Origin of the sequence: Microcoleus sp. CAWBG27 (genome assembly GCF_020883145.1) — a bacterium.
Taxonomy (GTDB): Bacteria; Cyanobacteriota; Cyanobacteriia; order Cyanobacteriales; family Microcoleaceae; genus Microcoleus.
In genome coordinates, this window is sequence record NZ_JAHREU010000001.1 from 57,672 (window position 1) to 115,342 (window position 57,671).

The 57,671-nt window shown below is 46.0% G+C and carries 45 protein-coding genes (2 of these 45 cut by a window edge); 28 read left to right on the plus strand and 17 right to left on the minus strand.

The features are described from left to right. The 5 genes from QZ938_RS00225 to QZ938_RS00245 all read left to right on the plus strand — a co-directional run. Positions 1 to 883, plus strand: partial view of an MFS transporter gene (locus tag QZ938_RS00225; RefSeq protein WP_293346818.1) — the 3' portion only. The gene continues 683 nt to the left of window position 1, outside the view; 883 of the gene's 1,566 nt are visible here — the last part of the coding sequence; its start codon lies off the left edge, out of view; its stop codon occupies positions 881 to 883. Between the two features lie 26 nt (positions 884 to 909). Beyond that, positions 910 to 2,136: a glycosyltransferase family 4 protein gene (locus tag QZ938_RS00230; RefSeq protein WP_293143645.1), complete on the plus strand. Its 1,227-nt coding sequence runs from the start codon at positions 910 to 912 to the stop codon at positions 2,134 to 2,136. Between the two features lie 344 nt (positions 2,137 to 2,480). Then, positions 2,481 to 2,921 carry an NUDIX hydrolase gene (locus tag QZ938_RS00235; RefSeq protein WP_293144015.1) on the plus strand — a complete coding sequence of 147 codons (441 nt, stop codon included), beginning with the start codon at positions 2,481 to 2,483 and terminating at the stop codon, positions 2,919 to 2,921. 171 nt (positions 2,922 to 3,092) lie between these two features. Continuing rightward, the gene (locus QZ938_RS00240; RefSeq protein WP_293143654.1) at positions 3,093 to 4,007 is read left to right on the plus strand and encodes an NAD(P)H-dependent glycerol-3-phosphate dehydrogenase; all 915 of its coding nucleotides are present in this window, start codon (positions 3,093 to 3,095) and stop codon (positions 4,005 to 4,007) included. A 100-nt stretch (positions 4,008 to 4,107) separates the two neighbouring features. Beyond that, positions 4,108 to 4,527 carry an EamA family transporter gene (locus QZ938_RS00245; protein ID WP_293346815.1) on the plus strand — a complete coding sequence of 140 codons (420 nt, stop codon included), beginning with the start codon at positions 4,108 to 4,110 and terminating at the stop codon, positions 4,525 to 4,527. A gap of 278 nt (positions 4,528 to 4,805) precedes the next feature. Here the strand turns inward: QZ938_RS00245 and QZ938_RS00250 are convergent, their stop codons facing one another. Both QZ938_RS00250 and QZ938_RS00255 read right to left on the minus strand, forming a co-directional pair. Continuing rightward, complete coding sequence (locus QZ938_RS00250; protein ID WP_293143660.1) at positions 4,806 to 5,111, minus strand: DUF4090 family protein; 306 nt, start codon at positions 5,109 to 5,111, stop codon at positions 4,806 to 4,808. A 56-nt stretch (positions 5,112 to 5,167) separates the two neighbouring features. Further along, positions 5,168 to 6,151 (minus strand): threo-3-hydroxy-L-aspartate ammonia-lyase, encoded by a 984-nt coding sequence (locus tag QZ938_RS00255; protein WP_293346812.1) that lies wholly within the window; start codon positions 6,149 to 6,151, stop codon positions 5,168 to 5,170. 194 nt (positions 6,152 to 6,345) lie between these two features. Between QZ938_RS00255 and QZ938_RS00260 the strand changes: the two genes are divergently transcribed. The 4 genes from QZ938_RS00260 (at position 6,346) to phnE (ending at position 9,622) form a co-directional block, all read left to right on the plus strand. Then, on the plus strand, positions 6,346 to 7,320 hold the full coding sequence (locus QZ938_RS00260) for a phosphate/phosphite/phosphonate ABC transporter substrate-binding protein (RefSeq protein WP_293143666.1): 975 nt from the start codon (positions 6,346 to 6,348) through the stop codon (positions 7,318 to 7,320). Between the two features lie 78 nt (positions 7,321 to 7,398). Next, complete coding sequence (locus QZ938_RS00265; RefSeq protein ID WP_293346809.1) at positions 7,399 to 7,710, plus strand: hypothetical protein; 312 nt, start codon at positions 7,399 to 7,401, stop codon at positions 7,708 to 7,710. Positions 7,711 to 7,974: 264 nt separating this feature from the next. Then, on the plus strand, positions 7,975 to 8,715 hold the full coding sequence (locus tag QZ938_RS00270) for a phosphonate ABC transporter ATP-binding protein (RefSeq protein ID WP_293143672.1): 741 nt from the start codon (positions 7,975 to 7,977) through the stop codon (positions 8,713 to 8,715). Between the two features lie 154 nt (positions 8,716 to 8,869). Further along, on the plus strand, positions 8,870 to 9,622 hold the full coding sequence (gene phnE, locus QZ938_RS00275; RefSeq protein ID WP_293185189.1) for a phosphonate ABC transporter, permease protein PhnE: 753 nt from the start codon (positions 8,870 to 8,872) through the stop codon (positions 9,620 to 9,622). A gap of 438 nt (positions 9,623 to 10,060) precedes the next feature. Here phnE and QZ938_RS00280 read toward each other — a convergent pair whose 3' ends face one another. Next, positions 10,061 to 15,685, minus strand: a complete 5,625-nt coding sequence (locus QZ938_RS00280) for a cadherin-like domain-containing protein (RefSeq protein ID WP_293346806.1) — start codon at positions 15,683 to 15,685, stop codon at positions 10,061 to 10,063. 2,037 nt (positions 15,686 to 17,722) lie between these two features. Between QZ938_RS00280 and QZ938_RS00285 the strand changes: the two genes are divergently transcribed. Together QZ938_RS00285 and QZ938_RS00290 are read left to right on the plus strand one after the other, a co-directional pair. Further along, positions 17,723 to 17,875, plus strand: coding sequence for a hypothetical protein (locus tag QZ938_RS00285; protein ID WP_293365316.1), 153 nt, complete (start codon positions 17,723 to 17,725; stop codon positions 17,873 to 17,875). Positions 17,876 to 17,879: 4 nt separating this feature from the next. Further along, positions 17,880 to 19,550, plus strand: a complete 1,671-nt coding sequence (locus tag QZ938_RS00290) for a CHAT domain-containing protein (RefSeq protein WP_293346803.1) — start codon at positions 17,880 to 17,882, stop codon at positions 19,548 to 19,550. 295 nt (positions 19,551 to 19,845) lie between these two features. Here QZ938_RS00290 and QZ938_RS00295 read toward each other — a convergent pair whose 3' ends face one another. Then, positions 19,846 to 20,133, minus strand: coding sequence for a hypothetical protein (locus tag QZ938_RS00295; protein WP_293346800.1), 288 nt, complete (start codon positions 20,131 to 20,133; stop codon positions 19,846 to 19,848). Positions 20,134 to 20,674: 541 nt separating this feature from the next. Between QZ938_RS00295 and QZ938_RS00300 the strand changes: the two genes are divergently transcribed. From QZ938_RS00300 to QZ938_RS00310, 3 genes are all read left to right on the plus strand, one after another. Next, positions 20,675 to 20,908, plus strand: coding sequence for a hypothetical protein (locus QZ938_RS00300; RefSeq protein WP_293365318.1), 234 nt, complete (start codon positions 20,675 to 20,677; stop codon positions 20,906 to 20,908). Between the two features lie 335 nt (positions 20,909 to 21,243). After that, positions 21,244 to 21,651 carry an AbrB family transcriptional regulator gene (locus QZ938_RS00305; protein WP_293143695.1) on the plus strand — a complete coding sequence of 136 codons (408 nt, stop codon included), beginning with the start codon at positions 21,244 to 21,246 and terminating at the stop codon, positions 21,649 to 21,651. A 90-nt stretch (positions 21,652 to 21,741) separates the two neighbouring features. Continuing rightward, the gene (locus QZ938_RS00310; RefSeq protein ID WP_293346797.1) at positions 21,742 to 22,209 is read left to right on the plus strand and encodes a RecX family transcriptional regulator; all 468 of its coding nucleotides are present in this window, start codon (positions 21,742 to 21,744) and stop codon (positions 22,207 to 22,209) included. Positions 22,210 to 22,516: 307 nt separating this feature from the next. Here the strand turns inward: QZ938_RS00310 and QZ938_RS00315 are convergent, their stop codons facing one another. Together QZ938_RS00315 and QZ938_RS00320 are read right to left on the minus strand one after the other, a co-directional pair. Next, positions 22,517 to 23,011 (minus strand): DUF4385 domain-containing protein, encoded by a 495-nt coding sequence (locus QZ938_RS00315; protein WP_293346791.1) that lies wholly within the window; start codon positions 23,009 to 23,011, stop codon positions 22,517 to 22,519. Then, on the minus strand, positions 23,008 to 23,433 hold the full coding sequence (locus QZ938_RS00320) for a DoxX family protein (protein WP_293346788.1): 426 nt from the start codon (positions 23,431 to 23,433) through the stop codon (positions 23,008 to 23,010). Before QZ938_RS00320 ends, QZ938_RS00315 begins: the two co-directional genes overlap by 4 nt. A 1,170-nt stretch (positions 23,434 to 24,603) precedes the next feature. Between QZ938_RS00320 and QZ938_RS00325 the strand changes: the two genes are divergently transcribed. From QZ938_RS00325 to ureG, 4 genes are all read left to right on the plus strand, one after another. Continuing rightward, positions 24,604 to 25,095, plus strand: a complete 492-nt coding sequence (locus QZ938_RS00325) for a DUF4168 domain-containing protein (protein ID WP_293143707.1) — start codon at positions 24,604 to 24,606, stop codon at positions 25,093 to 25,095. Between the two features lie 255 nt (positions 25,096 to 25,350). Continuing rightward, positions 25,351 to 25,788, plus strand: a complete 438-nt coding sequence (gene ureE, locus QZ938_RS00330; RefSeq protein WP_293346785.1) for an urease accessory protein UreE — start codon at positions 25,351 to 25,353, stop codon at positions 25,786 to 25,788. A 157-nt stretch (positions 25,789 to 25,945) separates the two neighbouring features. Next, on the plus strand, positions 25,946 to 26,659 hold the full coding sequence (locus tag QZ938_RS00335) for an urease accessory protein UreF (RefSeq protein WP_293346780.1): 714 nt from the start codon (positions 25,946 to 25,948) through the stop codon (positions 26,657 to 26,659). A 713-nt stretch (positions 26,660 to 27,372) separates the two neighbouring features. Next, entirely contained in the window at positions 27,373 to 27,975 is a 603-nt protein-coding gene (gene ureG / locus QZ938_RS00340; protein ID WP_293346777.1) for an urease accessory protein UreG, read from the plus strand. Between the two features lie 3 nt (positions 27,976 to 27,978). Here ureG and QZ938_RS00345 read toward each other — a convergent pair whose 3' ends face one another. Next, a complete protein-coding gene (locus QZ938_RS00345) occupies positions 27,979 to 28,581 on the minus strand; it encodes a hypothetical protein (protein ID WP_293143717.1) in 603 nt (200 codons plus the stop codon). A 180-nt stretch (positions 28,582 to 28,761) separates the two neighbouring features. Continuing rightward, positions 28,762 to 29,826 (minus strand): undecaprenyldiphospho-muramoylpentapeptide beta-N-acetylglucosaminyltransferase, encoded by a 1,065-nt coding sequence (murG, locus tag QZ938_RS00350; RefSeq protein WP_293346774.1) that lies wholly within the window; start codon positions 29,824 to 29,826, stop codon positions 28,762 to 28,764. Positions 29,827 to 30,039: 213 nt separating this feature from the next. Here murG and QZ938_RS00355 point away from each other — a divergent pair, with 213 nt between their 5' ends. Continuing rightward, positions 30,040 to 30,966, plus strand: a complete 927-nt coding sequence (locus QZ938_RS00355; protein ID WP_293346771.1) for a nuclear transport factor 2 family protein — start codon at positions 30,040 to 30,042, stop codon at positions 30,964 to 30,966. Between the two features lie 5 nt (positions 30,967 to 30,971). On the opposite strand, the gene QZ938_RS00360 is transcribed toward QZ938_RS00355, so the two are convergent. Then, complete coding sequence (locus QZ938_RS00360) at positions 30,972 to 31,178, minus strand: hypothetical protein (RefSeq protein WP_293346768.1); 207 nt, start codon at positions 31,176 to 31,178, stop codon at positions 30,972 to 30,974. A gap of 92 nt (positions 31,179 to 31,270) precedes the next feature. Here QZ938_RS00360 and QZ938_RS00365 point away from each other — a divergent pair, with 92 nt between their 5' ends. The 6 genes from QZ938_RS00365 to QZ938_RS00390 all read left to right on the plus strand — a co-directional run bounded on the left by QZ938_RS00365 (position 31,271) and on the right by QZ938_RS00390 (position 45,676). After that, positions 31,271 to 32,053, plus strand: coding sequence for an SDR family oxidoreductase (locus tag QZ938_RS00365; RefSeq protein WP_293143728.1), 783 nt, complete (start codon positions 31,271 to 31,273; stop codon positions 32,051 to 32,053). A gap of 418 nt (positions 32,054 to 32,471) precedes the next feature. After that, positions 32,472 to 33,521, plus strand: coding sequence for a calcium-binding protein (locus tag QZ938_RS00370; RefSeq protein ID WP_293346765.1), 1,050 nt, complete (start codon positions 32,472 to 32,474; stop codon positions 33,519 to 33,521). A 901-nt stretch (positions 33,522 to 34,422) separates the two neighbouring features. Next, positions 34,423 to 40,242, plus strand: a complete 5,820-nt coding sequence (locus QZ938_RS00375; protein ID WP_293363190.1) for a tetratricopeptide repeat protein — start codon at positions 34,423 to 34,425, stop codon at positions 40,240 to 40,242. An 85-nt stretch (positions 40,243 to 40,327) separates the two neighbouring features. Continuing rightward, entirely contained in the window at positions 40,328 to 42,328 is a 2,001-nt protein-coding gene (locus QZ938_RS00380) for a tetratricopeptide repeat protein (protein WP_293346760.1), read from the plus strand. A 323-nt stretch (positions 42,329 to 42,651) separates the two neighbouring features. Next, entirely contained in the window at positions 42,652 to 44,892 is a 2,241-nt protein-coding gene (locus QZ938_RS00385; RefSeq protein WP_293346757.1) for a tetratricopeptide repeat protein, read from the plus strand. 121 nt (positions 44,893 to 45,013) lie between these two features. Continuing rightward, positions 45,014 to 45,676 carry a methyltransferase gene (locus tag QZ938_RS00390; RefSeq protein ID WP_293346754.1) on the plus strand — a complete coding sequence of 221 codons (663 nt, stop codon included), beginning with the start codon at positions 45,014 to 45,016 and terminating at the stop codon, positions 45,674 to 45,676. A 161-nt stretch (positions 45,677 to 45,837) separates the two neighbouring features. Here QZ938_RS00390 and QZ938_RS00395 read toward each other — a convergent pair whose 3' ends face one another. After that, positions 45,838 to 46,536, minus strand: a complete 699-nt coding sequence (locus tag QZ938_RS00395; protein WP_293346751.1) for a methyltransferase domain-containing protein — start codon at positions 46,534 to 46,536, stop codon at positions 45,838 to 45,840. 254 nt (positions 46,537 to 46,790) lie between these two features. Between QZ938_RS00395 and QZ938_RS00400 the strand changes: the two genes are divergently transcribed. After that, positions 46,791 to 47,108 (plus strand): hypothetical protein, encoded by a 318-nt coding sequence (locus tag QZ938_RS00400; protein WP_293143748.1) that lies wholly within the window; start codon positions 46,791 to 46,793, stop codon positions 47,106 to 47,108. Between the two features lie 127 nt (positions 47,109 to 47,235). Here QZ938_RS00400 and QZ938_RS00405 read toward each other — a convergent pair whose 3' ends face one another. The 4 genes from QZ938_RS00405 to QZ938_RS00420 all read right to left on the minus strand — a co-directional run bounded on the left by QZ938_RS00405 (position 47,236) and on the right by QZ938_RS00420 (position 51,283). Then, entirely contained in the window at positions 47,236 to 47,589 is a 354-nt protein-coding gene (locus QZ938_RS00405) for a hypothetical protein (RefSeq protein WP_293346748.1), read from the minus strand. Positions 47,590 to 49,090: 1,501 nt separating this feature from the next. Beyond that, entirely contained in the window at positions 49,091 to 49,312 is a 222-nt protein-coding gene (locus QZ938_RS00410) for a hypothetical protein (RefSeq protein ID WP_293143754.1), read from the minus strand. After that, positions 49,309 to 51,078 carry a S8 family peptidase gene (locus QZ938_RS00415; RefSeq protein ID WP_293346745.1) on the minus strand — a complete coding sequence of 590 codons (1,770 nt, stop codon included), beginning with the start codon at positions 51,076 to 51,078 and terminating at the stop codon, positions 49,309 to 49,311. The genes QZ938_RS00410 and QZ938_RS00415 overlap by 4 nt, the downstream gene beginning before the upstream one ends. A 67-nt stretch (positions 51,079 to 51,145) precedes the next feature. Beyond that, positions 51,146 to 51,283, minus strand: a complete 138-nt coding sequence (locus QZ938_RS00420) for a hypothetical protein (protein ID WP_293143760.1) — start codon at positions 51,281 to 51,283, stop codon at positions 51,146 to 51,148. A gap of 49 nt (positions 51,284 to 51,332) precedes the next feature. Here QZ938_RS00420 and QZ938_RS00425 point away from each other — a divergent pair, with 49 nt between their 5' ends. Next, positions 51,333 to 51,749 (plus strand): hypothetical protein, encoded by a 417-nt coding sequence (locus QZ938_RS00425; protein ID WP_293333752.1) that lies wholly within the window; start codon positions 51,333 to 51,335, stop codon positions 51,747 to 51,749. A 317-nt stretch (positions 51,750 to 52,066) separates the two neighbouring features. Continuing rightward, positions 52,067 to 53,794, plus strand: coding sequence for a pentapeptide repeat-containing protein (locus QZ938_RS00430; protein ID WP_293333755.1), 1,728 nt, complete (start codon positions 52,067 to 52,069; stop codon positions 53,792 to 53,794). Positions 53,795 to 53,992: 198 nt separating this feature from the next. Here the strand turns inward: QZ938_RS00430 and QZ938_RS00435 are convergent, their stop codons facing one another. From QZ938_RS00435 to nirD, 3 genes are all read right to left on the minus strand, one after another. Continuing rightward, a complete protein-coding gene (locus tag QZ938_RS00435) occupies positions 53,993 to 54,442 on the minus strand; it encodes a transposase (protein ID WP_293333758.1) in 450 nt (149 codons plus the stop codon). A 787-nt stretch (positions 54,443 to 55,229) separates the two neighbouring features. Further along, positions 55,230 to 57,323, minus strand: coding sequence for a HEAT repeat domain-containing protein (locus tag QZ938_RS00440; protein ID WP_293346742.1), 2,094 nt, complete (start codon positions 57,321 to 57,323; stop codon positions 55,230 to 55,232). A 337-nt stretch (positions 57,324 to 57,660) separates the two neighbouring features. Beyond that, positions 57,661 to 57,671, minus strand: the 3' portion of a protein-coding gene (gene nirD, locus QZ938_RS00445; protein WP_293143783.1) for a nitrite reductase small subunit NirD. The gene runs 349 nt beyond the window's last position; 11 of the gene's 360 nt are visible here — the last part of the coding sequence; its start codon lies beyond the right edge, outside the window; the stop codon is at positions 57,661 to 57,663.

Genomic DNA, 57,671 nt, shown 5'->3' on the forward strand with positions numbered 1-57,671 from the left:
AGAACAGTCAGTAATTCCCTTAATTGTGGAACGCCGCCACCTGCTATCGGCAAACTCGCTCTACACCACAACCATGATGGGTTCGGTGATTATCGGCTTTGCAGTCGGAGAACCCTTACTAGCCTTAGCCGACAACCTATTTACCAACCTCGGCGGCGGACTCGGCATCGGTAAAGAATTAGTAGTCGGGGGAAGTTACGCCTTCGCCGGAGTGCTGTTGCTGTCGATGAAAACAGGCGAAAAAAACGAAGTCGAACACGAACCGCCGCATCCCCTAGCAGATTTAAAAGACGGTTTGCGTTACATCAACGATCAACCGAAAGTCCGCAATGCTTTAATTCAACTAATTATTCTATTTTCCATTTTTGCAGCCTTAGCAGTTCTAGCGGTGCGGCTGGCAGAAATCCTGCCCGGTATGAAAGCGTCGCAATTTGGCTTTTTGCTGGCTGCGGTGGGCGTCGGGATGGCTGCTGGGGCGACGACAGTCGGCTATCTCGGCCACAAATTTTCTCATTCCCAACTGAGTTTAATCGGATCTGTGGGTATGGCAGTTGCTCTGATCGGTATTTCTGCATTTACGCACCATTTGTGGATCTCGGTGCTGTTCATTACCCTGTTGGGTTTGTTTGCCTCGTTGGTGGGAGTGCCGATGCAGACGACAATTCAAGCAGAAACCCCAGAAGAAATGCGGGGAAAAGTCTTTGGGCTGCAAAACAATGCGACTAATATCGCTTTGAGTTTACCATTAGCTTTAGCGGGAGTAGCCGAAACATTTCTGGGTTTGCCGACGGTATTTTTGGCTTTGGCAGGATTGGCGATCGCAGGTGGCGTCTTAACCTGGTATATTTCCCGTAGCACTAATAGCAAAGTCGATCGAATTTAAAAAATAACAAACTCTGATTTACTCGAATGCACATCGCTTGGCTAGGAAAAAAATCACCTTTTTGCGGTAATGTAACTTACTCCAGGGAAGTCACTAACGCACTATTAGACCGCGAATACCAGGTCAGTTTCCTGCACTTTGCCCAAGAAGCGGGCCAAATTGACAGGAATAATGCCGCGTGGAGCGTAGCAAATGGAAAATGGGGAAGTGGAATTACTCCAACTTCATATACCAATTCGCTTTCGCCCGCGAGTTGCAACGAAGTTTCTTTACCCTGTCACTACAAATCGCAAATTTATACGATTCCAACTCTCAAATCCCGCACAGTGTTGATGAAGTCTTTGCGGCGGCTGAAACCGGATGTTGTTCACGCTTCCCTGACGCTTTCGCCCCTAGACTTTTTGCTGCCGGAAATTTGTCAAGAATTGAATTTGCCTTTGGTGGCGACTTTTCACCCGCCGTTCGATCGCAAATTGCGGAATTTAACATCGGGAACCCAACACCTGATGTATCAACTGTACGCTCCGTTTTTGGCTAACTACGACTCGACGATCGTCTTTTCTTACATTCAGCGGGATATTTTGGTGAAGTTGGGAGTGCCGGAAGAACGGGTAGCTGTGATTCCCAACGGCGTAGACGCGGCGAAGTATTCGCCGGGGCCTTCAAACTTGAAGTCGGAATTAAAAGCCGATCGACTTTTTGTATATCAAGGCCGCATTGCCCCCGAGAAAAATGTTGAGGCTTTGCTGAAGGCCTGGAAACAATGTAATTTTGGCCCTGGTAACGTATTGGCGATCGTAGGCGACGGGCCCCTCGCCGCCTCCCTGCAACTGTCCTACGGCGAAGAGGACGGCATTGTATGGCTCGGATTTGTCGCCGAGGAAGAACGCCGGATCGAAATTCTGCGCGGTGCAGATGTATTTATTTTGCCTTCTTTGGTGGAGGGACTGTCGCTGTCGCTGCTGGAAGCGATGGCCTGCGGTTTAGCTTGTTTGGCAACGGATGCCGGTGCTGACGGAGAAGCCTTGGAGGAAGGCGCGGGGATAGTTTTGAACACTCAGCGGGTGCGGAGTCAGTTACTAACTTTGCTGCCGCTGTTTTGCGATCATCCTGAGTTCGGAATGCTGCTGGGTCAAAAAGCACGCCAACGGGCGATCGAGCGTTACACTCTCAGTCAGAATATTACTGAGTTGGAAAAGCTGTATTCAGAGGTTTTGCAGAAGCAGCGGGTGCCGCTGCGGGGCTTGGCATAAATTGTTTGATTCACAATGAAACAAACTTACAACGCTCTTATTTTATATCCCCGACTTCTTAAAAAAGTCGGGGATATGGGTTGACTGCGATCGGTTTTTGGTTACTTGTTATTTGTTATTTGTTATTTTTTATTTTTTATTTAGTAGAAAGGCGCAAATAAACAGCACTGTGCAACCAAATATAGATTGCACTCAAACCCTCTTCCCTTCTGACTCCTGACTCCTGTCTCCTCTGCGATCCCAACGATAAATATTTACGCCAACTTACTTTGTTATTTGTTGCAGATAATAGCATTAATGCCCAATGCCCAATTCCCAATGCCCAATTACCAATTATCAAATCCGTGAATTATAGGAATCCTGCACCTACAGTTGATATTATCATTGAATTGGTCGATCGCCCGCAGCGACCGATCGTCCTCATAGAACGCCTGCATATTCCCTACGGCTGGGCGATTCCTGGGGGCTTTGTCGATTACGGGGAATCGGTAGAAACGGCGGCTAAGCGCGAAGCTTTAGAAGAAACAAGTTTGAATGTAGAATTAATCGAGCAATTTTACGTTTATTCCGATCCCAATCGCGACGCGCGGCAACATACAATCAGTATTGTATTCTTGGCTGCGGCAACGGGCGAACCTCAAGCTGCGGATGATGCTAAAAATTTACAAATTTTTGAATCTTGGCAGATTCCTAGTGAGTTGTGTTTCGATCACAGGAGTATTTTACGCGATTATTGGCGTTACCGTCATTATGGATTGCGGCCGCGTTTGACAGTTGACAGTTGACAGTTGTTACTTGTTACAAAAAAGGTTTGTAGTGCGGACTTCAGTCCGCAGCAGAAAGCGGACTGAAGTCCGCACTACGAACCTTACTTATTTCCCGGTTAATCGGCCGGAGATGACATAAAGAATGCCAAATGGTTTTCGGTTCAAGCAATTACCAATTACCCATTACCAATGAAAATTCTGACAATATTAGGCGGAGGTGCATGGGGTTGTGCCCTGGCAAATCTGGGAGGTAAAAAGGGCGATCGGGTAAATTTGTGGTCGCGCCGCAGTTCTTTTAGTCTAGAATCAGTTATAACTGGCGCCGATGTTGTGGTTTCGGCGGTTGCAATGAAAGGAGTTGGCGAAACAGTCGATCGCCTGCTTGCCTTAAATCCAAATCCCAGTACAATTATAGTTACTGTCACCAAAGGTTTAGACCCCGCCACGACGCGCACTCCGTCTCAAATTTGGCAAAATGCCTTTCCTGACAATCCAATTGTCGTACTTTCGGGCCCCAATCTTTCCGAAGAAATTCAGCAAGGATTACCCGCTGCGACGGTAGCGGCGAGTTTAGATTTAGCGGCGGCCAAACAAGTGCAGACTATTTATAGTTCGGATATTTTTCGGGTTTATGTCAATCAAGATCCCCTGGGGACTGAGTTGGGCGGCACTTTGAAGAATGTTTTTGCGATCGCCGCTGGTGTTTGCGATGGTTTACAATTAGGAACTAATGCTAAATCTGCTTTGTTAACTCGCGCTTTGCCGGAAATGATTCGGGTGGGAGTTCGGTTGGGAGCTCGCGCCGAAACGTTTTACGGTTTGTCTGGTTTGGGAGATTTACTCGCTACTTGCAATAGTTCTTTGTCGCGCAATTATCGGGTTGGTTTCGGATTGGCGAAAGGCAAGTCTTTGGAGGAAGTTGTGCAGGAATTGCAGAGCACTGCTGAGGGAGTTAATACTACTAATGTATTGATTGATTTGGCGGATAGGCGAGAGATTGAAGTCCCTGTATCCAGTCAAGTTTACCGTTTGCTAAATGGTGAAATTACTCCCGAACAAGCTGTTTTATCACTGATGGAACGTGCTTTGAAACCGGAGAATTAAGAACCGTACAGGTGGCGATTAGCGAAAATTTATCAAATGCGATCGCAATCTAGAGTCTAGTACAACTAGCACCAAATAATGCACTTGCCTTCTTGAAACAATGGTTAAAATACCCAATTGGTTAATCTATGCACTCATTTGTTCGCTATTATACGGTATTTGGGGATTTTTTGGGAAGTTAGCTACTAAATATATTGACTACAAAACAGTTTTTGTTTATGAAACAATCGGCGCTATTTTAACTACAGTATTCATTCTTGCCAACAGTAAAAACTTGAGCCTTGAGGGAAATATTGCAGGAATCCTATCTGCTTTATTAATCGGTGTTTGCGGAACTGTGGCATCTGTGATTTTTCTGAGATCCATTGAAAGCGGGCCAGTTATCAGCGTCATCAGCATTACATCCCTTTACCCACTAATTACTGTATTTCTATCATATTTCTTTCTGAAAGAACCAATTACAATCCCGCAAGTTATCGCTCTTGTGCTAGCCATAGTTGCAGTTATACTTGCGTCTTAGTTGAAATACATCCCCTTTGTCAATTTTTCATTGAGGGGGAAACCGGGTTTTTGCGATAAATATTGCATCAAAACACTTAATCATATCATATCCGGTCGATTGCCATAACAAAAATGGTTTGTAGTGCGGACTTCAGTCCGCAAAAAGCTGCGGACTGAAGTCCGCACTACGAACTAATACGAACTAATCTTATTGCGGTTAATCTATCGGACACAATATCATGGAACAACCCGGTTTCTTTGGTATCTTATATTTCGCGTTTCTGCGTTACCTAATTGTTACTTACCGCCGTAATAAAAGGCAACTTCTTTGTCTTTTAGCGGTGCGAAGTCAGCAGCAATTAACATTGGATCGAGTTCTGCTTGAGACAGGTGTTTGACTCCAATTCGGACAATGCGCGATCGCATGGTGTTCGACACGCCGCTGCGCTGTCTCCCGGCTTCTAATCCCATTACTTTCTCGTACAGGTCTAATTTTGCTTTCGGAATCGCAGTGCCGTCAAAATCGATTCCTGAGGCGATCGCCACATCGATCGCATCTGCACCAGTTGTAGATTGAGCGGCTGAGTTTGTTTCTGAAGACATTGTGCTGTGATATCAAAGTTTGTTGTGGGAGCATCTTACCAGAGAACTATCCCCATCTAAGCAAAAAAGCGATCGACCTCTCTAATATCCACATTTCCACCGCTGACAATCACGCCAACTCTCTTATTTTCAGCTTTCACAACTCCTGACAGCAAAGCCGCCGCAGCTAACACTCCCGTCGGTTCAACAACAATCTTCATCCGCTCCCACATAAAAAACATTGTATTGCGAATTTGCGCTTCCGAAACTGTTGCCATATCGTCCACATAATGCAGTACCAAAGGAAAAGTCAATTTCCCCAAAGACGGGGTGCGCGCACCGTCAGCAATAGTATCCGGGTTGCTAACAGTTTGCAGCGTTTTGGTGCGGAACGATCGCACGGCATCATCTGCTTGCTCGGGTTCCACCCCTATGACTGTACACTTCGGAGACAAAGTTTTAGCTGCGATCGCACATCCCGACAATAAACCTCCACCGCCGCAGCAAACCAGCAGCAAATCCAACTCCCCAACTTCTGCGATCAATTCCAGCGCCGCCGTACCTTGTCCCGCGATCACTCGCGCGTCATCATAAGGAGGAATAATTGTCAAGTGTCGTTCCCTGGCAATTTGGGCGGTGAGCTCTTCGCGGGAAACTTGAGTGCGATCGTACAAAACAATTTCGGCACCATAGCCGCGAGTCGCTTCCTGCTTGACTTTGGGCGCATCTGCCGACATTACCACAGTAGCGCGAATTTGTAGCAACTGGGCGGCAAGGGCGATCGCCTGCGCGTGATTTCCCGAAGAAAAAGTCACTACTCCGTTGTGTTTTTGGGCTTCCGATAGCTGCATCAAAGCATTGCAAGCACCCCGAAATTTAAACGAGCCCGTCCGCTGAAAGTTCTCGCACTTGAAAAATACCTGAGAATTTGTCCGTTTGTTGAAAGTTGTCGAAGTCAGCACCGGTGTCTTGAAAGCTTTGCCCTGCAAGCGCTTTGCCGCCGCCTCCACATCAGCAAAACAGACTTGCAAAGCATTTTTATCGGTAAAGTTGGCTGTCATATTGTTTCTGCCTGGGGTGCTTGGGCGGGATTATATCATACATAGAATCAAAGCTTAATCAATTTTGATGATATGACATATCGGAAATTATTATCTATTGACTATTGCAACTAATTACCAAAAGCGTTGTAGGATAACATCAAGGTTATTGCAATAGATTATCAAAAAGTTGCGGTTGTGCAGGAGAGGAATTAATGAATGCAAAGTTTAAAGTGCTAGCAAGCGCTAGCGCAGGATTGTTGCTGCTAGCGGGTTTGACAGCGAATGCAATGGGAATTGGGCAGAAGGCGATCGCGCAAACAACCCCAAAGGGCGATCTAGATTTAACAGCACAAGCAGCTATAAGTCGCATTAGGATCGTATTTGCCAACCGCAGAGATGCTACAGACTTGCAAAACAAAGCCAATCAAGTAGCTGCAATACTCTCAAAAGAAATCGGAATGCCCGTGGAAGCAGTCATCGGCGACGAAACCGCCGCTGTAGAAGCATTGAGGGCGAATAGGGCAGATGTCGCATTTGTAGCAGGGCGCGCGGCATTAAAAGCAGAACAATTAGCCAAAGCGCGGATGTATTTAGCAGAAGTTCGCAGTGATTATTCCGGCGGAAATACCTACGATTCTGTGTTTGTAGTGCGGCAAGATAGTCCGCTGCGCCCGAAAGGTTCAGCAAAGCAAACCCTCGAACAATTGAAGGGTAAAAAAATGGCTTTCACATCTCGAACTTCCGGTTCAGGATTTATTTTCCCAGTCTCAGAATTAGTAGGTCAAGGATTAGTCTCAGGCCCGGATAGACTGGAAAATTTCTTTGGAAATGTTACCTACGGCGACGGTTACGGGAGCGCTTTGCAATCAGTTTTAAGAGGTCAAGCAGAAGTCGCAGCCGTCTCGGAATACGCTTTACTACCGCCTTGGATTACAGCAGAAGAAGGCAAGAAATTGCGAGTTTTGCAGCAGATACCAGGAGTTCCAGCCCACGGAATTGTAATTGACGATAGCATTCCGGCACCAATGCGAGAAAAACTCATCAATGCTTTCATGAAAATGAACGAACCTGCAAACAATCAATTGTTCCGCAGCTTGTACAATTCCCAAAAATTGGTAAAAGTCGATCATGCTAGCCATTTAGCAAGCTTGCGCCAAGCTTTGGTGCGTGCTAAACTCGAACCGTAAAATCAAGGTTCGTAGTGAGGACTTTAGTCCGCAGAAAAGCCGGACAAAAATCCTCACATCGTAAAACAAAGGTTCGTAGTGAGGACTTTAGTCCGCAGAAAAGCCGGACAAAAATCCTCACACCGTAAAACAAAGGTTCGTAGTGAGGACTTTAGTCCGCAGAAAAAAGAAGGACAAAAATCCTCACACCGTAAAACAAAGGTTCGTAGTGAGGACTTTAGTCCGCAGAAAAAAGAAGGACAAAAATCCTCACATCGTAAAACAAAGGTTCGTAGTGAGGACTTTAGTCCGCAGAAAAAAGAAGGACAAAAATCCTCACATCGTAAAACAAAGGTTCGTAGTGAGGACTTCAGTCCGCAGAAAAGCCGGACAAAAATCCTCACACCGTAAAACAAAGGTTCGTAGTGAGGACTTCAGTCCGCAGAAAAAAGAAGGACAAAAATCCTCACATCGTAAAACAAAGGTTCGTAGTGAGGACTTTAGTCCGCAGAAAAAAGAAGGACTAAAGTCCTCACTACAAACCTATTTTATTGTTGGTAGTCAGGAAGTTCGTCCGCAGAAAAAAGCAGGACTAAAGTCCTCACTACGAACCTATTTTATTGTAGGTGGTCGCTATGACATTGTTTGAGCCAAATTTGTTAACAAATAATTCCTATGACTATCGAATGTAGCAAGTTAGAAACAGCTTATTCAACCTCGCTCAAACGCCCGATTTTGAACGGAATTGATTGCAAAATTAAACAGGGCGAATTTGTAGCACTTCTTGGTTTAAACGGTGCCGGAAAATCTACTCTTTTACGTTCTTTTGTCGGATTAGTTCCCGTCAAAAGCGGAGAAATTCGGATTAACGATAATGCGATCACTTCGCACACCTTGAGGCGAATTCGGCGCGATATTGGCTTGATTTTTCAAGGTGGCGGATTGATTAAACAGCTACCTGCGATCGACAATGTACTGTGTGGTTGCTTGGGAGGATTGAATACTTGGGAGACTCTGTGGGGTTTTCCAAAGCAAAAGCGCGATCGAGCTTTTGACCTACTCGCAGACTTCGGACTCATAGACCTAGCATACCAAAAAACCGGACTGCTAAGCGGCGGACAACAGCAAAAAGTCGCCATCGCCCGCGCCTTAATCCAATCACCGCAGATTTTACTCGCAGACGAGCCCACCACCGGATTAGACGTAATCGCAGCCCAACAAGTAATGGAAATTCTGGCGAAGCTGCACCGAGAACAAGGCATGACCGTAGTTGTAGTATTGCACGACTTAGGAATGGCAAGCAGATATCCAGAAAGAGCGATCGTCCTAGATGCCGGTCAGATAGTCTATGATGGCAAATGTCAAAACCTGTCAGAAAAATTTAGCAAATCAACACATCCCAAACTAGCAGTGTGAACTCCCCTCTTCTCCCCTCTTCCTCTGTGTTCTCTGCGCCCTCTGCGGTTCACAAAAAAGCCCCTTCATCAAACAAAAAAATAGCCGTACATAAATCTCAAAACCAACTGAAATGATCGAAAAAAAATCAACTAACTTCTCAAAAAATTATAGCTTGATTAAAACCCCAGGTATTACAACAATCTTAATTGTAATTTACGGTTGGGCCTTGCAGGGATTAGAAATAGATGCCACAACATTGGCTAGCAGTTGGCCATACATGACAGATTTTATGTCCCGCTTGTGGCCGCCAAATCTCGAAATTATCGACGTAGCAATTAACGCCTTAATCGAAACAGTTCAAATGTCCTTGTGGGGAACCACAATCGGCGCGATTCTTTCCGTACCGATTGCGATTTGTAGCGCCCACAATATAGCACCAAAGTGGTTGCAGTGGCTAGCTAATTTATTGCAAAATGCGGTGCGATCCGTTCCTTCAATTGTCCTGGGATTGCTGTTTGTATCCGCGACTGGTTTGGGCGCGCCGGCTGGTACTTTGGCTTTGGGAATTTATACAATAGGTTATCTTGCTAAATTTTATCAGGAGGCGATCGAGTCTGTGGAAGCGCGATCGATCGAATCGTTGCAAGTGGCGGGTGCATCTTGGCTGCAAGTTGCCCAATACGGCATTTTCCCGCAAGTGTTGCCGCTAGCCCTGGGCTACACGCTGTGGATGTTTGAATACAACATCCGCGCGGCTTCGGTGTTGGGAGTAGTCGGCGCCGGCGGTATTGGTTTTGAATTAGTCAATTATATTCGAGCTTTTGAATACAACAAAGCCACTACCATGATGTTAGTGCTGTTAGTTGTCGTGACTGCGATCGATGTAATTAGCAGCAAATGGCGGCAGCGGTTGGAAACGAGGTAATGGAGACGGCAGTTGAAGTCTTCCGTAGGGTGTGTCGCCCTCAAAAAACTCTGAATCCACACAGACAATCTCATAGCGACGCACCGACACCGTTCCAGAATTCTTGTCAAGAAACCCCAAAAATATATTGTAACGGAAACGGCGGTTGAAACCGCGTCTACACAGACGAAACCCACCTCCGTGGGTTGAAGAGTTAATTTTCTAATAGTCGATCGCACAAATCCCCAAAAAGGCGATCGCGCGATCGTATCCACCATCAACAACACCGCAAAAAAAGACAGGGTAGTGCCATTTCCCTAGCCAAAACAAAGCCGCTAAATTGTTTGAAAATCAACAACAAAATAAGGACACAGCATTGCCGTGTCCTTATCTTGTTGGGATACAGCATTGCTGTATCCCCGTGCATACGCTTGATATTCAGATTAGAATTCTTGCCGTTTAGAACAAGAACAATTCAGAATTACCCGAAACTCCCAAATTCACATTGACAGTAGCAAACAAACTGTTGCCACCAACCGTCGAACCGTTGCTATCGTAATACAACTTAGTAGCTGCACCATCGAAGAGAGCAATAATCGACGGCGAAGTCAAGGATGACTCGATCGCGCTTACAGTAGCAACAGTGCTGCTGTACCGGTAGAAACTCGAACCCAAAGGCCCCGATCCCAACCCGGCAAAAGCAATCTTGTCAATGTTCATTACATCATCAACAATGCTGTAATCCGTAATGATATCCCCGCCACCAGCAGTAGTTCCCGTGAACACAAACACATCAGAACCCAATCCACCGCTGAGAGCATTTGTTCCCAAACCGCCGATTAAAGTGTCATTACCAGCACCACCGGAGATGCTGTCATTACCAGCGCCACCGGAGATGCTGTCATTACCAGCCCCACCGTTGAAAATATCAGCACCGGAACCGCCGTTCAAAATATCGGAGAACTCAGTACCAGTGACATTATTCGCCACAGTTGAATTGCCAGTAAACAAGACAGGAGTGGTAAAGTTGTAACCGCCCGCACCAGAACCAAAGTTGTAAACTCCAGTTGTCGGGAAAGTACCCGGATTAGTCACTAAATTGACAATGCTACCAGAAGTCGGAGCAGGGGTAGTTGGAGAAGCAACGATTGTCCCTGTAAACAAGAAGTCTGCTGTGCCCAAAGTCCCCGCAGCCGTACCCAAATTAGCAACAGTTGTGAAACCACCTGCCGCTGTACCATTCGAGTCAAACACCAACACCGTCTCGCTGTTCGTATTCGTATATACGAAGAAACCAGGAGTTGTAGAACCACCCACAGCCTTAGCTTGAGCCGCCTCCACAGTCGAATAATTGGCACCGGTGAAAATCACCAATTGTTTGCCAGTAATGTCAGGATTTGAACCGCTCACACTGACAAAATTCGTAGAAGTCAAATTGCCGAAAGCGTTCGCAACAAACTGCAATTTGTCAGTTCCGAAAGTAAAGTCAGTAATCGTATCCGGGCCGTCGCCAGGAGCCTTGTAAGCAAAGATATCTGCACCAGAACCGCCAGTCAGAATATCTACACCGGCACCACCGGTGATAGTATCTGCACCGCCGCCACCGTTGAGGATATCTGCACCGCCACCACCGTTGAGGATATCAGCCAACTCAGTACCTGTGACGTTATTCGCCACAGTTGAATTGCCGGTAAACAAGACAGGAGTGGTAAAGTTGTAACCGCCCGCACCAGAACCGAAATTGTAAACTCCAGTTGTCGGGAAAGTACCCGGATTAGCAACCAAATCAACAATGCTGCTGGAATTTGTAGAAGTACCAGTCGGAGCAGAACCAGTAGCACCAGTAAACAAGAAGTCTGCTGTGCCCAAAGTCCCCGCAGCCGTACCCAAATTAGCAACAGTTGTGAAACCGCCTGCCGCTGTACCGTTCGAGTCAAACACCAACACCGTCTCGCTGTTCGTATTCGTATATACGAAGAAACCAGGAGTTGTTGAACTGCCCAAAGCCTTAGCTTGAGCCGCTTCCACAGTCGAATAATTCCCGCCGGTGAAAATCACTAACTCTTTGCCAGTAATGTCAGGAGTTGAACCCGTCACACCGTCAAAGTTAGTAGTAGTCAAATTCCCGAAAGCACCACTGGCAAACTTGAATTTGTCAACCCCAAAGGCAAAGTCAGTAATCGTATCACCGCCTTCACCGGGAGAATTGTAAACAAAGATATCTGCACCACTGCCACCAGTCAGAATATCTGCACCAGAACCACCGCTGAAGATGTCAGCAAATTGAGTACCAGTGACATTGTTAGCCTTCGCATCTCCGGTAAATAAGACGGGTGTGCTGAAGTTGTAACCGCCAGCACCTGAACCGAAATTATTGCTCGCACTCGGATAGGTATTCCCAGCAGCATTTAAATCAACAATGCTGCCGGAATTTGTAGAAGTACCAGTCGGAGAAGTTGCACTTGCACCAGTAAACACAAAGTCTGCTGTGCCCAAAGTTCCCGCCGCAGTACCCAGATTCGCAACAATTGTCGAACCGCCTGGTGCTGTACCGTTAGAGTCAAACACCAACACCGTTTCGTTCGCAGCATTGTTATATGCGAAGAAACCAGGAGTTGTTGAACTGCCCAAAGCCTTAGCTTGAGCCGCTTCGAGACTGGCATAGGTTCCGCCAGTGAAAATGACTAACTCTTTGCCGGTAATGTCAGGAGTTGAACCGCTAACACCGTCAAAGTTAGTAGTAGTCACATTGCCGAATTCGCTCGATACAAACTGGAATTTATCTGTTCCAGATTTGAAGTCAGAAATTCGATCGCCACCTTCTTTAGTTGTCCTGTAAACAAAGAGATCTGCACCACTACCACCGCTGAGGACATCAGCACCGAGGCCGCCGGTGATGGTATCGTTGCCGTCACCGCCGTCGATGGTATCGTTAAAGTTGCTGCCGACAATGTTGTCATCGCCAGCCAAAGCCTTGAAATTAACTGCGGCCGGATTAGTGCCGAAGTTTAAATTGTCAGGCCCGGAAGTACCGACAGGAACATTTAGTGGCGGGCCGCTGAAGACAAAGTTCCTGATTTGCAGGCTAAATTTCAGCGAGAAACTGGTGACAATTTCAAAGCGCGCCCCAACAGCAAATACCAGCACGGAACGGTTAGTCTCGGCATCTGTAAACTGACAGAAAGTAGGTGCGTCACTGTTGCCTCCCAAAGCTGCAAACCGCGCTTGCAAAGTGGCGATGCTGGTAACGCTGATATCGGCGCTGAAGTCGAGTAAGTTAGAACTGCCGATCGATCCAACAGCAGAAGTAGCCGTAATCCCCAGTCGAGTCAAGCTGGTAAGGCTGAGATTGCCAAAAGCTGCGGCAGACAACTCTAAGAGATCTTCATCAGCCTTAAAGTCAGTAATTAAGTCAGCATCTAGAACTGTTTTAATCTTTTCGCGAGAAACTTTGTAAATAAAGCGATTCTTACCAGCGCCTCCAATTAGAGTATTGGTTCCTTCGCCACCGTCGATCTCATTCTCGCCATCGCCGCCTTTAATTTTGTCATTGCCAATACCGCCGATGAGTTTGTTTTTGCCTTTACCACCTTCGATATCGTCATCGTCATCGCCACCTTCGATATCATTATCGCCATCACCGCCTTTGATTTTGTTTTTGCCTTTACCTCCTTTGATTTTGTTTTTGCCTTTACCACCGATGATATCGTCATCGTCATCGCCACCTTCGATATCATTCTCACCATCACCGCCTTTGATTTTGTTTTTGCCTTTACCTCCTTTGATTTTGTTTTTGCCTTTACCACCTTCGATCTCGTCATCGTCATCGCCACCTTCGATCTCGTTATCGCCATCACCGCCTTTAATTTTGTTTTTGCCGTTACCTCCTTTAATTTTGTTTTTGCCTTTACCACCTTCGATCTCGTCATCGCCATCGCCGCCGTCGATATCGTTATCGCCGCCATCGCCGCCTTTAATTTTGTCCTTGCCTTTGTTGCCTTTAATTTTGTTAGTCTTGTTACCGCCTTTAATGTCATCGTCGCCGTCGCCGCCTTCGATGTCGTTATCTAGCGTGAGCGAACCGACAATCACTTGAGGATTGGTATTGCCAGCAAAATTAAAGATATTTTGCTCGACATTGAAGCTAAAACGTTGGCTGGTGACAATATTTCTGCCGTCGCTAACTTCAAAACCAAAACTAGCCGCACCGACAAAACCTTTTACAGCTTGGAAAGTTAATAAATTGAGGCTAATGTCTACTTGAGTGAAGCTCAAACCGACTTGTGTTACCTCTACTCCCTTAAAGAATAGTTTCCCGGTTTTAGCATCAGGGAGCTCCGTTAACTTAAAGACTGTTTCGCTAGCACTTTGCTCGTTATCGACAAACTTCAACAAGTCACCAGTAATAGTTTGTGGCAAGCCGTCGGAACCGACAGTGAGTGTCTTATTAGCTTGCGATCGCGGAGGGGTACTAACTATTCGACTTGGGGTTGGAGTTGGAGTTGGAGTTGGGCTTGGGCTTGGAGAGCTACCATTAACTCCCAAAAAGTCGCCAGCATTGAGAATAGTAGCGCTAACATTCAACAATAGTGCCAGCACCAACTGATTGCTGCTGAGTCGAATTTCGGTATTGAGGCCGACTTGTACAAACAACAAGCTGCTAAAGTTCAAGCTGCCACCCAGCAGAAACTTGTCTAAGCCATCTTCGTAGTCAGTGATGACGGAACTTCCGGGAGTGGTATTGTTACCCATATCCATGACAAAAACGTCATTTCCAGCACCGCCGCTACAGGTATGGTTGCCAGTACCGCCAACGATCGTATCGTTGCCAGCATTACCCATCAGCGTATCGTTGCCAGATCCGCCGCCGGCAACGCTGTCGTCGCCATCACCGCCCTCTGCCATGTCATTGCCGTCGCCAGTAACGAGGGTATCGTTGCCAGTACCGCCCATCACGGTGTCGTCACCAGCACCACCGACAACGCTGTCGTCGCCTTCGTCGCCACTGCAAGCGTCGTTGCCTTCGCCACCGATCAAGGTATCTTTGCCGTCGCCGCCGACAACGCTGTCGTCGCCTTCGTCGCCGCTAACGTTGTCGTTGCCGGCACCGCCTGTTGTGGTGTCGTCGCCGCTGCCGCCCATTACGGTGTCGTCGCCGTCGTCGCCGCTGCAACCGTCATTGCCAGCACCGCCGGTGACGGTATCGTTATCTTTGCCACCGTTAACGGTGTCATTGCCTTCGCCGCCGTTAACGTTGTCGTTACCCCGATCGCCCCTGACAGTATCGTTGCCTTCGCCACCATTGCAGGTGTCGTCGCCTTTGCCGCCGTAGACGGTATCATTGCCGCTGCCGCCGTCAACGTCATCCTTGCCGTCGTTGCCGTGCACCCAGTCATCGCCGTCATCGCCTTTGCAGGTATCGTTGCCGGTGCCACCAGAAAGAGTGTCGTTGTCTTTGCCACCGTAGACGGTATCGTTGCCTTCGCCGCCGTCGCACTTGTCGTCGCCGCGATCGCCTCTTATTTCGTCATCGCCATCGCCGCCCTCGCAATCGTCGCCGTCTTTGCCTCCATAGAGTTTATTTTTGCCACTCTTTCCTTTGAGTTTGTCTTTGCCTCTTTTGCCGTAGAGCGACTGGTTAGCGCCCGTGGCAACAATTATGTCATCGCCATCAGTACCTTCGATCGTCTGGGGATCGCTGCCGCTGTTATCTTTTTTGTCATTTTTGTTGCCTGTACCTTCTTCGGGTACGCCGCTCAATTCAGCCATTTTGCTGCTATCATCAGCAACTTTGGGGGATGCGTCTTTAGGAGGATTCGGAACTTTGCCGTTAGTGATGCCGCTGTTTTGTGCGATCGCATTGTCAACTAACTTGCCTAACCCGCTATCGGAATTGATAGCACTAGCATCCCGAAAATCGGCGAGTCGATCGAGTTCGCTGGCGGAAAACACGAGTTTTGGCTGCTGCTCGTCCAGGGCGATCGGTGAAAACAAACTGGTTTTTTTCAGGTCAGAAATTTCTGTTTCATCTCGATCGGGAAAAAGTGTTCCCGATACATTTTCTAACAACATTTCTTCTTCCATCTTTGATATTTCCAAAAAAGGGCTGAGTTTCTTCGAGTCAGTTTATCAGCAAGGAGGATCTAGCGAAAGCATAATTTTACAAATTCATACTTTCGCCTGCTAGAGCGGCTGATATCCTACCTTTCTGTTTATAGATGCTATTTAAACTGCAAGGGGTTATTTCCATCGGTTGCGAGTTGTATCTTCTGCAATTGCGCGCCCCAAATAATTGAGACGCCGCATACACCGCCAGTGCTGCGCCGCAGCGCAACTCGCTTTTGATGTTATCCGTAATTTCTACAGTAAGCTGCACCTAAATGCGCCGAATTGTAGATTTTCTACGTAATTTCTACAGTGAATTAGCAGAATGTAAACTCGCAACTCACAACTCCCACATAACTACCCAAAACCTTTATTCCCCAAATTTACCTTGCTTTTCCTGCGATCGAGCCTGGTTGCTTTAACTTTTTGTAACACTCCCAGCTCTGACAAATCCTTCCCTGACTTAGGATTTGCATCTCTTTTGCCAGTGACTGTACGCTCCTAATTTTGGTTCCCGATGATTAATAAAAAAAATAGATGGATCGCCCCGGCAAATATTTGTTTTAATTTTCTGTCGTATAAGTTTATCTCGATTCGAGCGAGCCTCGCGAACTGACAAAATATTGTATTTTAGAAAAAATCCTAGCTACTCTGCCAATAATATCTCTCTCAAGACAGATTTTCACCAGTTGACAGTTGACCGCTTGACAGTTGACAGTTTGAGAGCGACACCTACCGAAAAGTCCGAGTATTCGAGTAATGAATAGCCTGATTTTAATTTCTCCCGCTCCGGCGGGCGGGCTTTCGACCAATTCTTTCTTGTAAAATCCTCCAACACATAGCAATAAACACATAATTTATACGATTTTAGGTTTGATATTTTAAATTTGAGATTAGTAATGACAGATTTTGTATTGTCTTGAAGCTTGCCTACAATTGCATTAATTTTTGCCAAGAATAATGGGTTTAAAACCTCCTCGTTATAGGGGGAAAATAAAACAAAATTATTCACTGTTTAAATCCTCTTCCTTTTATGGAGAGGTAGCCCTCAAGCGGTCAACTGTCAACTGTTAACTGAAAAGTGGCATTGTTTTTGGTTAAAATTGCAAGCTCGATCGGCATTTTGAGCGCAAATGACCCGTGGCGGACACGATAAACCCGGTTTATTTGTAAGTTTATGGTTGCCTTTCCCCCATATTTCACCGAAAAAGAGGCTGGATGAGGCTGAGTCCTCTAGATGAGAAAAATCCTGGTTGCTGGAAAGGGCTGGAATATTGGATAGCAGTTGTATTCTGAAAACTTCTCGGACACTTGACTTTATTTTTCCTGCTTCACTTTAGCTAGATTAAGACAGTTAAACAAAAAAATAACATTAACATAGAAGCGGTAAATTAGCAAGAATCGACGAGGAATTTTCGAGGGTCGCTCTATCGATTAGCGATCGCCGCTCAGGGCTTATGGATGAGGGTTCAGGGCTTACGGATGAGGACTCGCCGGCTGACCAATTCATTAATTGACACAAAATCAAGATTTGAAAAGGGGGGTTGATGGTAAAGGATAAGCGTTCATCAGTTGACAGTTGACAGTTGACAGTTGACAGTTGACAGTTGACAGCTATCCATAGCCGTCGATCGAAGAGGGTTGAAGCAATGAATCATTTTGTTTGATTTCCCCCGTTTAGGGGGAGGCTTCAGATCCAATTTTCAGGCCTGAGGACACAGCGATCGATCGCTACCGCCAAAAATTTACTCAAAATTGCCTGCGATATTGCCCTGAAACAGGTGGGCGATAGCTGAAGTAATCTTAATAAGAACTAGAGATCCGCCTGGTAAAGTGCCTCCTATTTAACTTTACTGAGCAATGACAAACTCAAGTTTCCGACGAATGTAAAGGGGTCTGCGGTAGAGGTGCAAAATGTTCAAAATAGCAAGATTGGAGAAAATAGGGCTTTCATCCAGGCATAGGGCAATCAAAACTAATAAACTGTTATTAAAGTACAAGTTTTATAGCTTCAAAGTGTTTGAACAAATATATTTGATCCCAGCGATCGCCCGATCGGGGGAAGCGCAATCAAAAACTTTGATTGAAAGAGTAAAAATTAGTTTGCCGATCGCGATTGCTAACTGCAAAAACGCAGGCATATTCAGAATTGAGGCGGGGGGGCGCTAAATCGGTGAGCCAAGAATTTAAACTCTCAGTCACCCCAGTTGGGGACGACGAATATCTAGTGCGGACAGAAAAGGTTGCACCCGGTGTACCCTTAGCAGAGCAACAAGTCCGCTGGCCGATCGACCAATGGCTGGCACTGTCTGCTCAACTGATGAATGACCCGATGGTGGGCGTGTTCCAAGGAACCGGTGCTGCCGGTCGCACAGGGCGATCGACAAAAAACTCAGCGCCGAATTTAGTAGCCCTGGGGCAACAATTATACAGCGGACTGTTTCAAGGAAACTTGCGCGATAGCTGGACTTGCGCTCAAGGCATCGCCCAGCACCGCCGAGAAGTCCTGCAACTGCGCCTGGGACTCAAAGGCAGGCACTTGCCGCGGCTCCCGTGGGAAGTTCTGCACGCGGGCGATCGCCCTTTAGCAACCGGCACCGATGTCGTGTTTTCCCGCTACCAACCAGGTACAAGTTTGTTCAAACAAACCCGGATGGTACCCAGCAGCGGCCCGCTAAAAATTTTAGTGGCGATCGCCTCTCCGAGCGATCGAGACAGCTTGCAGCTCAAACGAGAAGTGCTCCACTTGCAACAAGAACTGCAAAACCGGAGCGCTAATCCCCTCAAAAACGGCCCACACTCCGAAATTCAACTGACGATTCTCGAACAGCCCGATCGAGAACAGCTTACTCAAGCCCTAGAACAAGGACACTACCAAGTCTTGCACTACGCAGGCCACAGCAACTTAGGTTCCAGAGGCGGCGAGCTCTACCTAGTCAGCAGTCGCACCGGGTTAACCGAAACCTTGAGCGGCGACGACTTAGCCGGATTGCTGGTTAACAACGGCATTCAGATGGCCGTGTTCAATTCCTGCCGCGGGGCCTACGGCGACCCCTCAGACATCGGCGAGGACAGTTCGGAACGCAATTTAACCGCAGCCTTAATCAAGCGGGGCATTCCGGCAGTGCTAGCAATGGCAGAAAGCATTCCCGACGATGTAGCTCTAACTCTGACGCGCCTGTTTTACCGCAACCTAAATCAAGGCCATCCAGTCGATCTCAGCCTGAGTCGGGCCAGGGCGGGACTAATTTCTACCTACGGTTCTCACCAGTTATACTGGGCTTTGCCGATTCTCTACCAGCACCCGGACTTTGACGGCTATCTGACGGGCGCCCCAGGCCAAGGCGGGCCATCCGGTTCTCCGGTGCCAAATTTAATCCTACCCCCGACGCCGCCGGTGGCAGGGGGTACAGAATGGAAGGCGCCACCTGCACTCTCGACGATCGCCCCATACCCGCCAACCGCAGCCAATCAACCGCAGGAGTCAGACACAGATGACGGCGAAGTCTGGGAATATTTTCCCGATCAATTAAAAGATCGCAGGGATTGGGTTCACCAGAGCGATCGATCTTCTGCTGCTAATTCACCGAACTCTATTCCTAATTCTGAGCCGGCGGCGATCCAAGCAACTCCGGTAACTACACCGACTCCGAAATCGTTAAAACAATCGGGATTGCAAAAATGTCTGGTAGTGATGCTTTGCTTGTTGCCCGTTGCTGTGAGTGCTGGCTTGTTTGGGTGGCGGCACTCACAGCAACGAGGCACAAAACCAGAAGAGTTACTGCCGGCGGTACGGACTCCCCTGTCGCAAAATTACTTGCAAGAAGGCCACCAAGCAAAATGAAGAAGGAAGAAGGCATCAAAGAGTTCGCTTAGTCTAAAAGGAAGGATGAAGAGCAACACAGCCAGCTTGCAATCAAGCTGTATTTTACGTTTCATTTAAGTGAATTTACTCAGAAGCAACAACCGATCGCGATCCTGAGTTTGGGCTAGCTTGCTCGGGAGCGAAATTAACTGCGGTTGTCCTTGGCAATTCGCGATCGGCTGCTGCTCGATCGCATCTGGGACTTACCCTAATGGGCGCTTGCTATATTTCAAAATAAGTAATTGTGGAAGTGGCTGTGAGTTGGCATACCCAGTCAAGATGGCGCATAAATTTTCCCAGTCGGGCAGTTGTCCGGCAACGAATGGAAATCAGCACATTTCCACCGAAACTCAAAGCCGGCAACGGCTGCTAATTTGTGTTGGAGCAAATATTTGAGCTGTACTGCATTTAAGTCGGTCTTTTTCAATTCCCCTGTGGAAATAACGTCAAATTCTCTGGCTTGGGGCCCTTTGAGGGCGATTTTCCCGATCGCCCCCTCGGAGTCTACTGAGAAAGTAGCGAAGGTTGAAGAGTGGCGCAGCCCGATCGCGCGATGAAACAAATCCCTCTACAACATTATAAATTGTATATTTTAATTCCCTATTCCTTGTTCTTGTCCCCCCCCATCCGCTTCTCCCCCTCAAACATCACAGACAATAGAACTCTTGCAAAAGTCAAATTTACCCCCCGCAAGTCCCCTCGAACTTCGGGGGGAAACAAGAATAATCTTACCCCCTCCCCGAACTCGCGGGGAGGGCTGGGGTGTGGTGCTTTGTATTTTTGCAAGAGATCTAATGTTTTTGGTGCAGCAGCTAATTCCTCTGGTGGTGGCTGCACGATGTTTCTGCCGCCACGCCCATTAAATCGGGTTTTAGCGAAAACCCTTTCAACGAACAGGTGAAATTTCCTTGATTTTTTTACCGGATTACCTTCCCCGGACTGCGTTCTGTGCAAGTTATAGCAGATGTTGAAGGAAGAAGGAAGAAGGAAGAAGGAAGAAGGAAGAAGGAAGAAGGAAGAAGGAAGAAGGCTATAAAGGCTGCGCTCTTGGGGTAAAAAGAAGTCTGAACTCAGAAGTCAGAAGCAATCGACTCCATGGGGAAATGGCCATTAAGAGCGTCCTAACCGTCAGGGTGGATGCGCTATATATGCCGAACACCTTAATAGAAGATTGCTCTTCGGTATTTGGGGTTTTGAGGGGATTTACCGCCCGAAAAACAGGGTTTACAAGTAGGTGGCAGCGGTATCGAGAACAAGTGCTGCCTCGCCTTGTTGAGGTAAAATTTAACCCCGCGCCGGTAATTGCTGGCGGCAGATTTGCCTGTGTCGCGCCCTAGGTATTTTCATTCATCGGTGCTTTGGTTTTTACCTTGAGCGCAGACTGGATCGGGGATTGGTGAAAGTTGGGAACAGACTTTACTGTAAAAAAGTAAAGCATTTAATTTGCGACAATAATTCCTCCCGCGATCGCGCCCTTGAGGCTTAGGCAAGCATCACCTCCGAGCAGCAAATAGATCGGCCTTCGAGCATCCTTACTTGCACCCCCGGTTTTGAGGCCGCAAAAATTTATCCAGAATCTTATATTCCGAATTCTTAGTATTGACAGTGAAACAAAGTTAATCTAATGTGTTGTAATTGATATAAGTAAAGTCCAATAAGCGAGGTACGGTCAATGGCAGAAACAGCTACAGCACCCTTAACAGGAAAAGGTCTGCTTCAAAAAATCAAAGGCAGCGATTTGCCGCGCAGAGAACTTGCAAAGCTTTGCGGCTACTTCACCGTCAGCAAAAGTGGAGAAACCCGGATTAACTTGGCTGAGTTTTACGATGCAGTGTTAGCTGCTAAGGGAATTGAGCTAGAGAAGTCGAAAGCAGACGGACGCGGACGAGAAGCGAGTTATCGCGCTAGCGTTCACAAGAATGGCTCGATCGTGATCGGGGCAAATTATACCCAAGAAATGGGATTAAAGCCAGGTGACGAGTTTGAAATTAAACTCGGATACAAGCACATTCGCTTGATTCAGATCGATGTGGACAGAGCGGATGTGGAAGTGGAAGAAGAGGAGGATACAGAAGAATAGAGGATATATCGATGCAGTCTGCCGATAGCAAGGCGGCTGGATTTGATATTCGCTACAGAAGTATTTGCGCGCCAACCTTCGATTTAACTGATGAGCTGTCTTGACTATTTCTATTTTCTCTTGTCCCGCAAAGACTACAGTGCCTCTGAACTTCGCAAAAAGGGGCAAGAGAAAGGTTTTGGCAATGAGGAAATATTGGAGGCGATCGCGCAAATTCAAGACCGAGGCTATCAGTCTGACACTCGCTTGGTGGCAAACTCGATCGCCTCTGCTACGGGCAAATACGGGAAATCGGCCATCAAGCGCAAGTGCCTGCAAAAAGGAATTACTAGCGATTTGTTCGATCGAGTCTGGGAAGAAGAAATTGCCGAAAATCTGGACTCGGAAGCCGCAAAACTCGCCGAATTAAAAGCCAAAGTCATGCGGAAATACAAGATCGAGGCTTGGAGTAAAGTAGATCCGAAAACCAAGGGCAAAGTCTTGAACTACCTGCAATACAGGGGCTTTAATGGCTTTGAAATGTGGCGGCAGTGGCAAACCGAAGACGAAGAAGAGTAAATATAGCCTTTGTCTGAGTAACATCAGGTGGGCACAGGAAGAAGCCCGCATACCTAACAACGCTTGAGAACCGCTATAGTACGGCATCGGAATTAATATTGCGTACACTCAGGAAAACGGCACGGCGCCGTTTCCTGAATTGCTGTTTTTCGACTGATATCAATCCTCAGACTGGCTTCAAAAATTTTCGTATAGCAACCGCCACATCGGTGAGGGCATAAATAACCTGATGAATGGAGACGAGAACCCACAGCATAAACGGTTTGATTGCCGTACTCTGTAACTGTCAACTGTCAACTGTCAACTGTCAACTGCTATACATCTGCCGGTGTCTCGCCAAAAGCTGGAGATATTTCTCGTGGGTTTTGGCCAGCATCCATTTCTCTTGAAAAATGGCGGCCGATTCTGCTTTCACCGGATCGGCTGCTAGTGGTAAAATATCTTTTCGAGCTGCGGTTTGCTCTGCAACAGACTCCAGCTTCTGAGGGTTCTGCTGGTATTTGCGGCCGCTTTTATGATTGGCGTAGCGGCGCGATCGAGTATACCCCATCTGCAAGAACTTGCGCGCCATGTCCGCTCCCACAAAATCACCGGCATCGAGATACTCTAAAAACAACGAGTAAATTTTGCTGCTAGACTCCCGGGCAATTTCAGGAGTCTTAAATCTCCAGAAAGGCAGAATTTCTGATTTGTAGGGTTCCACCAACAGCACTCCCTGTTCTCCTTTCCCCACCCGATAAAGTTCCGGGTGCTGTCGAAAGTCAAGGTTCTTAAAATCCAAAGAGTAGTCGAACTGCTTCATTGAGCGTTTTCTGTTCTATCTGGAACGATAGAAGCCTGCGGTTTACCTTCGTCTGGTTGGGTATAAACCCAGGCCCAAACAATCAGGACAGCTTGAAAAGGCAACCTGAACCAATAGATTAATTGGTTGTGTGGAATACCTTCTATCGGAATATTGTTGACGGCTTGATTGATATTAGCCGGAAACACGGCAATAAATAAGGCAATTAATCCCCACGCCGCCGCTCTGCTGACGCTGGGAACTAACAGCCCAATCCCGCCCAAAATCTCGAAAAAACCGCTCATATAAACCAATGCTTCCGGGTAAGGAAGCTGGGGCGGCACGATTCTGATAAAGGGTGCGGGTACTGCAAAGTGCAGAACGCCTACAATACTGATAGCTACTGCCAGGATGACTCGCCAAAGTTCTTTTTGAGCTTTCATGGGCAATTGGTAATTAATAATTGTTAACTTGCTGCGAAAACCCTTGCAAAAATCCGCGATAGGCGATCGAGATTACAAGAAAACAGATGGATAAAAGTTTAGGACTTCGGGGTTTTTCTAGTCTGGCCGGCGGCTGTAAGGAGATTTTGGATAACAACCAGGTTTCTCGTTCAGTTGACAGTTGACCGGAAGAGGGCGACCTCTACCATGAAGTCGGAGGATGGGAGTAATGAATCGTCTGATTTTAATTTCTACGCCAAACCCAGAGGCTTTCAACCAATTCTTTCTGGTAAGTCCGAGACAAGTTTTCCCCGGCCGAAACTGGAGGAAGCGGGGATCTAATCGAAGGTCTCCGGGTGATTGCCGAAAACAGATAGCGGGTGTTTTGATAGAACGATTTTAATGTCTAGTTCCCGAATGCTGCCTCTGTCTTGGGGTAGTAAAATCTACGTTGGTTGCGGTTCGGGTTCACTGAGTGCGTCAAACCAGGAGGGGATTTTCTCGATCGACAAATCCGCCTCTGCTTAACATTACATAATTGATTGAGTTGGCGATCGCACTCGCTTGGCCAGAAACCGCGTTTTCAACCCAAATATTTGGTTCAAATCCTTAAGATAGCGAAAAAACCCGGTTTCTTTAGTTTCTTGGCGTTAGTCCCATGTTTGAGGAAATTGATGAGTGCGATTGCTCCTAAATTTGATACCAGTTTCAACCAAAACCCTTATTTGACAAGTCATTCCCAATTCCCCAATCTCAAATCGAAAAATGGAAAATCTAAAATTGTATGACTTGCAGGCGATCGCACCTGAATTTGAGTAATTAATGTGAGGAGTTTGTCAAGGACTTTTAGAATTATTTAAGATTTGAGTGGCGAGCATTATTTGGTAGAGGCAATTGGGGAACGCTCTGTAATGAAAAATACCGTGTGAATTTTGTGTTCGGTTAACTTATTAAAGATGTTACAATGGGTCAAAGGATGGAAATTGCTAAAAAGTCGTGAAGCGTAGCTATCCCGAGCATCAATCGCCCTAGCAACTAGCAAATCAAGAGTGCTGGAATTAAAAATTGTCACTCAAGGGCAGGAACTTTTTAGCCACTACATTATTCTCAAAGAATGAGCCTATGTGCGCTGTGTCATTTTTATCTACACGCAAGCAATCACCGACGACCATGAACACCTCACTCAACACCTCTAAATTTCGCCTAAACCGGATGCTGCGGCAATCGCTGTTCGCAGGCATCATTTCCGCAGCAGCTTTGGCTAGCGGATGGGCCCCTGACTTGTACGCACAATCTCCAAGCCTTGTTTTCGGAGCGGCCGCCCAAGCTCAAGAAATTAGCAACGCCGAAATTACTAGCTACGCTCGCTCTGTCTTGGGAATAGAACCCAGACGGGAGGAAGCTATGAAGGAAATTAAAGGAATGGCTGGTGGCTCGGTTCCCAGAATAGTCTGCAACGAAACTCAGGAAGTGAACAGGCTGTCTGGAAATGTTCGTGGCATTGCGGTAAATTACTGCCAACAAGCTAAAAAAGTTGTCGAAAGCAATGGTTTGACAGTTAGTCGCTTCAACCAGCTCACTTTGCTCCAGCAACGCGATCCGGCAGTCAAACAACGAATTCAAGCCGAATTGCTGCGGTTGCAACAAGCGGGAAATCAATAAAATAGATGGTTTGAGTCTTTCTTCCTCTCCCGTTCTATTGTTCGAGTTGCTGGACGGTACGCAATAATTTTTGAGAAAATGGCGATCGTCTGTAAAGAAGTGCTTGACAAAATAACCGATATTTGGTATGCAAGAACGGGAGCGGTTTAGAAAGAGATATTTTGGGCGACTACTTGCGATCGCAATTAAAAAGAAAAACAATATTCCTCAAAAACTAGATACGAAGTCAATTCCTTTGAGGAATAGAATAGAGAAATGCTAACTTTCACAAAACGTTTGCCTGCAAATCCCGATGCTGTTGTCAGCTTTAGTTTGCCGATGACAGCGGACGATCGCACTCGCAGCCGCCACCGATTCGAGACGGAGGCTGGAGAAGTGCTACACTTGGCTTTGCCTAGAGGTACGGTGTTGCGCGATCGAGATTTATTGCAGTCGGAAGACGGTAGCTGTTTGGTACTGGTAAGTGCAAAACCCGAACCGGTACTGATAGCACGGGCCTCGACTGGACTGCTGCTGATGCGGGCGGCTTATCATTTGGGAAACCGCCACGTAGCTTTAGAAGTTGCTGATAATTATTTAAGGCTTTCTCCTGATTCTGTTTTGCAGGGAATGCTGGAAAAAATGGGTTTGGAAGTAATAGAGGAAATTGTGCCATTTCAGCCGGAAATCGGCGCTTACGCCCACAGTCATTAGGAATGGGAAATGGGGAATGGGGAATGGGGAATGGGGCATTGGGCAAACAGGGCATTGGGCATTGGGCATTGGGCATTTCAACCAGCAAATAACAAATAACAAATAACAAATAACAAATAACAAATAACAAATAACAAATAACAAATAACAAATAACAGTGAACAATCAATTATTATGTTTGTTGCAGTTAGCTTTTGCACCTGTGGGAGCTTATAGTTATTCTGAGGGAATCGAGAGTCTGGTAGAAGCTGGTGCGATCGACAGCGAGAGCAGTTTGAGGAAGTGGTTGGACAATTCGCTGGAATTTGGGGCGGTGCGAGTAGAAGCTGCTGTGGCGGTACGGGCTTTGAGGGCGGCGAAGATTGGGGATTTGAGGGCTTTGAGTTATTGGAATGCTTGGGCGACTGCTGCTAAGGAAACTGAAGAGTTGCGCTTGCAAAGTTGGCAGATGGGGCGGACTTTGACGCGGTTGTTGCTGGATTTGCGTGAAGCGAAGCTATCCCGCAGGGAATCGCCCGTACCTTCTGGATTGACAACAATTATAAAAGATTTGGTGGAAGTTGGCGGCAATCAGTGCAATTTTGCGATCGGCTTTGGGATAGCGGCGGCTTGCTGGCAGATTGAAGAGGAAGCAGCCGTGGTAGGATATTTGTACAGTTGGGCTGCAAATTTGGCGAGTGCAGGCGTGAAACTGATTCCTCTCGGTCAAACTGCGGGCCAACAGTTACTGTTAGATTTACAGTCTCAAATTAGTTTGACGGCACGAGAAGTTTTACAATTAGAAGATGATGACCTTGGTAGTTGCAGTTGGGGATTGGCGCTAGCTAGTATGGCGCACGAAACTCAATACACTCGCTTGTTTCGCAGTTGAAATTTCTTTGAAAGGTACGTAGTTGCGCTTGAGCGCTCTTCTCTTATATATGATGAAAGAGCAATTTCATGGCAACAAGGTACGTAGTTGCGCTTGAGCGCTCTTCTCTTATATACGATGAAAGAGCAATTTCATGGCAACAAGGTACGTAGTTGCGCTTGAGCGCTCTTCTCTTATATACGATGAAAGAGCAATTTCATGGCAACAAGGTACGTAGTTGCGCTTGAGCGCTCTTCTCTTATATACGATGAAAGAGCAATTTCATGGCAACAAGGTGCGTAGTTGCGCTTGAGCGCTCTTCTCTTATATACGATGAAAGAGCAATTTCATGGCAACAAGGTATGTAGTTGCGCTTGAGCGCTCTTCTCTTATATACGATGAAAGAGCAATTTCATGGCAACAAGGTACGTAGTTGCGCTTGAGCGCTCTTCTCTTATATATGATGAAAGAGCAATTTCATGCTAACAAGGTATGTAGTTGCGCTTGAGCGCTCTTCTCTTATATATGATGAAAGAGCAATTTCATGCTAACAAGGTACGTAGTTGCGCTTGAGCGCTCTTCTCTTATATATGATGAAAGAGCAATTTCATGGCAACAAGGTACGTAGTTGCGCTTGAGCGCTCTTCTCTTATATACGATGAAAGAGCGCTAAAGCGCAACAACGTACCTAAAAAGCCGTTCAAAATTGCTAAAATCTAAAATCTAAAATTGCTATGAGTGCTTTTCGTGTAGGAATTGCTGGCCCGGTTGGTTCGGGAAAAACTGCTTTGCTTGATGCTTTGTGCAAAGCGCTGCGCCAACAGTACCAGATTGCTGTGGTGACTAATGATATCTATACGCAGGAGGATGCACAGTTTTTGGTTCGGAGTCAAGCTTTGGAGAGCGATCGCATTTTGGGAGTAGAAACTGGAGGCTGTCCCCACACTGCTATCCGCGAAGATGCTTCGATCAATTTGGTAGCTATAGAAGAGTTAGAACACAAATTCACTGATTTAGATTTAGTCTTTGTCGAAAGCGGCGGCGACAATTTGGCTGCCACTTTTAGCCCGGAGTTGGTGGATTTGACAATTTACGTGATTGATGTGGCTGCGGGGGACAAAATTCCGCGCAAGGGCGGCCCGGGAATTACTAAATCGGATTTATTAGTAATTAATAAAACAGATCTCGCGCCTTTTGTGGGAGCAGATTTGGGCGTGATGGAACGGGATGCTAAAAAGATGCGCGGGAACAAACCTTTTGTGTTTACTAATTTGAAAACTCAGGATGGCTTAGCGTCGGTGGTTGATTTTGTGAAGCTGAATATTGGTGAGAATTAAGGATTAAGTGCCGTCCATTCCCAATGCTAAAATCCCCAAAATTTTACCCAAATTGGTAAGCCAAGTTTCGGTTGTCTCAACAAAAACGGCTTGTCCTTCGAGTTTTAAGAATTTCCATCTATCTCCTGTAGTGACAGCACCATAAATTGTGGTAATCTCATTACCTTCGCGCTCGTTGAAGATTTTAGCTGCTAGCATTTCAGCTATGCACTGTCCCAATCCAGAATTAATGTTTTCCTTTTTAGCCTCTACAATAGCAATGACTGGGGCTTTGACAATTAACAATTCTGGCGATCGACTTATCAGAAAATCACAATTCCCATTCAGCCCTCTTTCAGCATCTACAGTAAAATCAATGCCAGAAAATAAGCTCACGCGATGGTGCAAAAGTTTTCTCACTTCCATTAAAATCGGCGCAATAATCAATTCCGAACGCGATTTTTCTGTATTGCTACCGAGAGCTACTGGCAGATTTTCTTGCAAAGTTTCTGTGAGTAATCTGCTGTACTCTAATTCCGGTGCAGGAGTGAAGATTTCAACTATTTCAGTATAAGCTAAGTCAAAGGTTTTCAATACTTTGTCTAAATTAAAGTCACTGTATGACATTTGACTTTCTCCTGGTTACAAATTCTCGATCGCCTATTTATATCGTGTTCGATCGGTTTGTGCTGGTATGGGCGGGGGCGGGTTTATGAATTTGTTGGCTTTGAGGTCGAGAATACTGGTGAACCCGCCCCTACAAAATTTTGCATTATTATATATATAATAACCGATCGCTAACACTCCCTACCGCACCAACAATTCCCGTACCAAATTTGCCAAACGTTCTGTACTGTCACTCACCGCTAATTGAAGAGCAGCTTGAGACATTTTTGCCAAATATTCGGAATCTTTTAACAAATATAAGACTTTGCTTTGCAATACCTCTGCTGTCAGTTCGCTTTGACGGAATACGAAGGCGGCGCCGGCTGCGGCAAATACTTCGGCATTAAATCTTTGGTGGTCGTCGGCGGCGTGGGGGAAAGGAATTAAAATAGAAGGTATTCCTGTTACTGCTAATTCTGTTAGAGCGCTGGCGCCCGATCGACTAATTGCTATATTTGCTCGCTGCAACAAACCCGCTACATTATCATAAAATGGCATTGACAGATACTGTTCGTGCTTCAAGCTTTCAGCATCCGGGTCATTATTTCCGGTGAGGTGAACTACCCACGCACCCGCCTCAAACCAAGCCGGAGCACATTCGCGTACTAATTTATTGACGGCGACAGCTCCTTGGGAGCCACCCATTACTAAAATTACAGGTACGCTGTCAGGAATTGGTAACTTTAGAGGTTCGCGAGTTAGGAATTGCGATCGCACTGGCGTACCCGCAACCACCGTTTTCGCGCGGGGTAAATGCTTTGCCGCTGCTTCAAATCCGATCGCCACAGCAGTGCAAAAAGGACTAAACCACCGCGTCACCTTCCCAGGAATTGCATTAGATTCGTGGAGAATCACCGGCAAACCCAAAGAGCGAGCCGCCAAAATAGCCGGTGCTGCGATGTAACCTCCAGTAGTAAATACTCCCTGAAAATTTCCCGCTTTGAGCAACTTCCGTACCTGAAGGATCGAGCCGAGGAGTCCGCCCAAAATTCGCATTGTACCGAGTCCAAATCGCTGCTGAAAGCCTTCAACGGCGATCGTGTGGAGGGGGTAAAGGGAGGGAACTAATTGCGTCTCCATGCGGTCTGGCACTCCCAGCCATTCGATCTGACAGTCGTGCAATTCCGCGGCGGTGGCGATCGCCGGAAATAGATGTCCTCCCGTGCCGCTAGCTGCAACCAACAACCGCAGGGGGGGTTTTGTCAAGGTATTTGTTTCTTTTACAAGTTCCACAGGTCGATCGATTTTAGATTAGAGGTTTTAGATTATTATGCTTATTATTCCGGCAGTTTCAGCTAATTTTCAATCAGCAATCTAAAATGAGATTGTGCCGTATCCCTCCTTCCGTTGTCAGTTTTTCGTTGCAGGCGAACAGTTGCCCGCGCCGCGACCCCTGACAAATAACCAAAGTATCATCTAATGCGTAATTTTTTGAATTTAGTGCCAAGTGTATCTCAGTATTTTGCCAGCCGTCGGGACGAAACAGCCGATCCTCTTCGAGGGCTGCGCCAACGCGCGATCGTGTTTGGCTTTAACGGCGGCCAGTCGATCGCTCGACTTTTGTTATGTTTAGCAGTTGTCAGTGGTGGCGTGCTGCATCCAATTGTAGCAAGAGCAACGACGATGGTGGCGGGGACTCCCGGGGCGATCGGCCAAACCCCAGCCAATGCCCCAGCCCCACTCACCAAACTGCTAACAGAAATAGACGCCGCAGCCAACCGGCGCGATGTCAAAGCAGTCATGGCATTTTACAGCCAGAATTTCACTCATTCTGACGGCTTAAACAGCCAAAGCATGGAAAAAGCCCTCACCCAACTCTGGCAGCGATATCCGAATTTGAATTATCGCACCGAACTCAAGTCTTGGAAAACCGAAGGTAACGCAATTATCGCTGATACCGTAACTACAATTGCCGGCACCCAAAAACAGGATGGCAGAGAATTAAACCTCAAAGCTACCATCCGTTCTCAGCAGCGCTTTGAGGGTGAAAAAATAGTTAAGCAAGAAATTTTAGCAGAACAAAATCAGATTACTTCTGGTAAAAATCCTCCAAAACTTCAAGTAAATGTGCCGGAGCAAGTCAAGGTGGGCCAAGAGTACAATTTTGATGCCATTGTTCTAGAGCCGATCGGCAATGACATTTTAATCGGAACTATTGTGGAGGAGCCCGTTAACGAAAAAACTTTTTTCAAATCCGCAGAAGTCGATCTGGATTTGCTGAATTCTGGCGGTATTTTTAAAGTAGGTAAAGCTCCGGCTACTCCTGAAAATCGCTGGATTTCAGCAGTTTTGATGCGACAAGGCGGAATTGCCATGGTTAGCGTGCGATTGCGGGTTGTTAAATAATAAAATTAGGTGTTATGGGGAATTGGGAATTGGGCATCGGGCATCGGGCATCGGGCATCGGGCATCGGGCATCGGGCATCGGGCATTGGAATCAGAACCTCGAAGCTTATCGATCGCAAATAACCAATAATATTATGTCCGGTCGATTGACCGCAATAAAATGGGTTCGTAGTGCGGACTTCAGTCCGCATAATGCGGACTAAAGTCCGCACTACGAACCTTCATTGTTATGGTAATTGAGCGGACATGATATAACAACTGACAACTGTCAACTGCTAACAGTCAACTGTCAACTGATAAAAAAATGATTTCTATCCAAAATCAAATTGTTTTCATTACCGGTGCCAGTAGCGGTATCGGAGCAGCCTGTGCCAAAATATTCGCTACAGGTGGAGCCAAACTAATTTTAGCAGCCCGCCGCCGGGAAAAGCTCGATCGCCTTGCCAACGAACTTGCAGACACAAAATTAGTCGCCTCAGCGAACGAGATTCACTTGCTAGAATTGGACGTGCGCGATCGCCCGCAAGTCGAATCGGCGATCGCAGCACTGCCCGACGGCTGGAAAAACATCGATATTCTGATTAACAATGCGGGATTGAGCCGCGGTTTAGACAAACTGCACGAAGGCAACTTTCAAGATTGGGAAGAAATGATTGATACCAATGTGAAAGGCTTGCTGTACGTGACTCGCTACATCGTGCCGGGAATGGTTAGCCGAGGCCGCGGCCACGTAGTCAACATCGGCTCAATAGCAGGCCGTCAAGCTTACCCGAAAGGTAATGTTTATTGCGCTTCCAAAGCAGCGGTGAGAGCGATTTCTGAAGGATTGAAACAAGACCTTTTGGGAACACCAGTGCGGGTGACGGAAGTAGAGCCTGGTTTGGTGGAAACAGAATTTAGCAATGTCCGCTTTCACGGCGATTCAGACAAGGCAAAAAATGTCTATCAAGGACTGACACCCTTGACTGCTGAGGATGTAGCGGATGTCGTATATTTCTGCGCGACGCGATCGCCCCACGTCAATATTAGCGAAGTCTTGCTAGTTCCGACAGACCAAGCTAGTGCAACTCTCGTTCACAGAAAATAGTTTTGATGTCTGAATAAAAGACCTATGAATAGTTAAATATTTTCCGCATCCATCAGTATTTTCACATAGATAGGAATCCCCAAAATATTGAGACTTTTTAATATAATTAAATATATAATATAGCCTTTCTCAAAAAGATGAGGTATGACTGACAGCTTGTATAACCGTTAAACTAAGAGGGCCCAAGCCCAACAACGTCCGCGAATCTTTCTGAGAACCGCTATAAGACGTATGAAGAGTTAAATGGTTCCAGGTTATTTATCAGTAGTTCTACCTACAAAAAAATCAAAAAAATCATTGATTTTTTTTTGAGTAATTGCAGATAAAACTATTCCGGAAATTAGGATTTTAGCCAGTAAAATTCACAAGAGATATGAAGACTCCCGATAGATATCCCCCCTATGCGAGATCACTGGCTATGTCCCAAATAACAAATCCAACTCAACCCCTAAGCGTTCAACCGAACGCTATTGGCGGTTTAATTATTCAAGGCTCGCCCGATATACCAAACAGGATTAACGGCAGTGCCGGTTCGGATCAAATCATTCTAGGTTCTGGTAACGATGAAGTAGCAGCTCTAGGTGGCAATGACCTCATATTTGCTCTTGATGGCAATGACACCGTAAGAGGTGGCGACGGCAATGATACTGTCTTCGCTGGTAAAGGCGATGATTTAATCGAGGGCGGTGCTGGCGAAGACGTTCTTTTTGGCAATCAAGGAGCCGATACCATCCGCAGTGGAGAAGGCAATGATACTGTTTTTGGAGGTAAAGGTGATGATTTCATAGACGGTGGCAGTGGCGATGACTTCCTGTTTGGCGACCTCGGCAATGACAACATTTTCGGTGGTGACGGCAATGACTACCTTGTCGGCGGTGAAGGCAACGACACAGTCAACGGCGGTGACGGCAACGATATTGTCTTTGGCGGCGAAGGAAACGATATTTTGTTCGGCGGTAAAGGCGACGATATTGTCTTTGGCGGCCGTGGAGATGACTTGATCAACGGCAACCTAGGAAATGACACCGTAACAGGTGGCAAAGGAAACGATATTGTGTTCGGTGGTAAAGGCAATGACATTGTAGAAGGCGGCCAAGGAAACGATATTATTTCTGGGAACGCAGGAAATGACACCCTCACAGGTGGTGCAGGAGCAGATACATTCCGCTTCGAGTTTGTCGGTGCCGATAATATGGATACGCTGACAGATTTTAATCCTACAGAAGATAAAATTCAACTCGATCGATCTGTATTTAATGCTTTGATACCGGGCAATCTAGTTGGCAACCAATTTATTACAGACCCCAATTTCAATCCCAACACTCCTGGGACACCGGGCGCGGCTAATGTCATCTACAACCCGGCTGACGGTTTGCTGTACTACCGCAATCAAAACGGACAAGTTTCGATTGTTGCCCAAGTCGGTTCTAACCTGAATCTTGGGTCAAACAACTTTGAAATTATCTAAGTTTCAACCCCATGTAGGGTATATCTACCATTCACATATAGCTTTTATCACAAAGATTAGATACTCATGCGGATAGGGCATAGGGCATAGGGCATAGGGCATAGGGCATAGGGCATAGGGCATACCTCACTTTTTCTATAATCGCTATAGATTTGAAATTTGAAATTTTAGATTGGGGGATTGATTGGTCAATACTTCTTTGTGATAATTACTTAGATTTTAGATTATAGATTTTATTAGACTTGAGACTTGAGACTTGAGACTTGAGATTTTATGAGATTTTAAAATACTTGAACATATAAATCTGGTAGCGAGAACAAGAGTCTAAAATTTTTGATTCAACTCTGACGCTCCTGTGGGAAAGCAAGTATTTATTTTTTGCTATGATTTTTTTGAGCTGATGAAAAACAAGAAAATTCATTATATATAGCACTAACTCTTGCCAATCTTTTTTATGTGGATTATATATAGAGAAGGTGCGGTGTATCGCCTAAAAAATAGAGGGTAAATTCTGATTTACCACAAGCCTTGTTACTGTTAGTCAGATCGGTCAGAAGTTACGTACTGCTACCAAAAAACTGAATACTTTACTGATTCGAGGTAGGCAACGAAGTAGTTGAGTGAAAATACCTGGTTTCAGATACCATTGTCTCAAAATCATACAACTGTAGGTTAGGGAGTATCCAAACCCATATCAATTAACGCTCCCCAATCGAAAATTCAAAATCGAAAATAGTAAGACGAGCCGTGCTTCATTCAGTTGACAGTTGACAGTTGACAGTTGACAGCGACCTCTACCTGGAAGTCCGAGGATTGGAGTAATGAATAGTCTTCTTTTAATTTCTCCCGATCGGGGTTCCGGCTTTAAACCAATTTTTTCTGGTAAGTTCTAATCAGTGTGATGTCAGTTATGACTAGCGGCCACAATTTACATTTTAAAATAAGTAATTTAACTGCGATCGCCACCGAAGCGATCGCACAAAATGCCAATTTAGATGTCAGAAGTCTCTACAAGACTGGCACTGCTTTCCAACAGCAAGGAAAAATAGCAGCAGCGATTGATAGTTACCGGCAAGCGATATCCTGCTGGAAACAAAGCTGCGATCGCTCAGTTTTACCTTGGGCTGTCAAAGCCTACAGCAATTGGGGCTGCATTCTGGCGCAGGAAGGCAAATTTGATGAAGCAATGGCAGTTTTTCAAGCGGGAATAGCTGTTGCGCCCGATGATGCTGCTCTGTACCATAATTTAGGTATTGTGCTGTTGGAAATGCGGAAGCCTCAGGAAGCGATCGCCCGTTACCGCCGCGCGATCGAGTTGCAGCCAGAGTTAGCTATCGCCCGTTACCATTTGGGGAAAGCTTTCCAACAGTTGGGGCTGCATACTTTTGCCGGAGAATGTTTCGATCGGGTAATCAGCCAAAATCCCGATCGAGTGGCGGCTTGGGGCGATCGGGCTATTTCCCTGATCGCACAAGGCAAATTAGCTGAGGCAATGCTATGTTTTCAAAATGCGATCGCCCTCCAAAGCGAGTTTGTTGAGGGTTTTTGTCACCACGTAGAGATGCGGTTGACTTCCGTAGCAGATCTCAATGAACTCGATCGATCTCAAATAGCCTGTGTCCGATTTCTCAGGCAACTTCAAGAAAAAAACGGCTCTAATTCTGCAATTTCTAGTCTTGCTCAAAATCCGCTGAATTTTTCATCATTGCTCCTCAATTTAGCAGATACTTACTTTCATCTGGGAAATGCCTTGGCTGAGTACGGCGGGCACGAACAAGCAGAACAATATTACCAAAAAGCTTTACAAATTCAACCTCAGAATGCGGATATTTACTTGCGACTGGCTGATTGCTTGAGTCAGCAGCAACGATTTTCGGCAGCGATTGTAATTTACCGTCTAGTGCTGGCAATTGCGGGCGATCGATCGGATATTTGCGAGGCGTTGCAGGCTGTATTGAAACAACAGCAAAACTTAATTCATTCTCCCTCAGCCCGCCTGGGGTTCAAACCCCAGGCTAATAGCGAAAGTCCACTAAAGTGGACTAAAGAGTCATGTTTTAGTCCTCTTCAGAGGACTTCAGCTATGAGACAGGGGTTTCAACCCCTGTCGGAATCTGAATCTGAACCTGAATCTGAGCTTAACTCTAATACCAATGTTTCACGAAATAACAGTATTCTTGTCCCCCCCCTTAGCAAGGGGGGGCTAGGGGGGGTCAAAGAGTGTTGCACAATTTTAGATAATAGGTATAACTCTGACTTTGAAATCATAAAAAATCCCTCCACCGTCAATAAAAATCAACAGAAATCCGAATGTCATGGTTTAGATTGTCAGCGGTGTCTGAGGCGGATTTTCAAACAGTTTGAACCCGTGCATTTAGGTGATGGCGTATATTCTTGCGACGGCCAGGCAAAAACAGCTTTTGAGTCGCCGGAAACCTTTGTGACTTCGCTCTCCAACGGGCGGGCTTGGATTGTACCGCAGAAAAATTCTTGGATGATTTGCAATGCTATTGCAATTGTCGATTCAGGCGATCGGCTGTTACCCGAACTTTCCCGCGAATATCCGGGCGAGTTACCCGGATGCGAAAATCAACATTCTACTCAGCACAGGTTTTTGAAGTTAAAACCCGAAGAATTGCCACCTTTAGAAAAGATAGACGGTACGGTGGCGGTATTGGCCGGACTTTCGGGAAATGTCTATTTTCACTGGATGGTAGATATCTTGCCCCGCATCGAAATTCTGCATCGTTGGGGGATAAATCTGGAGGAGATAGATTGGTTTTTGGTGAATAGCTGCCAGCAGCCTTTTCAGCGAGAAACCCTGAAAGCATTGGGAATTCCTGAATATAAAATTATTGAGAGCGATCGCCATCCTTACATTCAAGCCAAACATTTAATTGTTCCCTCTTTTTCAGGATATTTGGGCTGGCTGTCAACCCAGGGGCTGGAGTTTTTGAGGCGAGTTTTTTCAAGAGAACAATCTTCTAAACTCCCAGAAAGTTCCGCTAAGCAGAGCAAAAATACTCACCCAGAACCAGGGCTGTTTCATTCTCTTGTAGGGGCGGTGGATGGTGCGGGCCCGCCCTCCGAGTCCCAAATACCCATTCGATGGTTGGTAAAGGGGGTAGGCACGCACCATCCACTACCCCTACAAAATCGCGATCGTCCTGAGAATGAAATAGCCCTGCACCCAGAACGCATTTATATCAGCCGCAACAAATGTAGCTACCGACGAGTTATCAATGAAGAACAAGTCATCGATTTTTTAAGCGGATTTGGCTTTGTTCCAGTGCTACTAGAATCTATGACTTTGAACGAGCAGATAGCTTTATTTGCTGGTGCCAAAGTAATTGTCGCGCCGCACGGCAGCGGTTTAACAAATATTATCTTCTGTTCTCCCGGAACAAAGGTAATTGAGCTGACCTCTCCGAATTATATCAGGCATTACTATTGGGCGATCGGTCAGCAGCTAAATCTCGAACATTATTACGTAACAGGAGAGAACTTTGAGTGCTATCCAATCCGACAGTTAATGTATCAAAATCCATTAACTGAAGATATTTTGGTGAATTTGAAGGATCTCAAAATAATGCTGGGCAATGTTAATGTCATTCCCTCAAAAAAACCACTAAATTTAATATCGCGAGAAAACCCTAAAAGAACCATCAAAATCATGAACCAAGAATCAGGCGATTATTTCCAAAAGCGGGCAGAGTTTTATTTAACACAAGGCAAGTTAGCTGATGCTATAGCTGCTTGCGAGCAAGCCCTGAAACACCAACCTAATTTTGCGCCAGCTTACAAGACTTTGGGCAAAATTAGTGAAGCACAAGGAAATTCAGCTAAGGCAAAGCATTGGTACACAAAATCTCTGGAATTTCAGCCCGATTTTGCGGAAGTTTATTCTGACCTTGCCGCTCTGTATGCCGCAGAAAAAAATTGGGAAATGGCTTTAAATTGTCACCAAAAGTCAACATCCCTACCGATGACAAATACACTAACCAATCAGAATGACATCCCAGGTGTTTTAGCTTTCAATCCTGACGATATTGAAGTCTACATTCAAGGTGCAGAATCGTTTTATGCTCTCAGGAAATTTGAGCAGGCGGCGACAGCTTGCCAGCGAGTTATCCAAGTTAAACCCGATGCGAGGGTTTATAAGATTTGGGGTAATGCTAGGCAAGCTCAAGGTAAGGTAGAGGAAGCGAAAAACTGCTACGCTAAGGCTATTGAACTCGATCCTGATTTTGCTGAAGCTTATACTAATTTGGGGACGATTTATGCTCAGGAACAGCAGTGGCAATCGGCGATCGCATTTTACCAAAAGGCGATCGCCCTTCAGCCGAATTTAGCCTCAACTTACCGAAATTTAGCTCGGGTGTGGGCGCAAATGGGTCAGCTATCGGAGGCTGACGGGTGCTGGTTTAAAGCGTATTCTCTGGAACCTGCCAAAGCCACGCCTGAAGAACACATCCAGTTGGGCGATAACTTTTTGAGGCAGAATCAGGTAACGCAGGCGATACGCTGTTACTGTCACGCGATCGAGCTCAACCCCAATTTTAACCAGGCTTACCAACAGTTAGGCAATGCTCTCAAAGCTCAAAGAAAGTTGCAGGAAGAAGTTGCTAACTATCGAAAAAATAATGAAAATCAGCCTAATATTTCTGGGGATTTGTTGAATACAGTAGTGGTGGGTGGCAACCCAAAAGCTGAGTTACATCAGAATCCCCAAACATCTACTTTGCAGGCAAATATTCCAGCTAATTTATTGCAACTAGATTCGACAAGTTCTCCTGAACAACCTCGCGTACAGTTGCAGCAACAGCAAACAATTCCTGCTGTACCGCAACTGTTAAATACGATCGCCAATCCGGCAAATTCTGCACCCGCTGTTCTCAACTCGGCCGATTTTTCACCGCAGGTGACAGTTGTTGACAGCGGTTTTGCGACAGATTTTCGGAAACAGGATACGGCGGATAACTGCATTCAGCGGGCAGAATCGTATTTCGCCCAAAAACAATTCGATTTGGCTATTGCTGAGTGCCAGCAAGCTATTGAACTTCAACCCGATGGGGTGGCTGCTTACAAACTTTGGGGCAGTGTTTCGCAACAGCAGGGGAATTTAGCAGAGGCGATAGAGTGCTATCAAACAGTTATCAAAATTAACTCTAGTGACGTACAAGCCTACGTAAATCTCGGCAGTTTGTATGCCATGAAACAACAGCGACAGCAGGCAATTGCTTGTTACCAAAAGGCGATCGCCCTCCAGCCAAATTTAGCAGCAGCTTACCGCAATTTGGCTCGGGTGTGGACGCAGGATGGCAAGCTGGAAGAGGCGAATGAGTGCTGGTACGAAGCGTTTTCTCTGGAACCTGAAAAGGTATCGCCCCATCACCACTTTAAACTGGGAAATATTTTGTTTCGCCAAGACAAAATTACTCAGGCGATCGCCTGTTACCAGCGCGCGATCGAGTTAAATCCGAACTTGAATGGTGTTTACCAAAATCTGGCGAAAGCGCTGACAAAAGAAGGCAGGTTGGATGAAGCTGCTGTCTGCTTGCAAAAAGCGGTGGCACTTAACGGCAACTATTCAGTATCTAGTAAAGCAGTGGATTCTGTTCCCGCTGCGACAGGGGTAAGCGCCCATCAAAACAGTCGCCAAACTGTTGCGGAAACTGGGGATACCATTGTTTCTTCGGTAGAGATAAATAATCCTGCAAAGTCTGGGGAAACTCTCAGATTGTCTGCAAAGGCGATCGACTCTGGCAAACCTGTGACAGTTGCCAATTCTCTCAGTGCAGAAGCATACATCAAACAGGCAGAATATTATTACGCCCAGGGTAAATTTGATGACGCGATAAATGAGTGCAAGCGAGCCATTGAAATCACACCCGAGGCGGCAATTGCTTACAAGATTGCGGGGAATGCTACTCAAGCAATGGGAAAAGTTGATGCTGCTAGGTATTGGTATACTGAAGCCTTGGAAATTGACCCCAATTTTGCGGAAATTCATGCGAATCTAGGCAGCATCTACGCTCGTCAAAAGCTATGGCAAAAGTCAATTGTTTGTTATAAAAAAGCAATTGAAATTAAACCAGATCTCGTAGTGGCTTACCGGAATTTAGCTCAAGTTTTTGTGCAGTCTGGCTTTCCACAAGTAGGGGCAGAATACTGGTATGAAGCTCTCACTTTAGATATCAATTGGGCAACTGCTGAGGAACACTTTACTCTGGGCAATACTTTGCTACAGTTCGGTGAGTTGGAGAAGGCAATTTCCTGTTACCGGCGGGCAATTCAGTTGCAGCCGAGTTATGCCGATGCTTATCACAATTTAGGAGAAGTATTGAGCGTTCGGGGTGAGTGGGAAAATGCGATCGCAGCTTACCAGCAAGCGATCGAACTGAACCCATATTATGAGGGTTCTCATTACAGTTTGGGGAAAGTTTGGGCTAGTCTCGATCGGCGGGAAGACGCGATCGCCTGTTATCGCACGGCGATCCAATTAAATCCCCACTTTGCTCAAGCATATCAAAGTTTGGGGGAAGTTTTAGATAGTCGCGGTCAGTTGGATGAGGCGATCGGGTGTTATGAAAAAACCATTGAATTGAAACCTGATATCTGGGAACTTCACCAAAAGTTAGGTGATGCTTTGCAAGAAAAAGGCGAAATTGATGGAGCGATCCACGCTTACAACCGCGCCATAGAACTGGCAAATAATTAGTTCTATATTTTCCGGATACTGATTCAGGAAATAGAATAATAAATCACAAGGATTTGACTGTATCAATTTTTAGCAGGTATAGGATATGAACAGCGAAACCAATAATATCATAGAATTCCCTCTTAATAACAATTCCGAGTCATTCCTCGCGCGCCAACCAATTGACAATTTGTTGAATCCGCAATCTTTGGCTTTAAAAAGAATCTACTTAGAAGGTGACGAACAAGATAGGAAGAAAGTGCGCGATTCCTATAGCATAGTCAATGCTAGCTTTAGCCATGCTAAACCTCACTACAGTTTAGGAAAAGTTTTTGCCAAAAAAGGAGAGTGGGATAAGGCTATTTCGTCCTACCGTCAAGCCTTAGATTTGACATCTGATTCAGCGGAAATTTACCAGAGTTTGGGAGACGCTCTTGTTAAAAAGAGCGAGTTAGATGAAGCTGTCATAATTTATCAAAAAGCGATCGAAATTCAGCCTTCTCTGTGGGAAGTCCACCACAATTTGGGGGATGTTTTGCAAGGACAAGGAAGATTGGATGAGGCTGTTGCTGCGTATCGTCGGGCGATCGCCTTTAACCCCGATTTTTCTTGGTCGCACAATAATTTAGGGGATGTGCTGATTAAGCAGGAGATGTGGGAAGAGGCGGTTGAGGCGTATAAAAGTGCGATCGCGCTAAATCCAGGCTTCCATTGGTCTCACTATAACTTGGCGGATGCTTTAGTGCAGTTGGAGAGGTGGGAAGAGGCGATCGCGACTTATCGTAGTGCCATTGAGTTAAAATCGGATTTGCCTTGCGTGCAAGAAAAGTTAGCCGATGCGCTGAAAAATCACAGTCCGCTGTCAGTCAAAGAAGCTATTAGTTGTTACAGTCAAGCTATTGAGGAAAATCCAGATAATATCAAAGTCTATCACAAGGCTTTGGAAGTTAATCCAAAAGATCCGCAACTCTATTTAGGTTTGGGTAATGCTCTCGCAAGACAGAACAATAGAGATGGAGCGATCGTATTTTATCAGATGGGGCTACAGTTCAAGCCTGGTGACTTTGAACTTTCTTTGCAGTTATCGAAAGCCTTGATAAATATCAAGGATGGATTTGAGGATGTGGCAATAGAGTCGCAAGCCGAGACGATCGACTTTTATAGCAAGCAGAGGGCAAATTATGTCAACTCCTCAAAAATGCTGTTGCCAGTTCAATTCTCGCCGATCGCAAAATCTCTACGATATCAAGTTGATATTGTTGTCTGCGTTCATAATGCTTTAGAGGATGTGAAAGAGTGTTTAACCTCTATTGTCCGACACACCAAGGTTGACTATCGCTTGCTCATCGTAGATGATGGTTCTCAACCAGAAACTAGAGATTTTATTCAGGCGTGGGTCAAAGATGTTTCGCCAGCAATTGTTTTGAGAAATGAGACAGCCCGCGGTTATACCAAAGCAGCTAATATCGGTATGCGAGCCAGTACGGGTGACTATATAATTTTGTTGAATAGCGACACAATTGTCACACCTGGCTGGATAGAAAAATTAGTTGACTGTGCTAATTCACGAAAAGATATTGGCATAGTCGGGCCTCTGTCAAATTGTGCATCTTGGCAATCGATTCCCGAAATATTTGACAATAAGGGGGGCTGGATGATTAACAGCGTTCCTGATGGATTTTCACTGGAAACTTTTAGTCAATTGGTAGAGAATGTTTCGGAAAAGGCATTTCCAAGTGTGAATTTTGTTAATGGCTTTTGCTACATGATTAAGAGAGCAGTGCTTGAGGCAATTGGGTGGCTGGATGAAGAGAGTTTTCCCTACGGTTATGGGGAAGAAAATGATTTTTCAATTCGAGCTAGGAAAGCTGGGTTTAAACTAGCGATCGCTGACCATGCCTATGTCTATCACTCTAAGTCTAAGAGTTTTGGACACGAACGCCGTCAAGAGCTTTCTAAACAAGGTTCTACAGCGTTTAAACAGAAGCATCCCGATATTAATGTCAAAGCTTTGACTGAGGAAATCAAAAACAATCAAACTCTCGATCGTTTGCGCCTCAAGCTCCGCGAACATATCATATTAAATCCGGGTTCATCCCCGTTATAAATTGTAGGGTGCGTCGCTCGCCGACAGCCTGGTTGATGGCGAGAATTATTGGTAGCGACGCATCCTAGGTCTTTGATATTGTTTCCGGCTGTATCGGAATTATTTAACCGCAGAGAACACAGAGAGCACAGAGGAAGAGAATAGAGAGATGAATGATTGAGATGAAGAGAGAATTTGATATGAGATCGCAAAGGAGGTAGCTAACCAGGATTTAGTATCATATCAAATCCGACTCAAAGCAAATGATTTTCGCTACAGGTTACTAGAAAATTGTCAACTGTCAACTGTCAACTGTCAACTGTCAACTGTAAACAGGGTTTTATATGTCAGAAAAAGTCGAGCTAGAAAAGGCAGAAAATCATTTCCAAACTGGTCAAAAACTTGAACGGGAAGGGAAATTAGAAGAAGCGATCGCAATTTACGCTCAAGCTATTCAAGCCAACCCAAATAACTCTGAGTTTCACCGCAGTTTAGGGGAGGTTTTGCAACGGCTGGGGCGACATTCTGAAGCGATCGCCAGTTACCGTCAAGCAATTGAGCTGCAACCGAAGTTTTCTAAGGCTTACCACAACCTAGGAAATGCCCTAAGCCAACAGAAGCAATGGGAGTCGGCGATCGCCTCTTACCGTCAGGCGATCGAACTCAAACCCAACCTCCCCACAGCTTACTACCGTTTAGGGGAAGCTTTGCAACAACTTGGAGAAATGGAAGAAGCGATTGCTGCTTACCGTCAAGCTATTGAACTCAACCCAAATAACCCTGACTTTCACCACAGTTTAGGGGAATTTTGGCGGCAACAAGGGAAATATCAGGAAGCGATCGCCTGTTACCGTCAAGCTATAGAGCTGCAACCGAAGTTTTTCAAAGCTTACCATAGCTTAGGAAATGCTCTGAGCCAACTCAAGCAGTGGACTGAAGCGATCGCATCTTACCGTCAGGCGATCGAACTTAACCCAAATATTCCTGAGTTGCAATTCAGCCTAGGAGAGCTTTTGCAGCAACAAGCAAGACATTCCGAGGCTATCCCTTGTTACCGTCAAGCTATCAAGCTGCAACCGAAGTTTTCTAAAGCTTACCACAACCTAGGAAATGCTCTGGGTCAAATGAAGCAGTGGTCAGAAGCGATCGCCTCTTACCGTCAGGCGATCGAACTCAAACCCAACCTCCCCACTGCTTGCTATCGTTTGGGCGAAGCTTTGCAACAACTGGGACAGATCGATGAGGCGATCGCCAGCTACCGTAAAGCTATTGAACTAAAACCCGATTCTTCTGCTAAATTTTACTACAATTTAGGAGAACTTCTGGGCCAAAAACAGCAGTGGGAAGAGGCAATTAGCTGTTACAGTCAAGCATTCGAGCTTGACCCAAACTTTTCGCCAGCCTATTACAAATTAAAGCAAGCCTTAGCCCAAAACGGTCAGCCCGATCCACAAGCCAAAACAGTTTCCTACGAGCGAGGTGCTGTCAAGTTAAATTTCGATCGTGAATTTCCCAAAATTTTGTTTATTCTCCCCGTCAAAGGCGGTGGAGGAGGCGCTCATTCAGTAGTGCAAGAATCCTTAGCACTTTATCGCTCTGGGATTCCTATCAAAATAGCCGTCAATCAGTCTAACTTTACTGACTTTTTAAAAGGTTACAAAGAAATTCCCGAAATTGGTGAAATTGCAGCTTCTTATCAAACTTTAACTGAGTTCAAAAAATTAGCTCAAGATTTCTCCGTAGTCTGTGCTACTACTTACAGCTCAGTAAAAATCCTGGAAGCATTAGTTAGAGAAAATCCCCAGATATTGCCAGCTTACTACATACAAGATTACGAACCATTATTTTCTTACATAGATACTCCCGAGTGGGAAGAAGCGCGACAATCCTATGGACTGATTCCCCATGCAGTCCAGTTTGCTAAAACTCAGTGGTTGTGCGAGATTGTTAATCGCAATCATGCTGTTAAAGTCCACAAAGTAGAAGCCAGCATCGACCATCAAGTTTACTCCCCCGATCTCAAGAGTGAAAACTCTCGTATAGAGATTTCTATGATGGTAAGATTCACCACAGCCAGACGCGCTCCCCGTCGTACATTAGCCGTGGCAAAAATTTTATCAGAGTTGTTTCCAAATCAAGTACATTTTACTATCTTTGGCTCTGACCGGAGTCTGATTGAATCTGCTGGAATACCGATTCCAGAAAACACTACGATTTTCCCTCATCTGAGTCGCTCCGAAGTGGCGGCCCTGCTGCGAAACTCAGATATATTTCTAGATCTTTCTGATTTCCAGGCTTTTGGCCGTACAGCTATAGAAGCAATGGCTTCTGGCTGCATTCCAGTTGTCCCCGATAAAGGAGGAACAGATGAATTTGCAATCCCTGATTTTAACTCCGTAGTCGTTGACACCACATCGATTGAGGATTGTGTCAAGGGTATTGGTAAGCTCATTCAAGCCGATCGAAATGTCTTATTGCAACTCAAGTTAAATGCGATTGAAACAGCGGCCAGATATTCACCAAAACGTGCTGCTTTTAGCATTTACAATCTTTTCTGCAATGAACTACTTCAAATTGCTTCATAGATGTTTTTAGGAGTTTTAAGTAAGTATTATGTTAGACCCTGTTCTTCAAAGGCGATATCTCAATAAAGTTCAGCTCCAACTAATGACCCGAAAACGATGGGCTTACCTACGCTATCTTCAGATGCGTGAAGGATTAATCGAAGCCTTAAAAACGGCAGGAGAAATTAAATCCTTTCTCAGCGTTGGCTGTGGGGCTGGATTAACGGAGGTAGCTCTCGCTCTAGAATTTCCTGCAATTGAGTTTTACCTCACGGATATTGATACTAAAGCCAATATTCAAAAGCGATTAGGGGTTCGGATGGCCACCGAATGGGTTATTGAAAATGTCAAATTTGACACTTATGATACTTTGACTCCCTCATCAGAATCCTACGATCTAGTAGCCTCGATTGAAGTCCTAGAACATATCGAGGCTGACAAAACAGCAGCGATTAATATGCGTGCAGCATCACGGAAGTATGTATTTGCACTTGTTCCATTTGCCAGTCATGAAACTAACCTCAATCAAAAAATGAGAGAAAGTGTCTGGAAAAATCACCAGCATTATCGCGTCGGCTACAATGCTGATAGTATCAAGGAAATTTTCCCAGATATTACAATTTTACGTGGGTGTTACTGGAACGATGCTGGTATTAAACTGCGCCAAAAACTTGAACTCTTGTCTGATGAAGAAATCCGGGCTTTATTGCCACATTTAACTCAGCTAGCTAAAACAGATATTCGTAACAGTATCCCTGGCGCTGATGGAAATTGTCATGGAATGTGGATCTTGTCAAAAGTCTGAATTATATCTTTTGACAGTTGACAGTTGACTGTTGACAGTTGACAGTTGACAGTTGATAGTTTACAGCATTTGACAAATTAGGTACGTAGTTGCGCTTGGGCGCTCTTTCCTGATATTAGCTAAGAGCGCTGAAGCGCAACAACGTACCTTTACTCAGTCGCTCAAGAAAAAGTGAGACCTTTTTGATAAATCAAATGTTTGTATGGAAGATTGCGAACATCGGATACACTTACATTATTAGATAACCAAATAATGCCAACAACTTCTCGATAAACTGGTTGGTTGAATTCCACTATTGGTTTTACTTCATGTTTTTCTTGTTCCCAATGCTGTTGGTTTTTGAGTGACGATAACGGGTGAATAGTTGTATCTTGAGAAGAGTTAACCAAGACTCTCCCATAAATTTCATAGTTGGGAACATTGAGTTCTTCAAGAATGTTCTTTACCTGTTGGGCTTGGAGATGTAAAGTATGACCTGTCCAGTCAGACCAATAAAATTTTAGTCCTAAAGATTTTAAGTAGTCATCTGCATCAAAAAAAGGCCCTTTAATAAAAACGAATTTTCTCGAAATTCGGATAGCATTTTTTATGGCTTCTTTGGCATAATCTAATTTAGGTAAATGCTCCAAAGTATGGTTGAGAATTGTAAAATCTACGCAACCATCAGGGAGATCGAGATTGCAAAAATCTCCTTTGATGGCATCATATCCAGCAGCTTTGGCTGATGCTACCTTCTTCGGATCGAGATCGATGCCAAATCCCTTACGCCCTTTGAGTATGTTGATTCCAAATTGAATTGAGCTACCGTTAGAACAGCCAAAGTCTGCAAAATCGAAACTTGTAATATCGAACTTACTCATAATTCTCTTCCAATCAAAATCAAATGTATTGCAACTACAGATAATTAATTAATACATAATTTTGGTAAGGATTTCAGGAAAATAGATGTGGTTCTGGGAAGAGAATAGATGCGTTATGCGAGATGTGGCAGTGCAATTTGCCTTTTTTTATATACCGCAAACTTCCAATCTACATCCTTCCCTGATTCAATCCGGATTAAATAGGAAACTTCAGAACAAATAACTATTAACGAACATATCCCCAATAGTACGGTATGCCTAGTCCCAAACCATTGATAACTCGTCCACAGCGTTTAGGTTCATCTAGAACCCACTACAAATTTCAAGGAAAACCTTACAAGCATCTGGACATAGAGATTAAATTAACCTCTTTAAAAACGATAGCTACTGCTATTTTGTTAGGGGTTCCTTATCTGGGGTTTATTTACGTGTTTTTTTCTGGAGGAGCAAAAGTTATAGCTGTTGGTTTGGTAGTAGTAGGTATCTTGATAGGGGGATCGATCGCACTTTTATACTACTTAAACAGACAAGAGCCTGTCAAACCGCCGACAAATCAAAACAAACGGCGTTAAACAGTTGACAGTTGACAGTTGACAGTTGACAGTTGACAGTTTGAGAGCGACCTCTACTTTTAAGTCCGAGGATTGAAACAGTGAATAATTTTGTTTTATTTCCCCCTCGAAGGAGGAGGCTTTAAACCTATTCTTCTTGGTAATACCCAGCCCCAAACTCTATTGTGGCGCTGACGTTGCCTCGATCGCTCCATCCGAAATACGATTGCCCCTCCCGACGGCGAAATTCAGATTTTGCGTATCCTGAAGCGATCGCCCTGTTGAAAAATTTGATGCAACTCTCCGGATTGCTAATGAATTCCCAGGAAACAGGATTAGTAGATGCACCCTGATTAATTAACTCCCGACCAATTTTGGCCGGTTTTTTTTGTCGATCGCACGTACAGCCATAAATTCTCGCTAATTTTCCAAATTCTCCGGAAAAAGGTGTAGTGTTACCGGAGACTAGATTAGTAGATGCACCCTGATAATTAACTCCCAACCAATTTTGGCCTGGGAGTTTTTTTTGAGCGATCGCACCTCAGAGCAAATCCGATTGCATAGCCCTGTATTCATGTCCATCTTCTCTCTCTGTGCCCTCTGCGCTCTCTGCGGTTAAATAATTCCGATCCAACCGGAAACGATATCAAGCCATCAATTTTGACTAATTTCCGAAACTATCCCGAAAGAGGTACGGTGCTACCGGAGACTAAATTAGTAGATGCACCCTGATTAATTAACTCCCAACCAATTTTGGCCTGGGAGTTTTTTTTTGAGCGATCGCACCTCAGAGCAAATCCGATTGCATAGCCCTGTATTCATGTCCATCTTCTCTCTCTGTGCCCTCTGCGCTCTCTGCGGTTAAATAATTCCGATCCAACCGGAAACGATATCAAGCCATCAATTTTGACTAATTTCCGAAACTATCCCGAAAGAGGTACGGTGCTACCGGAGACTAAATTAGTAGATGCACCCTGATTAATTAACTCCCAACCAATTTTGGCCTGGGAGTTTTTTTTTGAGCGATCGCACCTCAGAGCAAATCCGATTGCATAGCCCTGTATTCATGTCCATCTTCTCTCTCTGTGCCCTCTGCGCTCTCTGCGGTTAAATAATTCCGATCCAACCAGAAACGATATCAAGCCATCAATTTTGACAATTTCCGAAACTATCCCGAAAGAGGTGCGGTGCTACCGGAGATTAGATTAGTAGATGCACCCTGATTAATTAACTCCCAACCAATTTTGGCCCGGGAGTTTTTTTTTGAGCGATCGCAGTGGTTTTATAGTCATCATAGAAATAGGTACGTAGTTGGGCTTCAGCCCTCTTTATCTATATGTCTAAAGAGGGCTGAAGCCCAACTACGTACCTTTATTAATTATGACAGTTGTGTCCCAGACGCGAGCCGACCTTTGAGCGATAATTTTGGTAGTTTGAGATTTCCTATCCTGACAATAAAACCACCCTGGGTTTTTTTTGAGCGATCGCACCTCAAGCCATCAATTGTCGCAAATTTCCCAAACTGTCCGGAACGAGGTACTGTTGCGCCGGAGACTAAATTAGTAGATGCACCCTGATTAATTAACTCCCGACCAATTTTGGCCGGGTTTTTTTTGTGTTAAGGCTGATGCTGAAAAAAAATTGAGGTGATTTTCCGGATTGCGCTGGAATTCTGAGGAAGCTTAATTGGTAGATGCACCCTGATTAATTAACTCCCGACCAATTTTGGCCGGGTTTTTTTTGGCAAAAATTAGATATAACGAGAGGTAGCGATAGTTTGAGGGCTGAAGTATAAGCTCAGCAACCCGGTTTCTAGGAGTTTTGCTCTTGGGTTAGCAGAAATGTTGAAAGAAACTGAGTTGCTCAAATAAATTTTCTAAATTTTCCTGAATGTGGTGTTGTCGGAGCGGAGATTAAATTATGTAGATGCACCCTGATTAATAAACCCCAGCCAATTTTGGCCGGGGTTTTTTTTGAGCGAAAGTTGGAGGGAGTCGATCGACCTACAACAGATCGAAAGACTGCACCTCAAGCACCGGGCCGATCATCGCAAAAGTCATTACATCCTTGCGGATTTCACCTGTGACACTGACTTTAAGACCAGCTTTTTTCAACTCAGAAGGAGCATCCTTAAGTTCGTAAGTTTCCCCATCTTCGCCGACTAAAGCCCAAGTGCCCGGGCCTAATCCTTTGCGTTCAATTTCGCCTTTGACTGTAATACTCATGCTGACTGCGCCTCTGTTTTAATCGCCAAACGTGCCAATCCAAAACACAACAAAGCATTGACAATCAAGAATGTTTGTGCTACTAAACCAGTTCCCAATCCCCAAACTGCGGGAGAGAGAACAGCATTCACTGCTAAACAGCTAGCAAAGCCGATCGAAGTTGCGATCGCGATCCACTTCCACTCTCTGTGTCCCAACAGCAAAACAATCAAAATCCCGGGAATTAAAACGCTAGCAAATAAGGGATTGAGCATACTGCTGCCGTTAATTGCACCGCCGAGTTCGGGGATAGAACTACCCATGATTCTCATCGGCCACTGCGGCAAGTCAAATACAAACAAGTTGCGGAGGAAACAGAAGCCAGAACTTCCAGCAATCAAGCCGCCGGAAAAGCCCCAAGTCCAGGCGAAGGGGAAATAATTCCGCAAAATGAAAGCCAGCAGGTAAGAACCGAGCACCATGGCAATTTTTGGCAACAGGGCGACTGCACCGCCGTCAATCCAGAAGCGGGGGCTGAGATAGCCGTTGTCGCGCAGCCAGCGGAAGAAGTCGCGGAAGTTGATTTGTCCGCGCTGGGCTAGCTGAACTGCTGCGCCTGCGTCTAGATGTCCCGAACCAAAATGGTTTAAGGGGTCTTCTGTGACATTTCGCGAGGATTGCAAGAGTATGCTGCGAATTTGGTCTGGTTCTGTGATGCCCGAGGCTTTGATTAGGGCTGCTACGCCGGCGACGTGGGGAGAAGCCATGCTGGTGCCTTGGTAGGCTTCAAAAATTTCGTTGCCGGTTTCTGGGTCGATCGTACTTTGCAGAATTTTGCCCAGTTCAGAACCACCGGGGGCAGAAATGTCAACCCCGGCGCCGAAATTGGAATAATCGGCTTTTTCTTCGTTGGGGCCGAGGGCGGAAACGCCGATGACGTGGGGATAGCGGGCGGGATAGGAGGCGGAACTTTCGCCGGAGTTGCCTGCGGCTGCGATGATGACAACGCCTTTAGAGTGGGCGTAGTCGATCGCCTCTGCCATTAACTGACTTTCGCCGCCGCCACCTAAACTCATGTTGATGACATCTGCGCCATTGTCTGCTGCAAATTTAATTGCTTCGGCAATGTCGGAAACTGTACCGCCACCGCTGCCGCTTAATACTTTCAGAGGCATTAAAGATGCTTCGTAGGCGATGCCTGCGACGCCGTAGTTGTTGTTAGTTGATTGGGCGACGGTACCTGCGACGTGAGTGCCGTGGCCGTTGTCATCGTAGGCTTCGGGGCGATCGTTTACAAAGTCGTAGCCCGGTACAAACTTGGTTTCTTTTAAGTCGGCAACGGGGGTAATGCCCGTGTCAATTATCGCTACTGTCGTACCGCTGCCTTTGGTTTCGTTCCAGGCAGATTCTACGTTGATGCTGCGAAGATTCCACTGCTTGGTATACATGGGGTCGTTGGGAATCTCGAAAGCGCTGTATACGTAGTTCGGTTCAATGTATTCGGTATCTTTAGCCAAATTTGATTTTCTCAGGGCGTTTAGCAAAGTGCGATCGCCCTTGACAACATACACATTATCTGATGCTGAGAATTCGCTGTTGAGTTGCGGTGCGATTTGGTACTGTTGGGCGAGTTCTTCTACTCGTTTTGCAACATTAGGATTACCGATATCTTCGCGGAAATCCAGCACAATCGAGTCGTAAGTGCCTTGAGTAGCCAGTCCTGGGAAATTTGAAATCGCCCAGCCGAGCCCGATTAAAAATAAGCACAAAAGGAAAAACTTTTTCATGGCCGATCGTCCGTTTAGGGAAGGCTTGTTCACAACAATAACCCAATTTTCAGCGCGATCGCCAGTTTTACGGGTGGCGGCTGCTGGATGACTCGCGCACAGGCGTTTGGTATTTGTCGGCCGTGGCTGTCGATCGAGGGAAAATTGCTGGAGTTTCTAGTTTAAATTTCCGAGCAAGTTTTAGGGGTTCAATCAATTGTATCATTAAAGCAGATGGCAAACAAAACCGGGAGTATTTTCAACAAGGATATTGCATGGAAAGAGGTTTAATGTGGCTGCCGCTGCTGGCACTTTTTATTGCTCTGGCTTGGGCTGGATGGAACGAGTATCAAAAGTTAGAAGCGTATCGGGTCTGGGCGGAACAATTCGCCAAGGCAAAGTACGATATTTATGCTGTACTCGGTCAGCAAGAAGACTGTTTGACTTGGGGGAAACCTACTCGCAGCGGCCCTGTGAATTTGCAAAGTTTTTCTTTGAAAAATGTGCAGTCGCTGCGGCTTTTAGTTAACGGTGCCGTGGTAGATTTAGAATCGCCGCCGAATTCTGGAAAGGCGATTGCCCTAGAATTTTTGTTGAAAGATGCTGCTTCGGTGCAGGTTCCTTTTACAGAAATTCCTCTAGCGACTAAATGGGCAAAGTATTTGCAGCAGGAATTGCAGCGCTTTCTCTAAGATTATTCAATCAGGGCAATTGCTGAATCAGATGATTTTGCGTATTAAATTGGTTTGTAGTGAGGAATGCGAGTCCGCATAAAATCCGAGGACTAAAGTCCTCACTACAAACGTATTAAATTGGTTTGTAGTGAGGACTTCAGTCCGCATAAAATCCGAGGACTAAAGTCCTCACTACAAACGTATTAAATTGGTTTGTAGTGAGGACTTCAGTCCGCATAAAATCCGAGGACTAAAGTCCTCACTACAAACGAGAGAATGGTTATTTTACCAGACTAGAAATAGTTTTTTTCCTTCCCCTTCCCCTTCCCCTGCGAATGCAAATACAGGAATTTTTACAGCGCTACCAAGAGGGAGAGCGCAACTTTGCTCATATTGACCTCAGCGGTGCTAGTTTAAGCGGTGTCAACCTTCGAGAAATAGACTTAACTGGTGCTAACTTGACGGGTGCTAATTTGAGCTGGTCTTTTTTGAGCAATGCTAAGTTAATTGGGGCTTGTTTGCGCCGCGCGGATCTCCGCAGTGCGGGGATGGCTGGGGCGAATCTGACTGGGGCAAATTTGAGCGGAGCAAATCTTGCGAAAGCAGATTTGCGTCTTGGTTGTTTGGAAGCAGCGGATCTTAATTGGGCGGCGCTGTGCGAAGCGGATTTGGGCGGTGCTAATCTTCAAGGAGTTAAATCTGACCAAATTAATTTGGAAAAAGCTAAACTCGACGGCGCGCAGTTGATGATGGCGGAATTGATGGAGGCGAATCTCAACCGCGCGAGTCTTGTTGGTGCTAATTTGACGGGTGCTAATTTGCGGGAAGCGCATTTGGTGGAAGCGAATTTGCGATCGGCAATTTTGAGCGGTGCAAATTTGATTGAAGCTGATTTGAATGGTGCGATTTTGCGATCGGCAAATCTGACGGGCGCTGACTTGCACCGAGCTGTGCTGGCGGGGGCGGATTTGACTGAGGCGGTGCTGGATCGGGCTGATTTGAGTCGAGCGAATCTGGCGGGTGCTTATTTATTGAAAGCGAGTTTTAAGCAGGCGCTTTTGCTGCGAGCTAACTTGCAAGAAGTGTATTTGCTGCGGGCGGATTTGAGCGAGGCTAATTTACGCAGTGCTGATTTGCGGAAAGCTGATTTAAGCGGCGCTTATTTGGTGGATTCGATGTTGGCTGAAGCGGATTTAAGAGAAGCTTGTTTGATTGAGTGCCATTTAATTCGGACGGATTTGGAGGGGGCGCAGCTTACGGGGTGCTGCATTCAAAATTGGCAGGTTCAAGAGGTCGATCTGTCGAAAGTTAACTGTCGTTATGTTTTTACTGACTTTGATTATACTGCAAAAGTTGTGGCAAATCGCTTTCCGGTCGATCGCGATTTTGAGTCTGGGGAATTGGGACAGCAGTATCACGAAGAAAGTTCGATTGTGGAGGTGTGTTTTGGTGAGTTTCCTAATTGGGAGGCTTTGGTATTTACGGTGCGTCGGGTGGAGTTAGAGAGTTGCGAACTTCAGTTGAACATTCAATTTTTTGAGTCTGCCCGAGAGCAAAATTTACTGCGGCTGAGCGCGAACCGTTTGGTGAATGGTAAGATTTTGGGCGATCGCATATTGGCGCTTTATCCAGATATGTTGGAAAAGGTTTTAGCTAAGGGCGCTGAAATTTTGATTTTGCTGGGATTGGCTGTTGCGGATAACGGTTCGCAGCAGGAGTCAGCAACACCGCAGCCACCGAGGCCGCTCCCAAAAGAGGTGTTGCTCAGAAGACAGGAAATCTACGAGCGAATGGTGCGCCAAATTTCGTTTATTTTGATGTCTCAGACGCCGGATAAATTCTCTGAAAGCGTACAGCGGTTGTTGGATTATTTGAAGCAGCAAGGTGTTCCGACAGAGCAGATTCAGAAGAAAGTCATCAGTCAGGCGATCGTGGAGCGGGCCAAGCAAGACGCGGGTTTTCGGGAACAGTTGTTGAGGTGGGAGAAAACGGCGTCGGCGAGTATTCGCTGTTCGATGATGGGGGAAGCGGTGCGATTTGCGATCGCCCTTTTGTGGGAATAAATAGGGAGCATCTCAGTTTTGCATTTAGAGTGCTGTCCCCATTCGCCTATTGTACACGCGAGCGGGGACGCTCGCACTACAAAAAAAGCTTTTTACAAAACTGAGATGTACCCAATGAATATAGGTGTTCTGGGAATGAATATAGGTGTTTTGAGAATAAATTGATCGCGAGCGGGGACAGCACTTTTTGTCGTCAGATTAGCTGTTTTCCCATAAAAAAGGATATTTTTCAGGCGTATCTGACAAGTTAGCTTTGACAGGATTTTGTTTAATATATTCCCAGGTATTGATAAACTGTTGGTGGCTGTTAATAATTTCGGCGTGTCGCCCATCTTGCCAAACTTTACCGATATGCTTCATTACTTTAGGGATTTCTGTAGAACTAAAGCCTTTAAGACTATGCAGCAGGCTTCCAATTGACCAGTTTTGAGAGTTAGACTTTGGAAAAGGCTGAAGCAAAAGATGTACGTGATCTGGCATAATAACGGCAGCGAATAGTTGATATCTTTGGTTGTGAAAGTGCAAGGTAGAATCTAGAACAACTTGTCGAGCTGGTGGAGTTAGTTCTAGTCTTTCCCAGGTAACGAAGGTTATGAAATGGATGTTTTTGGGAAGTGGTAATTGAATAAAATCTTGTTTGAATGACATTGATTTACCTCATTTAATTGCAAATTGGATTGAGTGCGAGGGACGGCGTGGAAAAATTGGCAAAAATCGCCGGAAATCCCACAGTGCGAGCGTCCCCGCTCGCGTGGAAAATAACCCCCGCTCGCAGGTCAAAATTGGCAAAAATTGCCGGAAATCCCACAGTGCGAGCGTCCCCGCTCGCGGGAAAGAATAGCCCCCGCTCGCGGATCAAAATTGGCAAAAATCGCCGGAAATCCTACAGTGCGAGCGTCCCCGCTCGCGTGGAAAAATACCCATCGCTCGCGTGGAAAAATACCCATCGCTCGCGGATCAAAATTGGCAAAAATCGCCGGAAATTCCACAGTGCGAGCGTCCCCGCTCGCGTGGAAAAATACCCATCGCTCGCGGGTCAAAATTGGCAAAAGTTGCCGGAAATCCCACAGTGCGAGCGGGGACGCTCGCGGGAAAGAATAGCCCACTCGCGGGCAAAAATCAACAAAGATTGTCGGAAATCCCACAGTGCGAGCGGGGACGCTCGCGTGGAAAAATACCCATCGCTCGCGTGGAAAAATACCCATCGCTCGCGTGGAAAAATCAACATCAATTCGGTGCAAGAATCAACATCAATCGTGCGGCAAAATCAATATATATAGCCTTTCTTAAAAAGATGAGGTATGACTGACAGCTTATATAACCACTAAACTAAGAAGGGCTCTCTTCCCAACAACATACCTCATCTTTCTGAGCACCGTTATAAATAGCCCGATGCCCGATGCCCGATGCCCGATGCCCGATGCCCCATGACTAATTACCAATCTTGACTCGCCAACCGGCGGCCCGCTAAAGCCCGCACTTGCTCGTCTGCATCGGAAACTGCGAGCGATCGCACCAATCGCAAAGTTTCCTCATTTTCGGGATAATGTTCGATAATTGCTTCGAGTGCTGTAAACCGGGGATTGTAAGCAAAAGAACCTGTTCTATCGTAGGGATCGGTAAGAGCTCTGTGGCGCAAAAACTCAAACATTCCCGGTTCGTCCTTCCATCCCCGAATTAACTCTACCAGAGCGATCGCCCGCACTTGCGAATCATCATCCTGCTCGGCCCTAATTTTCAGCCACTCAAAAGTTTGAGACTCATTTGTCCGCCCCCGGGCTAACTTTTGCAAAGCAATTTTCCTGACAGCCGAACTCTCATCGCCCTCTGCTTTAGCCTCCAACATCCGCAAAGTCTCAGCACCATCGGGCCAATTGCGAGCGAGTTCCTGCACCGCCACCTCACGCACCTCCTCATCCCCAGCCTCAAGCTGTATTTTCAACCAAGACAAGGTTTCCCGGTCTTGCGGCCATCCCCGCGCTATTTCTCGCACCAGCACGCTCAGCAAGTGAGAATTGGGCTCCGACTCCGCTAGTTGTTTGAGAAAAGGCAGGGTCTCGCCCCGGTGTCCCCAGACTCTTCCTATCTGTTCCACCGCAGTTTCTCGGACGTTGATGTGTCTGTCTGATTCAGCCAGAATTTTCAACCATTCAAAGACTTCGAGACTGGCTGACGGTAAGGTGGCTGCGGCTGCAACTACCACTTGCCGCACAGTCCAATAATCATCTGAGTTCGCAATTTTTTGCAGCAGGGGCAGTGTCTCTGGGCTGTCGGGCCAACAGGAAGCAATTTGTTGCAAGGCTATTTCGCGCAGTTCGGCGTCGAGATCGCTCGTAGCTATATTTTGCAAAAAAGCCAGAGTTTCGGGCTTAGATGGCCAGCCAGAGGCAATTCCTTGGACTGCCGCCTGCCGGACGGTGGAACTCGCGTCGGACTGGGCGAGACTTTTCAGCAGCGGGTAAATATCTGGTTCGCCCGGCCAGCGCGAGGCCAATTCTTCGATCGCCGCTGTTCGCACTTCTTCGTTGCTGTCGGAGGTGGCTAGGGTTTTCAGCAGCAAGCAAACCTCGTCATCGGCGGGCCAACCCGCTGCCAATTCCCGCACCGCTACTGTTCGCAGGGTAGAACTTCCTGTCTGGGCAAGGTTTTTGAGCTGGGATACCGTGCCTAAAACGCTGTGCCAACCTCTGGCTATTTCTTGCCACGCTACGACTCGCACTCCCAAATTTTCGTCGGATTCGGCGGCAGTTCTCAGCAGCAGCAAGGTATCTGTGCGATCGGGCCAATGAGAGGCCAACTGTTCCAGGGCGCAGGTGCGGACGGCGGGACTGCGATCGGACTGAGCCAGAACCGCTAGCAGCGGCAAGGTATCGCTGTTAGAGGGCCAACCAGAAGCCATTTCTTTGATTGCAGCCGATCGCACTGCCCAGCTTCGATCGGATTTAGCGAGGTTTTTGAGCATCAGATAAATTTCTGGATCGTCAGGCCAACCGCAGGCTATGGCTTTGACTGCTGTGGCGCGGACTTCGCCGCTGTCGCTGGAGTGTGCTAGTATTTTGAGCCAAGGCAGGGTTTGCGGGTCGTTTTTCCAAGTTTGGGCGATCGCGGCGATCGATCGATAGCGAATTTGATAAGTTTCCTGCAATTCTTCAGCGCTTTGATAAAGAATCAGAAAAACCGTACCGTATTGCGATAACTTTTTTAAAGCGTTTAACAGTTTTTTTTCGGTTGTTTCATTGATGCCATTTTTAACTCTTGATAGGCATTCTGCTGCTAACAATAAATTAATAAATTTTTCTTGTTGACCATTTTGAGTTATCAAATATTCTATAACTTCGCTCGCTGTTTCTTTGTCGAGCTTGGCTGCAATTTCTTGGAGAAATTCGTGCAAAGATTCGTCTCGCCAGTGCTGGCCGAAAACCTGTGTTTGGACTTGGGCCCCAGTCAGTTGACCTGTTTTGAGTTGTACGTCAATTAACTCTGCCACTGTCTGGGGATGATTTTCGGCAACAAGTTTTTTTAACAACATACTGATATCCTACCCCCTAAAGTTTGTTTGCATTGAAAATCTGAAATAAGACGCTCGCGGTTGAAAAGGCTTCTAGAGATACAAAACCCGCTTGTATAGCGGATAGAAAACCGAGTGGTTGAAATTACTCTATCTTCTTTACACCGTGCAGGCGGACGAAAGTTTGACTGTAGATGCGATTTCTACCGCTGTCCGATCCAGATTGTAGTATGCAGCGGATCGACTCTATTTTATATCAAAACTACTGGGTCGATCGCGCCCCAATGCAAAATCCGCCATCACCCAATCGGAATGTTGGGTGTTGGCGGATAAATCTCGAACAATTGGGGGGTTGAATCTAGCTAGCTG

What these genes read in the sequence shown, in the direction of transcription:
- QZ938_RS00230 (WP_293143645.1), top strand. Translation starts at nt 910, where the DNA reads ATGCACATCGCTTGGCTAGGAAAAAAATCACCTTTTTGCGGTAATGTA.
- QZ938_RS00240 (WP_293143654.1), top strand. Translation starts at nt 3,093, where the DNA reads ATGAAAATTCTGACAATATTAGGCGGAGGTGCATGGGGTTGTGCCCTG.
- QZ938_RS00245 (WP_293346815.1), top strand. Translation starts at nt 4,108, where the DNA reads ATGGTTAAAATACCCAATTGGTTAATCTATGCACTCATTTGTTCGCTA.
- QZ938_RS00250 (WP_293143660.1), bottom strand. Translation starts at nt 5,111, where the DNA reads ATGTCTTCAGAAACAAACTCAGCCGCTCAATCTACAACTGGTGCAGAT.
- QZ938_RS00255 (WP_293346812.1), bottom strand. Translation starts at nt 6,151, where the DNA reads ATGACAGCCAACTTTACCGATAAAAATGCTTTGCAAGTCTGTTTTGCT.
- QZ938_RS00260 (WP_293143666.1), top strand. Translation starts at nt 6,346, where the DNA reads ATGAATGCAAAGTTTAAAGTGCTAGCAAGCGCTAGCGCAGGATTGTTG.
- QZ938_RS00270 (WP_293143672.1), top strand. Translation starts at nt 7,975, where the DNA reads ATGACTATCGAATGTAGCAAGTTAGAAACAGCTTATTCAACCTCGCTC.
- QZ938_RS00280 (WP_293346806.1), bottom strand. Translation starts at nt 15,685, where the DNA reads ATGGAAGAAGAAATGTTGTTAGAAAATGTATCGGGAACACTTTTTCCC.
- QZ938_RS00300 (WP_293365318.1), top strand. Translation starts at nt 20,675, where the DNA reads ATGGCCATTAAGAGCGTCCTAACCGTCAGGGTGGATGCGCTATATATG.
- QZ938_RS00305 (WP_293143695.1), top strand. Translation starts at nt 21,244, where the DNA reads ATGGCAGAAACAGCTACAGCACCCTTAACAGGAAAAGGTCTGCTTCAA.
- QZ938_RS00310 (WP_293346797.1), top strand. Translation starts at nt 21,742, where the DNA reads ATGAGCTGTCTTGACTATTTCTATTTTCTCTTGTCCCGCAAAGACTAC.
- QZ938_RS00315 (WP_293346791.1), bottom strand. Translation starts at nt 23,011, where the DNA reads ATGAAGCAGTTCGACTACTCTTTGGATTTTAAGAACCTTGACTTTCGA.
- QZ938_RS00320 (WP_293346788.1), bottom strand. Translation starts at nt 23,433, where the DNA reads ATGAAAGCTCAAAAAGAACTTTGGCGAGTCATCCTGGCAGTAGCTATC.
- QZ938_RS00325 (WP_293143707.1), top strand. Translation starts at nt 24,604, where the DNA reads ATGAACACCTCACTCAACACCTCTAAATTTCGCCTAAACCGGATGCTG.
- ureE (WP_293346785.1), top strand. Translation starts at nt 25,351, where the DNA reads ATGCTAACTTTCACAAAACGTTTGCCTGCAAATCCCGATGCTGTTGTC.
- ureG (WP_293346777.1), top strand. Translation starts at nt 27,373, where the DNA reads ATGAGTGCTTTTCGTGTAGGAATTGCTGGCCCGGTTGGTTCGGGAAAA.
- QZ938_RS00345 (WP_293143717.1), bottom strand. Translation starts at nt 28,581, where the DNA reads ATGTCATACAGTGACTTTAATTTAGACAAAGTATTGAAAACCTTTGAC.
- QZ938_RS00355 (WP_293346771.1), top strand. Translation starts at nt 30,040, where the DNA reads ATGCGTAATTTTTTGAATTTAGTGCCAAGTGTATCTCAGTATTTTGCC.
- QZ938_RS00365 (WP_293143728.1), top strand. Translation starts at nt 31,271, where the DNA reads ATGATTTCTATCCAAAATCAAATTGTTTTCATTACCGGTGCCAGTAGC.
- QZ938_RS00370 (WP_293346765.1), top strand. Translation starts at nt 32,472, where the DNA reads ATGTCCCAAATAACAAATCCAACTCAACCCCTAAGCGTTCAACCGAAC.
- QZ938_RS00375 (WP_293363190.1), top strand. Translation starts at nt 34,423, where the DNA reads ATGTCAGTTATGACTAGCGGCCACAATTTACATTTTAAAATAAGTAAT.
- QZ938_RS00380 (WP_293346760.1), top strand. Translation starts at nt 40,328, where the DNA reads ATGAACAGCGAAACCAATAATATCATAGAATTCCCTCTTAATAACAAT.
- QZ938_RS00385 (WP_293346757.1), top strand. Translation starts at nt 42,652, where the DNA reads ATGTCAGAAAAAGTCGAGCTAGAAAAGGCAGAAAATCATTTCCAAACT.
- QZ938_RS00390 (WP_293346754.1), top strand. Translation starts at nt 45,014, where the DNA reads ATGCGTGAAGGATTAATCGAAGCCTTAAAAACGGCAGGAGAAATTAAA.
- QZ938_RS00395 (WP_293346751.1), bottom strand. Translation starts at nt 46,536, where the DNA reads ATGAGTAAGTTCGATATTACAAGTTTCGATTTTGCAGACTTTGGCTGT.
- QZ938_RS00400 (WP_293143748.1), top strand. Translation starts at nt 46,791, where the DNA reads ATGCCTAGTCCCAAACCATTGATAACTCGTCCACAGCGTTTAGGTTCA.
- QZ938_RS00410 (WP_293143754.1), bottom strand. Translation starts at nt 49,312, where the DNA reads ATGAGTATTACAGTCAAAGGCGAAATTGAACGCAAAGGATTAGGCCCG.
- QZ938_RS00415 (WP_293346745.1), bottom strand. Translation starts at nt 51,078, where the DNA reads ATGAAAAAGTTTTTCCTTTTGTGCTTATTTTTAATCGGGCTCGGCTGG.
- QZ938_RS00420 (WP_293143760.1), bottom strand. Translation starts at nt 51,283, where the DNA reads ATGATACAATTGATTGAACCCCTAAAACTTGCTCGGAAATTTAAACTA.
- QZ938_RS00425 (WP_293333752.1), top strand. Translation starts at nt 51,333, where the DNA reads ATGGAAAGAGGTTTAATGTGGCTGCCGCTGCTGGCACTTTTTATTGCT.
- QZ938_RS00430 (WP_293333755.1), top strand. Translation starts at nt 52,067, where the DNA reads ATGCAAATACAGGAATTTTTACAGCGCTACCAAGAGGGAGAGCGCAAC.
- QZ938_RS00435 (WP_293333758.1), bottom strand. Translation starts at nt 54,442, where the DNA reads ATGTCATTCAAACAAGATTTTATTCAATTACCACTTCCCAAAAACATC.
- QZ938_RS00440 (WP_293346742.1), bottom strand. Translation starts at nt 57,323, where the DNA reads ATGTTGTTAAAAAAACTTGTTGCCGAAAATCATCCCCAGACAGTGGCA.